The sequence below is a fragment of the Paracoccaceae bacterium genome (assembly GCA_012103375.1).
Lineage (GTDB): Bacteria > Pseudomonadota > Alphaproteobacteria > Rhodobacterales > Rhodobacteraceae > WLWX01.
In genome coordinates this window covers 1,935,087-1,991,794 of record WLWX01000001.1, presented here as the reverse complement: position 1 = coordinate 1,991,794, position 56,708 = coordinate 1,935,087, and the positions used below count along the sequence as shown (strand labels likewise).

57 protein-coding genes and 1 pseudogene (2 of these 58 cut by a window edge) are annotated in these 56,708 nt (G+C 62.5%); 35 read left to right on the top strand and 23 right to left on the bottom strand.

The window, feature by feature from the left end; genetic code table 11:
• The 3 genes from GKR99_10090 to GKR99_10080 all read left to right on the top strand — a co-directional run.
• Positions 1-1,203, top strand: the 3' portion of a protein-coding gene (locus GKR99_10090; GenBank protein NKB27875.1) for an acyl-CoA dehydrogenase. The gene continues 459 nt to the left of window position 1, outside the view; only the last 1,203 of its 1,662 coding nucleotides appear in the window; its start codon lies beyond the left edge, outside the window; the stop codon is at positions 1,201-1,203.
• A 46-nt stretch (positions 1,204-1,249) separates the two neighbouring features.
• On the top strand, positions 1,250-1,645 hold the full coding sequence (locus GKR99_10085) for an META domain-containing protein (GenBank protein ID NKB27874.1): 396 nt from the start codon (positions 1,250-1,252) through the stop codon (positions 1,643-1,645).
• An 83-nt stretch (positions 1,646-1,728) separates the two neighbouring features.
• Positions 1,729-2,037, top strand: a complete 309-nt coding sequence (locus tag GKR99_10080; protein ID NKB27873.1) for a hypothetical protein — start codon at positions 1,729-1,731, stop codon at positions 2,035-2,037.
• Positions 2,038-2,115: 78 nt separating this feature from the next.
• On the opposite strand, the gene recO is transcribed toward GKR99_10080, so the two are convergent.
• The 7 genes from recO to GKR99_10045 form a co-directional block, all read right to left on the bottom strand.
• Complete coding sequence (gene recO / locus GKR99_10075) at positions 2,116-2,835, bottom strand: DNA repair protein RecO (GenBank protein NKB27872.1); 720 nt, start codon at positions 2,833-2,835, stop codon at positions 2,116-2,118.
• 341 nt (positions 2,836-3,176) lie between these two features.
• Complete coding sequence (locus GKR99_10070; protein ID NKB27871.1) at positions 3,177-3,509, bottom strand: DUF1491 family protein; 333 nt, start codon at positions 3,507-3,509, stop codon at positions 3,177-3,179.
• Positions 3,506-4,426 carry a GTPase Era gene (locus tag GKR99_10065; protein NKB27870.1) on the bottom strand — a complete coding sequence of 307 codons (921 nt, stop codon included), beginning with the start codon at positions 4,424-4,426 and terminating at the stop codon, positions 3,506-3,508. Before GKR99_10065 ends, GKR99_10070 begins: the two co-directional genes overlap by 4 nt.
• On the bottom strand, positions 4,423-5,106 hold the full coding sequence (rnc, locus tag GKR99_10060) for a ribonuclease III (protein NKB27869.1): 684 nt from the start codon (positions 5,104-5,106) through the stop codon (positions 4,423-4,425). The genes GKR99_10065 and rnc overlap by 4 nt, the downstream gene beginning before the upstream one ends.
• Positions 5,103-5,891 (bottom strand): signal peptidase I, encoded by a 789-nt coding sequence (gene lepB, locus GKR99_10055; protein ID NKB27868.1) that lies wholly within the window; start codon positions 5,889-5,891, stop codon positions 5,103-5,105. The genes rnc and lepB overlap by 4 nt, the downstream gene beginning before the upstream one ends.
• A 57-nt stretch (positions 5,892-5,948) precedes the next feature.
• Entirely contained in the window at positions 5,949-6,374 is a 426-nt protein-coding gene (locus GKR99_10050; protein NKB27867.1) for a holo-ACP synthase, read from the bottom strand.
• A gap of 210 nt (positions 6,375-6,584) precedes the next feature.
• Positions 6,585-7,034: a hypothetical protein gene (locus GKR99_10045; GenBank protein NKB27866.1), complete on the bottom strand. Its 450-nt coding sequence runs from the start codon at positions 7,032-7,034 to the stop codon at positions 6,585-6,587.
• Positions 7,035-7,307: 273 nt separating this feature from the next.
• Here GKR99_10045 and GKR99_10040 point away from each other — a divergent pair, with 273 nt between their 5' ends.
• The 3 genes from GKR99_10040 (at position 7,308) to GKR99_10030 (ending at position 11,482) form a co-directional block, all read left to right on the top strand.
• Positions 7,308-8,420, top strand: a complete 1,113-nt coding sequence (locus GKR99_10040) for a hypothetical protein (GenBank protein ID NKB27865.1) — start codon at positions 7,308-7,310, stop codon at positions 8,418-8,420.
• A 129-nt stretch (positions 8,421-8,549) separates the two neighbouring features.
• Entirely contained in the window at positions 8,550-9,926 is a 1,377-nt protein-coding gene (locus tag GKR99_10035) for an aminomethyl-transferring glycine dehydrogenase subunit GcvPA (protein ID NKB27864.1), read from the top strand.
• Complete coding sequence (locus GKR99_10030; protein ID NKB27863.1) at positions 9,923-11,482, top strand: aminotransferase class V-fold PLP-dependent enzyme; 1,560 nt, start codon at positions 9,923-9,925, stop codon at positions 11,480-11,482. Before GKR99_10035 ends, GKR99_10030 begins: the two co-directional genes overlap by 4 nt.
• Positions 11,483-11,549: 67 nt before the next feature.
• On the opposite strand, the gene GKR99_10025 is transcribed toward GKR99_10030, so the two are convergent.
• Positions 11,550-12,689, bottom strand: a complete 1,140-nt coding sequence (locus GKR99_10025; GenBank protein ID NKB27862.1) for an FAD-dependent oxidoreductase — start codon at positions 12,687-12,689, stop codon at positions 11,550-11,552.
• Between the two features lie 23 nt (positions 12,690-12,712).
• On the opposite strand from GKR99_10025, the gene GKR99_10020 reads away from it, so the two are divergent.
• On the top strand, positions 12,713-13,657 hold the full coding sequence (locus GKR99_10020) for a dihydrodipicolinate synthase family protein (protein ID NKB27861.1): 945 nt from the start codon (positions 12,713-12,715) through the stop codon (positions 13,655-13,657).
• A 128-nt stretch (positions 13,658-13,785) separates the two neighbouring features.
• On the opposite strand, the gene GKR99_10015 is transcribed toward GKR99_10020, so the two are convergent.
• From GKR99_10015 to GKR99_10005, 3 genes are all read right to left on the bottom strand, one after another.
• Positions 13,786-13,929, bottom strand: coding sequence for a hypothetical protein (locus tag GKR99_10015; GenBank protein NKB27860.1), 144 nt, complete (start codon positions 13,927-13,929; stop codon positions 13,786-13,788).
• 148 nt (positions 13,930-14,077) lie between these two features.
• Entirely contained in the window at positions 14,078-14,851 is a 774-nt protein-coding gene (locus GKR99_10010) for an SDR family oxidoreductase (protein NKB27859.1), read from the bottom strand.
• 3 nt (positions 14,852-14,854) lie between these two features.
• The gene (locus GKR99_10005) at positions 14,855-15,955 is read right to left on the bottom strand and encodes an oxidoreductase (GenBank protein NKB27858.1); all 1,101 of its coding nucleotides are present in this window, start codon (positions 15,953-15,955) and stop codon (positions 14,855-14,857) included.
• A 113-nt stretch (positions 15,956-16,068) separates the two neighbouring features.
• On the opposite strand from GKR99_10005, the gene GKR99_10000 reads away from it, so the two are divergent.
• Positions 16,069-16,908 (top strand): TIM barrel protein, encoded by an 840-nt coding sequence (locus GKR99_10000; protein ID NKB27857.1) that lies wholly within the window; start codon positions 16,069-16,071, stop codon positions 16,906-16,908.
• Between the two features lie 432 nt (positions 16,909-17,340).
• Here the strand turns inward: GKR99_10000 and GKR99_09995 are convergent, their stop codons facing one another.
• The gene (locus GKR99_09995; protein ID NKB27856.1) at positions 17,341-18,171 is read right to left on the bottom strand and encodes an SDR family oxidoreductase; all 831 of its coding nucleotides are present in this window, start codon (positions 18,169-18,171) and stop codon (positions 17,341-17,343) included.
• On the opposite strand from GKR99_09995, the gene GKR99_09990 reads away from it, so the two are divergent.
• From GKR99_09990 to GKR99_09975, 4 genes are read left to right on the top strand one after another with little or no spacing between them, the layout of a single operon-like run.
• A complete protein-coding gene (locus tag GKR99_09990) occupies positions 18,171-19,139 on the top strand; it encodes a 3-hydroxyacyl-CoA dehydrogenase (GenBank protein NKB27855.1) in 969 nt (322 codons plus the stop codon). The genes GKR99_09995 and GKR99_09990 overlap by 1 nt on opposite strands.
• A complete protein-coding gene (locus tag GKR99_09985) occupies positions 19,132-19,713 on the top strand; it encodes an FAD-dependent oxidoreductase (protein ID NKB27854.1) in 582 nt (193 codons plus the stop codon). Before GKR99_09990 ends, GKR99_09985 begins: the two co-directional genes overlap by 8 nt.
• The gene (locus tag GKR99_09980) at positions 19,526-20,743 is read left to right on the top strand and encodes a hypothetical protein (GenBank protein ID NKB27853.1); all 1,218 of its coding nucleotides are present in this window, start codon (positions 19,526-19,528) and stop codon (positions 20,741-20,743) included. Before GKR99_09985 ends, GKR99_09980 begins: the two co-directional genes overlap by 188 nt.
• Positions 20,730-21,851: an FAD-dependent oxidoreductase gene (locus GKR99_09975; protein ID NKB27852.1), complete on the top strand. Its 1,122-nt coding sequence runs from the start codon at positions 20,730-20,732 to the stop codon at positions 21,849-21,851. Before GKR99_09980 ends, GKR99_09975 begins: the two co-directional genes overlap by 14 nt.
• 264 nt (positions 21,852-22,115) lie before the next feature.
• On the opposite strand, the gene GKR99_09970 is transcribed toward GKR99_09975, so the two are convergent.
• Positions 22,116-22,919 (bottom strand): helix-turn-helix domain-containing protein, encoded by an 804-nt coding sequence (locus GKR99_09970; protein NKB27851.1) that lies wholly within the window; start codon positions 22,917-22,919, stop codon positions 22,116-22,118.
• 226 nt (positions 22,920-23,145) lie between these two features.
• Between GKR99_09970 and GKR99_09965 the strand changes: the two genes are divergently transcribed.
• The 9 genes from GKR99_09965 to GKR99_09925 all read left to right on the top strand — a co-directional run bounded on the left by GKR99_09965 (position 23,146) and on the right by GKR99_09925 (position 32,084).
• On the top strand, positions 23,146-24,498 hold the full coding sequence (locus GKR99_09965; protein ID NKB27850.1) for an extracellular solute-binding protein: 1,353 nt from the start codon (positions 23,146-23,148) through the stop codon (positions 24,496-24,498).
• A gap of 65 nt (positions 24,499-24,563) precedes the next feature.
• Complete coding sequence (locus GKR99_09960) at positions 24,564-25,088, top strand: hypothetical protein (GenBank protein NKB27849.1); 525 nt, start codon at positions 24,564-24,566, stop codon at positions 25,086-25,088.
• A gap of 9 nt (positions 25,089-25,097) precedes the next feature.
• On the top strand, positions 25,098-25,460 hold the full coding sequence (locus GKR99_09955; protein ID NKB27848.1) for an ABC transporter permease subunit: 363 nt from the start codon (positions 25,098-25,100) through the stop codon (positions 25,458-25,460).
• Positions 25,457-26,281 carry an ABC transporter permease subunit gene (locus tag GKR99_09950; protein ID NKB27847.1) on the top strand — a complete coding sequence of 275 codons (825 nt, stop codon included), beginning with the start codon at positions 25,457-25,459 and terminating at the stop codon, positions 26,279-26,281. Before GKR99_09955 ends, GKR99_09950 begins: the two co-directional genes overlap by 4 nt.
• A 3-nt stretch (positions 26,282-26,284) precedes the next feature.
• On the top strand, positions 26,285-28,312 hold the full coding sequence (locus GKR99_09945; protein ID NKB27846.1) for an ATP-binding cassette domain-containing protein: 2,028 nt from the start codon (positions 26,285-26,287) through the stop codon (positions 28,310-28,312).
• 25 nt (positions 28,313-28,337) lie between these two features.
• Positions 28,338-29,120: an SDR family oxidoreductase gene (locus tag GKR99_09940; GenBank protein NKB27845.1), complete on the top strand. Its 783-nt coding sequence runs from the start codon at positions 28,338-28,340 to the stop codon at positions 29,118-29,120.
• A complete protein-coding gene (locus GKR99_09935; protein NKB27844.1) occupies positions 29,120-29,821 on the top strand; it encodes an SDR family NAD(P)-dependent oxidoreductase in 702 nt (233 codons plus the stop codon). Before GKR99_09940 ends, GKR99_09935 begins: the two co-directional genes overlap by 1 nt.
• Positions 29,818-31,197: an aminotransferase class III-fold pyridoxal phosphate-dependent enzyme gene (locus tag GKR99_09930; protein NKB27843.1), complete on the top strand. Its 1,380-nt coding sequence runs from the start codon at positions 29,818-29,820 to the stop codon at positions 31,195-31,197. The genes GKR99_09935 and GKR99_09930 overlap by 4 nt, the downstream gene beginning before the upstream one ends.
• A complete protein-coding gene (locus tag GKR99_09925; protein ID NKB27842.1) occupies positions 31,194-32,084 on the top strand; it encodes a polysaccharide deacetylase family protein in 891 nt (296 codons plus the stop codon). Before GKR99_09930 ends, GKR99_09925 begins: the two co-directional genes overlap by 4 nt.
• A gap of 36 nt (positions 32,085-32,120) precedes the next feature.
• On the opposite strand, the gene GKR99_09920 is transcribed toward GKR99_09925, so the two are convergent.
• From GKR99_09920 to GKR99_09910, 3 genes are all read right to left on the bottom strand, one after another.
• The gene (locus GKR99_09920) at positions 32,121-32,438 is read right to left on the bottom strand and encodes a Rieske 2Fe-2S domain-containing protein (protein ID NKB27841.1); all 318 of its coding nucleotides are present in this window, start codon (positions 32,436-32,438) and stop codon (positions 32,121-32,123) included.
• A 4-nt stretch (positions 32,439-32,442) separates the two neighbouring features.
• Complete coding sequence (locus tag GKR99_09915) at positions 32,443-33,393, bottom strand: fatty acid desaturase (protein ID NKB27840.1); 951 nt, start codon at positions 33,391-33,393, stop codon at positions 32,443-32,445.
• A 165-nt stretch (positions 33,394-33,558) separates the two neighbouring features.
• The gene (locus GKR99_09910) at positions 33,559-34,644 is read right to left on the bottom strand and encodes a hypothetical protein (GenBank protein NKB27839.1); all 1,086 of its coding nucleotides are present in this window, start codon (positions 34,642-34,644) and stop codon (positions 33,559-33,561) included.
• 97 nt (positions 34,645-34,741) lie between these two features.
• Here GKR99_09910 and GKR99_09905 point away from each other — a divergent pair, with 97 nt between their 5' ends.
• The 3 genes from GKR99_09905 (at position 34,742) to GKR99_09895 (ending at position 38,033) form a co-directional block, all read left to right on the top strand.
• Complete coding sequence (locus GKR99_09905) at positions 34,742-35,671, top strand: LysR family transcriptional regulator (GenBank protein ID NKB27838.1); 930 nt, start codon at positions 34,742-34,744, stop codon at positions 35,669-35,671.
• Positions 35,672-35,781: 110 nt separating this feature from the next.
• Positions 35,782-36,804: a Rieske 2Fe-2S domain-containing protein gene (locus GKR99_09900; GenBank protein ID NKB27837.1), complete on the top strand. Its 1,023-nt coding sequence runs from the start codon at positions 35,782-35,784 to the stop codon at positions 36,802-36,804.
• A 23-nt stretch (positions 36,805-36,827) separates the two neighbouring features.
• Positions 36,828-38,033: a cytochrome P450 gene (locus tag GKR99_09895; GenBank protein NKB27836.1), complete on the top strand. Its 1,206-nt coding sequence runs from the start codon at positions 36,828-36,830 to the stop codon at positions 38,031-38,033.
• On the opposite strand, the gene GKR99_09890 is transcribed toward GKR99_09895, so the two are convergent.
• From GKR99_09890 to GKR99_09880, 3 genes are all read right to left on the bottom strand, one after another.
• Positions 38,030-38,815 carry a phytanoyl-CoA dioxygenase gene (locus GKR99_09890; protein ID NKB27835.1) on the bottom strand — a complete coding sequence of 262 codons (786 nt, stop codon included), beginning with the start codon at positions 38,813-38,815 and terminating at the stop codon, positions 38,030-38,032. The genes GKR99_09895 and GKR99_09890 overlap by 4 nt on opposite strands.
• Positions 38,816-38,914: 99 nt before the next feature.
• A complete protein-coding gene (locus GKR99_09885; GenBank protein NKB27834.1) occupies positions 38,915-39,616 on the bottom strand; it encodes a UTRA domain-containing protein in 702 nt (233 codons plus the stop codon).
• Positions 39,613-40,980, bottom strand: a complete 1,368-nt coding sequence (locus GKR99_09880) for a formimidoylglutamate deiminase (GenBank protein ID NKB27833.1) — start codon at positions 40,978-40,980, stop codon at positions 39,613-39,615. Before GKR99_09880 ends, GKR99_09885 begins: the two co-directional genes overlap by 4 nt.
• Before the next feature lie 85 nt (positions 40,981-41,065).
• On the opposite strand from GKR99_09880, the gene GKR99_09875 reads away from it, so the two are divergent.
• The 4 genes from GKR99_09875 (at position 41,066) to GKR99_09860 (ending at position 46,468) form a co-directional block, all read left to right on the top strand.
• Entirely contained in the window at positions 41,066-42,268 is a 1,203-nt protein-coding gene (locus GKR99_09875; protein ID NKB27832.1) for an imidazolonepropionase, read from the top strand.
• Positions 42,265-43,791, top strand: coding sequence for a histidine ammonia-lyase (gene hutH / locus GKR99_09870; protein NKB27831.1), 1,527 nt, complete (start codon positions 42,265-42,267; stop codon positions 43,789-43,791). The genes GKR99_09875 and hutH overlap by 4 nt, the downstream gene beginning before the upstream one ends.
• 224 nt (positions 43,792-44,015) lie before the next feature.
• The gene (gene hutG, locus GKR99_09865) at positions 44,016-44,798 is read left to right on the top strand and encodes an N-formylglutamate deformylase (protein NKB27830.1); all 783 of its coding nucleotides are present in this window, start codon (positions 44,016-44,018) and stop codon (positions 44,796-44,798) included.
• Positions 44,795-46,468 (top strand): urocanate hydratase, encoded by a 1,674-nt coding sequence (locus tag GKR99_09860; protein ID NKB27829.1) that lies wholly within the window; start codon positions 44,795-44,797, stop codon positions 46,466-46,468. The genes hutG and GKR99_09860 overlap by 4 nt, the downstream gene beginning before the upstream one ends.
• 37 nt (positions 46,469-46,505) lie before the next feature.
• On the opposite strand, the gene GKR99_09855 is transcribed toward GKR99_09860, so the two are convergent.
• The 4 genes and pseudogenes from GKR99_09855 to GKR99_09840 form a co-directional block, all read right to left on the bottom strand.
• Positions 46,506-47,513 (bottom strand): succinylglutamate desuccinylase, encoded by a 1,008-nt coding sequence (locus GKR99_09855; GenBank protein ID NKB27828.1) that lies wholly within the window; start codon positions 47,511-47,513, stop codon positions 46,506-46,508.
• Positions 47,514-47,594: 81 nt separating this feature from the next.
• Positions 47,595-48,989: pseudogene (locus tag GKR99_09850) on the bottom strand (MATE family efflux transporter).
• Between the two features lie 4 nt (positions 48,990-48,993).
• Positions 48,994-49,596, bottom strand: coding sequence for a helix-turn-helix domain-containing protein (locus GKR99_09845; protein NKB27827.1), 603 nt, complete (start codon positions 49,594-49,596; stop codon positions 48,994-48,996).
• A complete protein-coding gene (locus GKR99_09840) occupies positions 49,589-50,167 on the bottom strand; it encodes a peroxidase-related enzyme (protein ID NKB27826.1) in 579 nt (192 codons plus the stop codon). Before GKR99_09840 ends, GKR99_09845 begins: the two co-directional genes overlap by 8 nt.
• Before the next feature lie 237 nt (positions 50,168-50,404).
• On the opposite strand from GKR99_09840, the gene GKR99_09835 reads away from it, so the two are divergent.
• The 7 genes from GKR99_09835 to GKR99_09805 all read left to right on the top strand — a co-directional run.
• Positions 50,405-51,151, top strand: a complete 747-nt coding sequence (locus GKR99_09835; GenBank protein ID NKB27825.1) for an ATP-binding cassette domain-containing protein — start codon at positions 50,405-50,407, stop codon at positions 51,149-51,151.
• A 2-nt stretch (positions 51,152-51,153) separates the two neighbouring features.
• A complete protein-coding gene (locus tag GKR99_09830; protein ID NKB27824.1) occupies positions 51,154-51,996 on the top strand; it encodes an ABC transporter permease subunit in 843 nt (280 codons plus the stop codon).
• Positions 51,997-52,033: 37 nt separating this feature from the next.
• Positions 52,034-52,846: a transporter substrate-binding domain-containing protein gene (locus GKR99_09825; GenBank protein NKB27823.1), complete on the top strand. Its 813-nt coding sequence runs from the start codon at positions 52,034-52,036 to the stop codon at positions 52,844-52,846.
• 72 nt (positions 52,847-52,918) lie between these two features.
• Positions 52,919-53,800 (top strand): ABC transporter permease subunit, encoded by an 882-nt coding sequence (locus GKR99_09820; protein ID NKB27822.1) that lies wholly within the window; start codon positions 52,919-52,921, stop codon positions 53,798-53,800.
• A 37-nt stretch (positions 53,801-53,837) separates the two neighbouring features.
• Positions 53,838-55,097: an FAD-dependent oxidoreductase gene (locus GKR99_09815; GenBank protein ID NKB27821.1), complete on the top strand. Its 1,260-nt coding sequence runs from the start codon at positions 53,838-53,840 to the stop codon at positions 55,095-55,097.
• Between the two features lie 12 nt (positions 55,098-55,109).
• Positions 55,110-55,367, top strand: coding sequence for a sarcosine oxidase subunit delta (locus tag GKR99_09810; protein ID NKB27820.1), 258 nt, complete (start codon positions 55,110-55,112; stop codon positions 55,365-55,367).
• On the top strand, positions 55,357-56,708 hold the start of the coding sequence (locus GKR99_09805; GenBank protein NKB27819.1) for a sarcosine oxidase subunit alpha family protein. It continues 1,561 nt past the right edge of the window; 1,352 of the gene's 2,913 nt are visible here — the first part of the coding sequence; its start codon is at positions 55,357-55,359; its stop codon lies off the right edge, out of view. The genes GKR99_09810 and GKR99_09805 overlap by 11 nt, the downstream gene beginning before the upstream one ends.

Sequence of the window (56,708 nt, the reverse complement as noted above, 5' to 3'; positions counted from 1 at the left end):
GCGCTGGTCGCCGATAATGCGCACGCCACCGCCGGGGCCAGCGGGCTGGATGACGAGATGGAGATGATCCGCGATCAATTCCGCCGTTTCGTGCAGGAACGCATTACCCCCCACGCCCACGACTGGCACCTTACCGACACGCTGATCCCGTCCGAGATCATTGCGGAAATGGCCGAGCTCGGCGTCTTCGGCCTGACCATCCCGGAAGATAACGGCGGCTTCGGCCTGTCGAAAACAGCGATGTGCGTGGTGTCCGAGGAATTGTCGCGCGGCTGGATCGGTGTCGGATCGCTTGGCACCCGCTCAGAAATCGCGGCCGAGCTGATCCTGGGCGGCGGCACCGACGCACAGAAGGCACATTGGCTGCCGCTGATCGCCTCGGGCGAGGTGTTGCCAACGGCGGTCTTTACCGAACCCAACACCGGATCGGATCTGGGCGCGCTGTCGACGCGGGCCGTGAAAACCGGCGACGGCTGGTCGATCACCGGCAACAAAACCTGGATCACCCACGCCGCCCGCGCCGGGGTGATGGCCGTCATGGCCCGCACCGATCCGGACAGCAGCGACTATCGCGGGTTGTCGATGTTCCTGGCCGAAAAGACACCGGGAACCGATAGCGACCCCTTCCCTGACCCCGGAATTACCGGGGGCGAGATCGAGGTCCTCGGTTATCGCGGCATGAAGGAATATGAGCTGGCGTTCGACGGTTTCGCCGTGGCCGAAGACGGGTTGCTGGGCGGTGCCGAAGGCCAGGGCTTCAAACAACTGATGCGCACGTTTGAAAGCGCCCGCATCCAGACCGCCGCACGGGCCATCGGCGTGGCGCAATCCGCGCTCGATCTATCGCTCAGCTATGCGCAAGAGCGCCGCCAGTTCGGCCAGCAACTGCTTGCCTTCCCGCGCGTTGCCGGAAAAATCGCGATGATGGCGGTCGAAATTACCGTGGCGCGCCAGCTGTCCTATCATGCTGCGCGGGAAAAAGACGGCGGACGGCGCTGCGATCTTGAAGCGGGGATGGCCAAACTGCTGGCGGCCCGCGTTGCTTGGGCGGCTGCCGATAACGGCGTGCAGATCCACGGCGGCAACGGCTTCGCATTGGAATACCCGATCAGCCGGGTGCTGTGTGACGCGCGCATCCTGTCGATCTTCGAAGGCGCCGCCGAAATCCAGGCCCAGGTCATCGCGCGCCGCCTGCTGGGTTGACGCGATTGTTGGCGCAGATTGCGCCAGGATGGGTTAAACCGGCCTCATGCTCAGCCTGTTCCTGTCTCTGCCAGCATTCCTCGCCCCGTATTTGAAGGACGAGACGATCTCGGGCTATGCCGACCCGGTTGTCAGTTATCGGCTTGAGGCGATCAATGACGCGCCCTTTGATGCGCGCGCCACAATCAGCTTCCCCGCCGAAGGCCGCATCGAAGGCACCGGCCCCTGCAACACCTATTCGACGACCCAATCGGCACCCTATCCATGGTTCGAAACCGGCCCCATCGCCGCCACCAAACGCGCCTGCCCGGACCTGGCCCTTGAAAGCGAATTCTTCGCCGCCCTTCCCCGCATGACCTTGATTGAAGTCGCCGGAGAGGTTCTGTTGCTGACCAATGACGCGGGGGAGGTGATGGCGTTTCGCGCGCAACCCGCACGGTAATCTGCCCGCTTGTTAAGCATTTGTTAATAATCCGCCCGCACGGTCCCAACTCTGACGTTTTCGCGTCAAATCAAGGGGATCAGATGAAAAAGTCACTGGTGGTTGCGCTGAGTTTGACGGCATTGGCGGGCTGCGAAGTCGACAAGACGCCGGTGCCGACCGACGGCAGCAAGGCCGATGGTTCGGTCGTGCTCAGCTATCAGGTTGGGGCATATGAAATTCCGAAAGTCGATTGGAGCGCGGCCCAATCCAGCGCCGTTCAGCGCTGCCGGGCCTGGGGGTACTCATCCGCCAACGCGTTCGACGGCGATGCCCGCCGCTGCGAGTCCAGTGACATTTACGGCAGTTGCACTATGACAACCATCAGCCGCACCTATCAGTGCGTGAACTGATAACGCAGCCCATAAATCGCCCCCTCTTCTCGTTAAAATATCCCCGCCGGAGGCATGAAGTTCTTCTATTCGTGCCCCTTATCCGGCGCGCGACAGGGCCACGACAAACCGCCCGCGCGCCGGGGGCAGCGGGCGGCCAAGGTGGTGGGCGAGTTGCGTTTCCAGAAAATGGCCCGTGGTGCGCAACCCGGCAAGAATTTCGGAGCGATCTTCGGGCTCCGCGCCCAGCAGGCAGGGCGGCAAGGGCAACAGACGGTCCGACCAGTCGCCCGCCCCGATCCTGCTGACCGCCCGGCCGGTCCGGGGCGAGACATAGGCCAACCCCTCGGTCATGCCCGACACAGCACAGACGGACAGGTCCAGCGCATGGCCCATCTCCTCCAACAGCGCCAGTTCCCACAGCAGGTAGCCGTGCGCCCAACTGGACTCATCGAGTGAGTCCAGAAGCGCCTCGGACCGGTCGAACAGATCTGGGTGTGGTTCGCGTTCGGGCAGCGCAAAGACCAGCAACCCGGTCACTGCGTTCAGTCCGGCCAGCGCCAGTTTATTGCCCAGCACAGCCGGGGCGCGCGCGCGCAACGGTTCGACGGTGAAGCTGCCCAGATGATCTTCCAGGCGCGCGCTCCAATGCAGGTCCAGCACCGCACCGGGTTGCAGATGCGGCGCAAGCCGGCGCGAGGTTCCGCCGCGCACGATCCCGGCATGGCGGCCCTGATCGCGGGTGAAAGCCTCGATCAGGGCCGCATTCTCTCCATGCCGCCGCACCGCCAGAAGGGTGCCGGTTTCGCGCCAGTCAATGGCCATGGGGCGCTGTGGGGAAGACGCTGAAAATCATGCCGTCAAACTATGGCTAGGTTGTTGGGGTTGGAAGTGCAGAAGGCAGAATTGGGCTGAAGCGGGCGTTGGCACACCTAACCCAAGCAAGGCGCGCGCCGGATCGGTGGGCTAGCGCTGCGCCATAGAGTTTGCATGATTTATGGCTCAAGTTTGGCCGTCAACTCGCTTGGACGCGCCAAGTTCAGACCAGCGCCTGACCGGCGGGACCGGTCCGGCGCGCGCCCTGCGCCTTACGGCGCGCACCGGGCGCGGGGATGATCTGCCAACGTCCGCGGCAGGCCAACGCCTGATCAAACGTCCGCCTATTCCGCCAACCCCGGCTCTTCCAGCAGATGCCGTCCGTCGCGGTCCTCGACCTCGATCACCCAGAGGTCGGGATCGAACGACTTCTGGCGTTCCAATGCGGCGTCCACCTCGGCCTCGTCCCCTTCGGCCAGCACGATCCAGGTGCGTTCACCGCTCATCAGATCAAAGCTGCGTTGAAAGCACCGCGCTTGCCCGTCCAGCGTGTTCAGTTTGACCAGAACCGCCCCGGCGGTCGCGTCGCCTTTGGCCGTCACGAAGGCCGGGATGTCGGCCAGGCGTAGCCGCGTCAGATAGGCATGAACCCAGAAATCCGCCGTCAGCCGCATCATCCGCCATCCCGGAAATCCAGGCCCATTTCGGTGAAGCGTTCCGCCTCGTTCAGCCAGTTGGGGCGCACTTTCACTTGCAGGAACAGATGTACGGTGCGGTCCAGCAGTTCGCCAATTTCAGCCCGCGCTGCCTGGCTGACGGCCTTGATCGTTTCGCCCTTGTTGCCCAGCACGATGCCTTTGTGGCCATCACGCACGACATAGACGATCTGGTCGATCTTGACGGACCCGTCCTTGCGATCCTCCCAGTTCTCGGTTTCGACCGTCAACTGATAGGGCAGTTCCTGATGCAGGCGCAGGGTCAGCTTTTCGCGGGTAATCTCGGCCGCTATCATCCGCATTGGAAGGTCGGCGATCTGGTCTTCCGGGTACAGCCACGGCCCCGCTGGCAACGCCCCGGCCAGCCAGCTTCGCAGATCATCGACGCCATGCCCCTTTTCGGCCGAGATCAGAAAGGTTTCGGCAAACGCGAATGCCTCGTTCATCTGTTTGGTCAGCGCCAACAGGGTTTCCGCGCGCACCCGGTCGATCTTGTTGATTGCCAGCGCCACGGGGCGATTGCCAATCCGATCCGCCAGGTTTTCGAGGATCGATTTGACCCCGGCAGTCATACCTCGATGCGCCTCGATCAGCAGGACAACCACATCCGCATCCGCCGCCCCGCCCCATGCGGCAGCGACCATAGCGCGATCCAAACGGCGGCGCGGCGCAAACAGGCCCGGCGTGTCGACAAAGACGATCTGTGTCGCGCCTTCGACCGCGACGCCGCGAATGCGGGCCCGCGTGGTCTGAACCTTATGGGTCACGATGCTGACCTTGGCCCCGACCATCCGGTTCAGCAGAGTTGACTTTCCGGCGTTCGGTTCTCCGATCAGGGCCGCAAAGCCCGCGCGCAGCTGTTTGGTATCGTCGTTCATTCCGTTCCGATCCGCGCCAGCAGTGCCTCTGCCGCTTTTTGTTCCGCCTGTCGTTTCGATGGCGCGCTGGCCTGTTCGGACTGTCCGTCGGCCAGCTGCGCCTCGATCGTGAAGGTCGGCGCGTGGTCTGGTCCGTCGCGCCGGATCAATGCGTATTCCGGCCGTCCCAACCCGCGCGCCTGTGCCCATTCCTGCAACGCCGTCTTCGGATCGCGCGCATCATCGCGCACCGTGTCGATCTGCCCCTGCCAATGGCGCAGGATCACGGCGCGCGCCGCATCCAGCCCGGCGTCCAGATACACCGCTGCAATCACCGCTTCCATCGCATCACCCAGCAACGCCTGTTTGCGCCGCCCGCCCGACATCATTTCCGAGCGGCCAAGCTTTAGCACCGCCCCAAGATCAATGTCCTGCGCGACCCCGGCGCAGGTTTCCTTGCGCACCAGCGCGTTGAACCGCGGCGCCAGCTGGCCTTCGGCGGCGCCGGTATCTGCTGCAAGCAAAGCCTCGGCCACCACCAGCCCCAGAACCCGGTCGCCCAGAAATTCCAGGCGTTGATTGTCCGCCCGCGTCGCCGAGGTCAGCGACGGATGGGTCACCGCCTCGATCAGCAGCGCAGGGTCGGCGAAGCGATGGCCCAGGCGCGCGCCAAAGGCGGAAAGCTCGGCCGATATCTTCAAATGATCTTCTCGAAGAAGCGATCCGACCGCCAGGTCCAGAAGAACAGCATCGACTTGCCCGCGGACGAGAACATGACCCGGTCCGCCCGGCCAATCAGGTTTTCGATGGGAACAAAGCCCACCCCGGCCGCATTCTGGCTGACCCGGCTGTCGGTGGAATTGTCACGGTTGTCGCCCATGAAGAAATAATGCCCCTCGGGCACTGTGAAGACCGGCGTGTCATCCAGACTGCGGCCGTTCTGGATGTTCAGGACCGAGTGCACGACACCATTGGGCAGTGTTTCCAGCGTGCGCTCTTTCTCACAAATAGCGCCCAGTCCGGGGGTCGAGTTTGAGCACCGCGGCTGACTTCGTGCCGGGCCTTGCAGTTCCAGGACTTCTTCAAACAGTCCCGCGGGCTCTTGCGGGGCGACCTTGCCGTTGATGTACAGCAGACCCTGCTTCATCTGGATCGTATCGCCGGGCAGGCCAACGACGCGCTTGATGAAGTCCGAACCGGTGACCGGGTGGCGAAAGACCACGACATCGCCCATCTCTGGCTCGCTGCCGAAAATCCGGCCCGATATCGGGCAGATTCCGAAGGGGCAGGAGTATTGCGAATAGCCATAGGCCATCTTGTTGACGAACAGGAAATCCCCGATCAGCAGCGTGTCTTTCATTGAACCTGACGGAATCCAGAACGGCTGAAAGAAAAGCGTGCGGAAGATGCCAGCGATCACCAGCGCCCAAACGACGGTCTTCACTGTTTCGATGATGCCGCCCGTGGCTTCGGCCTTGCTGAACATACCTGCCCTGCCCTATTTTTTGGTTCCGCTGCTACATGGTTGGCGGTGCTGCCCGAGTCAAGCTGATGGGTTGTCCCCGGCCTTGGGCAAGGGGCGTGCCTCGATCAGAACGAAGGCCTGGGCCCAGGGGTGATCGTCGGTCAGGGTAACGTGGACGAGGGCCTCATACCCGGCGGGTGTCATGCCGGCCAGGCGCTCGGCCGCCCAGCCGGTCAGATGCATAACCGGCTGACCGGTCGCAAGATTGCTGACCGACATATCCTTCCAGGCGATCCCCATCCTCAGGCCGGTGCCCAGCGCTTTGGAACAAGCCTCTTTCGCGGCCCAGCGTTTGGCATAGGTGCCTGCGACATCGGCGCGACGCTCGGCCTTTTTTTGTTCAACATCGGTGAACACGCGGTTGCGAAACCGGTCACCGAAACGATCCAGGGTGCCCTGAATTCGTTCGATATTTGCAAGGTCGGTGCCGATGCCAAGGATCATGCACGCTTGCTGACCCGGCGGGGTGGGAAAATCAAGTCGATGATGGCGCGCAATTGTTCAAGCGCGCCGCATCTGCCATGACACCGACGCCACTGTGTCTGGCAACACGTGACCCGCCAGCGGCGGGAGTCGCGCCAATCGGCGCGGCGGCATGCAGGTTTCGCAAATGATATCAGGACACGTCGCGCGACGCGCGTTTTGGCCGCGAGGTTATTGAAGCGTCACCTCGCCCGTCGCCTGATTGATCGTGACGTCCAGCCCGCCGGGCGACACGGTGTTTCCGTGCGGAATCTCGACAATGAAACTCAGCGTCAGGCCGCGTGCGGGATCATATGACGCCGAATGCGTTGCGAATTCGATCCGGCTGAACCCGAGGTCGGTTTCCATCGACACCAGGGTGCATTTGCGGAACTGCTCATCCGGGCCGGACCCTGCGGGGTGCAGAACGACCAAATATTCCGGACAGCATGCTGGCGCGCCGACATCCATGCGCACGACGCGGATCGCGCCATTGGCATAGGATTTTGTGTTCGCCTCTAACGGTTCAGCAACCGCATGCATCGAGGCGGCAAAGTGGTTTTGACAGATGGTTGTGGTCTGGGCGGCCACAGACGTGGCTGCCAGCAGCAGTGCGGATACAGCACAAAGAAATCGGATCACGCGTAGGCCCCCTTCGTGAAGTGCGCAGGCGATGGCTTGCGCACCGTCACGCTACACCAGCGTGGAGGCTCGTATCAAATTCAGATTGCCGATCGCTGCCCGCAGGTCGGCGTGTTTTGGCCGGATCTGGGCGCAAGAGTTTCGCGGAGGTCGGTTTTTTTGTCGAAATTCGCCTGTGATCGGGCCGCAGGTTCTGGGTCCATTTCAGGCCAAACACATCCGCCCCAAGTGATCCCCCTTGCGTCCGGCGCGCGGATTTGACCGAATGGCTGCATGCGTATCGGCCTTATCGTGAACCCCATCGCCGGGCTTGGCGGCAGTGTCGGGCTGAAAGGCACTGACGGGCCGGACACCATGGCCGAGGCCTTGCGCCGTGGCGGCACGCCCAAGGCTGGCCTGCGGGCGCGGCAGGCGCTGGAGCGGTTGGCACACCGGGTGCCGGGTGCCACACTTTTTGCCGCAAACGGGCCGCTTGGCGCAGATTGTCTGGACGGCCTCGACCTGGCGATCCGGCCTGTCACAACCCCCACCCCGACTGGCACGGCGCGTGATACTCGTGCCGCGCTGGACGCGATGCCGCCGCTTGACCTGATCGTCTTTGCCGGCGACGACGGGACCGCCCGCGACATCGCCGCCGCACTGCCGGAGGGCACCGCAATGCTGGGCATTCCCTGTGGCGTCAAAATGCACTCGGGCGTTTTTGCGGTGACGCCGGGGGCCGCCGGGGCCCTGCTTGCCGATATCTTGACCGACCCGGATCGCGTAGCCTGGGACAACAGCGCCGAGGTGATGGACATCGACGAAGCGGCCCTGCGCGCCGGAACGCTTGCGCCGCGCCTGTATGGGCTGGCGCTTGTGCCGGTGGCGCGCAACCGGATGCAGGCGGCCAAGGGCGGCCCTCGATTGGACGCGAGCGCCGCATTGGCCTCGGCAGCGGTTGAAATCGCTGCGGGGATGGACCCGGAAACGCTTTATGTGATCGGGCCGGGCAGCAGCGCCGGGGCCGTGATTGAGGCGCTGGGGGATGCGCCGACCCTGCTGGGAACGGACGCGGTTCTGAACCGGAAGGTCGTCGCGCGCGATGCCCCTGCGGATGAACTGAACGCGCTTTCCCAGGGCCGTGACGTGCGGATCGTGCTGGGTGTGACTGGCCAGCAGGGATTTCTGCTGGGGCGGGGAAATCAACAGATCAGTGCCGCGCTGATCCGCCGCGCCGGGCGGGATGGGCTGATCGTTCTGGCAACCGAGGGCAAGCTGAAGATGCTGGCCCAGGCGCATCTTTGGGTCGACACCGGGGACGCCGAACTTGACGCGGCGCTGGCCGGGTTCATCCGGGTTCAGACAGGTGCGGGACGCCAGATGATGATGCGGATTCGCGCCGGGTGATTCCTGCGTTGATTCATTTTGTGCGATATGCGAACTTTTGTGCAGAATTGAAATACAGATGCAGAAACGGGGCAGATTCGCACCGATTGGAGGCCTGAAATGACCACCTAACCCCGCGCCCACCCATGGATGGCCCTGTCGGCCCCCGGCGCGCTTCAGGCGATGCTGGATGAGATCGGGGCGTCCTCGGTCGAGGATGTGTTCGAACAGATCCCCGACGATCATTATCGCACCACCCCGCTGGACCTGCCGCCGACGCTGAACTCTGAGATGGAGTTGAAGCGCGATCTGGTCGGCAAGCTAAAGAAAAACGAGGATTGCGAAGGCAATCTGAATTTCCTCGGCGCGGGCGTCTGGCAACACCATGTCCCTGCAATCGTTGACGAAATCATCGGACGGACCGAGTTCGCGACGAATGTCTGGGGCAGCTATCAGTCCGATCACGGGCGCAATCAGGCGTGGTTCGAGTTTGCGTCGCAACTCGGCGCGCTGCTGAACCTCGATGTGGTGCAGCAGCCGGTGTATTCCTGGGGCTGCGCCAGCGGTCACGCGATCCGCATGGCAGCGCGGATGACCGGGCGGGCCAAGGTGCTGGTGCCGCAGCTGTCCGATCCCGAACGCTTGTCGGTGATCCGGACCTATTGCCAGCCCGACAGCATGGCGGGCGCGATTGAGGTTGTGACCGTCGCCGCCGACCCTACCAGCGGGCGGCTGGACCTGGCCGATCTGAGATTGAAGCTGGGGGATGATGTGGCGGCGGTCTATTTCGAGAATCCCGCCTACCTCGGGACCATCGAAACCGGCGCGGCAGAGATTGCCAGACTGGCCCGCGCGGCGGGGGCGGAAACCATCGTCGGGGTCGATCCGATCAGCCTGGGCGTATTGGTTGCGCCGGGGGATTACGGGGCGGATCTCGTGACTGGGCCGGTGCAGCCGCTGGGTGTGCACATGCATTGCGGTGGCGGCGTGGGCGGCTTCATCGCGTCGCGTGGCGAACCAAGATATGTACATGAATACAACGGCTTCCTGGTCTCGGTTGCGGAAACGGTTGAACCGGGTCAGCGTGGCTTTGGCCTGGCCGTGCCGCACCAGAACTCCTACGGGATGCGCGAGCACGGCAAGGACTGGACCGGGAATTCGACCTACCTGTGGTCCATTGCCGGGGCGGTCTACATGAGCCTGCTGGGGCCAGAGGGGTTTCGCGAAGTCGGCAGCCTGATCGTGGCGAACGCGCGCTATGCCGCCAAGCTGCTGGGCGACATTCCCGGCGTGCGGATCGTTTGGCCGGACACGACCTTCAAGGAGTTTGTCGTCAATTTCGATGACACCGGGCGCAGCGTGGCAGACATCAACGACGCCCTGCGCGCCTGTGGAATTTTCGGCGGCAAGGATATCTCGGGCGAGGAGCCGACGCTGGGCCAATCGGCGCTGTTTTGCGTGACCGAGGTGCATTCCGCCGCCGACATCCGCCGACTTGCCAAAACGATGCGTGAGGTGCTGTCATGACCCGTCTTCCCGAATTCCACGCCGCCAAATGGGACGAGCCCGTCGTGTACGAGATCGGCCGCCCCGGCGCGCGCGGTCAGCTGTTCCCAGCCCCGGATCCAGACGTCGCCGCAGCAGTCGGCGACAACCTGATCCCCGCCGCCATGGCCCGCAAAGACCGCCCCGCCCTGCCCGAGATTACCGAGTTTGAAGCGCAGCGCCATTACCTCCGCCTGTCGCAGATGACGCTGGGCATGATGGGTGTCAGCCTGTTTGGCACCTGCACGATGAAGTACAATTCGAAGACGGCGGAATACGCCACCCTGCGCCCGGAACTGGCCGAGGTGCATCCCTATCAGCACCCCGATACGCTTCAGGGCGTGCTGGAGATCCTGCATGATTTTGACGGCATTCTGCAAAACCTGTCGGGCATGGATCAGTTCATCTTCCAGGCCGGTGGCGGGGCCGATGCGGCCTATACCATGGCCGCCGTCGCGCGGGCCTATTGGGATGATCGGGGCAAGTTGGGGCAGCGGACCGAGATGGTGACATCCGTTCAGGCGCACCCCTGCAATCCGGCGACCGCAGCGGCGGCGGGGTTCAACGTGGTGAACCTGCCACTTGAAGAAAACGGATATCCGTCGCTTGACGCCCTGAAGGCTGCGGTTAGCGAAAAGACCGCCCTTATCATGATCAATAATCCTGATGACATGGGCATTTACAATCCAGAGATCAAAGAATGGGTGAAGGTGGCCAAGACCGCAGGGGCCTTGTGCTTTTACGACCATGCCAACTTCAACGGGGTGATGGGGCGGCTCAGCGCGCGAGAGCTTGGGTTCGATGCCTGCATGTTCATGCTGCACAAAACATTTGGAGCGCCGAAGGCGGGCGGCGGTCCGGCGGTGGGCGCGTTTGGCTGCACTGATGATCTGGCCCCCTATCTGCCCTGTCCGGTGGTCGCGAAGGACGGCGAGCGGTATGTTCTGGATCAGGACCGCCCGAAATCGGCAGGCAAGGTGCGGGAGTTCTGGGGCAACGTCCCGCAGGTCGTCAAAGCCTATGCCTGGGCGCGGGCGATGGGGGCGGATGGGATCAAGCTGGCCGCCGATATCTCGGTCGTGGCGAACAACTATATGGACAAGAAACTGGCTGAGATTGAGGGGCTGGAGATTTCCAACCCCGGTATCGGGGATCGGCGGATGGAAATGACCCGCTGGTCGCTGGGGCCTCTGTCAGAAGAAACCGGGGTCGGCACTGTCGATTTCGCCAACCGGATGGCGGATTACGGGATCGACCCCTGGTGGATGAGTCACGAACCCTGGATCGTGGCGGAGCCGTTTACGCCAGAGGCCGGAGAGCTGTGGAGCAAGGAAGACCTCGACCAATGGATCCGCGTCGTGGCGCAGATTGCCAAGGAAGCGTGTGAAACGCCCGAGCTGGTCAAGACCGCGCCGCATAATCAGCCAGTGGCACAATTGAAGGGCGACGCCTTCGAGGACCCTGAGAATTGGGCGATGACCTGGCGGGCGTATCAGCGCAAGGTTGCGGGCGCGGGCAAGGCGTCGGGTGCGGCTTGAGGCGATGGACCGACCTGAGCTTTTCAATGGCGGACAAGCCAAACGAAGGGATGTGAATTCGCTGACCTCAATCCGCCAGCACCGAAACCCCCGCCAACGCCACCGACGGCTTCCTCCCCAGCACCAGATCGGCCGCAACACGTCCGGTCATCGGGCCGCCGGTGAAGCCGACCCAGGGCAGCAACGCGAGGTAGTAGCCGGGGACGCCGGGGGCCTCACCTATAATGGGTCGCCAGTCGTCGGTGCCGTTCACCCAGGCCGTCCAACTGCGCAGGGCGCGGGCGCGGCCCATTGCGGGGACGACATGGGCGGCCACGCCCATGTTGGCGGCGAAATTCGCCGGGTTGTTGGCCAGCCCACCACCCGCGCGTTCCCGCGCCGCCCAGCCGCCGCCGATGATACAACCGCCATTCGGGGCCTGTTTCAGCGACAGTTTTCCGGCAGCGGAATAGACAAGGTGCGGGATGATCGGGGCAACAGGCTCGGTCACGGTGACTTGCAGCGGAAAGCCTTTGAGGTCGATCTGCAAGCCGACCATCGCAGCGACCTCTGCCGCCGAAGCGCCTGCTGTGTTGACCACACGGCCTGCGCGGATCGTGCCGCGCGTGGTGGTCACGTCGAAGCCGCTGCGCAGAACCTCGATCCCGGTCACGCGGGTGTTGCGCCGGATTTCGGCCCCAGTTCGGACCGCCGCCGCCGCCATGGCGGGCGTGGCGCGCAGGGGGTTGGCCTTGCCCTCATGCGCGCAGAAACCGCCGCCGATGGCCTTGCCGGACAGGTAGGGCGCGATGCGCAACAATTCCTCCCGCCCGAGGGTTTCGGTGATCACGCCGACGCTGGCCTCGATCTTTGCCTTGGCGCGGATCAGGTCCATCTGCGCCTCGGTCTGGGCGACGATGACACCGCCTGCGACTTTGACGTCCAGATCCTCGCCCAGCGCGCTGGACAGGCCCTGCCACAGGTCGATGGACCCGGCCAGAAACCGCAAAGTCGGCGCATACGCCCGCGCCCAGTCTTCGCCATAGCCGACGAATTCGGCAAATTGCAGTTGCAGGTGCAGCGATCCGGCGTTCGCGCCCGAAGCCTGCGCGCCAAGGTCGCCCGCTTCGACCAGCGTGACGCCGACGCCCTCACCAGCCAGATACCACGCGGTCATCAGCCCGGCGATGCCGCCGCCGATGATCAGAACATCTGTTTCGCCCCTCATCGCCCGCTCCAAAGGACAGCCCCATGATTAACAACGGCAGCTATACCGTCACCATCACCCCCTTCACACCCGGCGGTAGCGAAATTGATTATGAGGCGTGGCAGGGCTTCCTCGACTGGCAGGTCGAGGCGGGCGTGCCGGGGATCATCATTCTGGGCACGACGGGGGAATTCCTAACGATCAGCGATGCGGAGCGCACCGCATTCGTGGACGCAACGGTGAAATACGTGGCCGGGCGCATGAAGGTGATGGTCGGCACGATGAACGCCTATACGCCAAACGCCGTGCGCTATTCTGCCGAGGCTGAGGCCTTGGGCGCGGATGGCCTGATGATCATTCCGCCCTATTACTACACCCCGACCGAGGATGAGATTTTCGAATATTACCGGGCGATCTGTGGCGGCTGTGACCTGCCGATCATGCTTTACAACAACCCGTTCACGTCCCGTGTGGATATGTCGGCCAAGCTGGTCGGGCGGCTTACGAAATCCTTCGCGCAGATCCGCTACATCAAGGAAGCCAGCCAGCGGATCGAGCGTATTCATGCGATCATCGTTGAAAGCGACGGGCTGATGAACGTCTGGGCCGGGCAGCAGATTTTGGAGAGTTTCAAGATGGGCGCGGTCGGATACGTGAACCCCTATGGCAATTACATCCCGCGCGCCTCGGTCAAGTTCGTCGATTGGGCGATGGAGGGGCGCTGGGATGACGTCTGGGCGGTGCAGAGCATCATTCAAAAGTTCGATGCGATCATCACCGAAGGGCATCCGCTTTATGGGCATCAATGCTATTCAAAGGCGCTGGCTGCGGCGGCGGGGCATCCGGTGGGCGACGTGCGCGCGCCGATCACCACGTTCGAAAGCCTCGGGGACGAGGGGCGCGAACGGGTGGCGCGGATGGTGCCGCTGATGGAGAAACTCGACACAGTGGTGGACACGATTGAGGGGCGCAAAGCGGCGGCGGAATAAGTCTGCGCTGTAACGGCAGTGCGGCTGGCCGATTGTGTTGAAAAACTCCGTTTTAGGGCCTGAACGATGATTTTTCTTTCCATGCAGCCCGATCCTAAATTTTTGGCGCGGGGGTCGGCCCAAATCGCCTACATGCGCTCACGCGCAGCCATGCGCTGTCTCGTGGTCAAAGCTTTCCGACTATTTCGCTTCATAGGTTTTCGCAAGAAATCCGCGACGCTCTGATTTCGGAGTTTTTCAACACAATCGGCCGAAAGCGGACGCCCACACAAAGCAACGCATCATGTGCTGAGGGCTGCGCCGACCCAGTGGGGCGGGTCGGCGCAGCCCGGCGGTGCCGCCGGGCGAAAGTGCCGATGCCGGGGTGGTTCAAGGAAAAACGTAAATGCGTAGGTCTGCCCGGCGCATCTGGCAAGATTCTCACCTGATATAGGCCGCGCCGTTGACGTCGATGGTGGCCCCGCTCAGGTGGCGCGCGCGGGATTCTGCCAGGAACGCGGCAAGCTCTCCTATGTCGGACGGCGGCACCCATTCGCCCATGGGCAGGGTTGCGGTGACGGCCTCGACCCCGCCGGTTTTTGCAGCGCTGTTGACGGACATCTGCGTGTCGACCACGCCGGGCGAGATAACGTAGGCGAGGATGCCTTGCACGGCATAGTTGCGCGCCACGGTTTTGGTTGCGGCCACGATGGCGGCCTTGGAGGACGCATAGACAATCGCGCCGGGGTTTGCGGTGCCCCGGCTGGCCGCCCAGCTTCCGATGGTGATGACAGCGCCTTGATGGTTCGCATCCAGCCAATCGGTCACCGCGTGACGCATCAGCCGCGCCGGGGCGTGGACGTTGACGGCCATCGCCTCGGCCCAGACACGATCCCATTCCTCAACAGGGTCCGCGATGCCCCCCGATTGGCGCATGATCCCTGCGTTGTTGACCAGAACGTCGATCTGGCCGCCTGCAGCGTCGCGCGCTTCGGCCCACAGACGATCAACCGCGTCCATATCCGAAAAATCGGCTTGCAGAAGTGTCGCCTGACCGGGTGTTCCGCCAGCCGTCGCCGCCTCGGCCCCGGCGCGGTCGCCGCCGTAATGTGCGATCAGACGCGCGCCTGCCGCGATCATCGAGGTCGCAATCGCCGCGCCGATGCCTTTGGACGCTCCGGTCAGCAGGACAGTTTTGCCAGTTAGGTCAGTCATCAGTCATTTCCGTGTCACGAAGGGTTTCGCGCGCAGTGCAGGGTTGCAGCGTGCGTGGGGCGCGGGCAGCGTGATCTCTTCGCCCAAGGCCACCGCCGCCTTCCAGGCCCAGCGCGGATCCCACAGCATGCCGCGCGCCATAGCGATCATATCGGCCTGCCCGGTGAACAGGATCGTTTCGGCCTGCAACGATTCGGTAATCTGGCCGACGGCCATTGTGGGGATGTCAGCTTTGCGGCGGATCGTCGCGCACATCTCGACCTGATAGCCGGGGCCGACGGTGATCTTCTGACGCTGATCCAATCCGCCGCTGGTGACGTGGATCATGTCGCAGCCCAGCGCCTTCAGTTCCCGGCAAAGCGTGACCGATTGTGGAATGTCCCAGGCGCCTTCGATCCAGTCGGTGGCTGACAGGCGGACCGTAACCGGTTTGTCGGCTGGAAAGGCGTCACGAACAGCCTGAAAAACCTCCAACGGATAGCGCATGCGGTTTTCGAGCGATCCGCCGTAGGCATCGCCGCGCCGGTTGGTGATCGGGGACAGGAACTGGTGCAGCAGATAGCCATGCGCGACGTGGAGTTCGACCAGATCGAAGCCTGCGCGATCTGCCCGCTGCGCTGCCTGCACGAAGGCGGCTTTGACACGCTCCAGCGCCGCCGCGTCCATCGCGACTGGCGGGGGCCAGCCGGGCAGATATTCGACGGCGGAGGGTGCCTCGGGTTCCCAGGCCCCTGCGCCTTCGATCAGGCCGCCGCCTTCCCAGGGGGCGACGGTGCTTCCCTTGCGCCCGGCGTGGTTCAGCTGGATACCGACGCGGCCGTCGCCGACCGATTTCATGAAGGCAACGATGCGGGCAAAGGCAGCTTCGGTCGCGTCATCATAAAGGCCGGTGCAGCCCAGTGTGATGCGGCCCTGCGGTTCAACTCCGGTCGCCTCGGCGATGATCAGACCGGGGCCGGATTGGGCAAAGCTGCCCAAATGCGCCAGATGCCAGTCGCCGACGACGCCATCGGTGGCCGAATACTGGCACATCGGCGCGACCGTGATCCGGTTCTGCACACGAAGGCTGCGCATTTCAAATGGCGAAAACAACCTGCTGCCCAAGGCGCTGCCCCTTCACATTCCGTTTGAACCGCAAATTTCGTGCGGTATACTAACATTTGTGCGTAGATTGAACATGTCGCGCACAACCTGACAAGTCGAAAGGACATTCAGCAATGACCAAACTGGACGTGGCAGTAAGTACATTCCCGTTCCTGTATTCCCACGATGGGCTGGGGGCGATGAAGCACCTGCAAGACCTGGGCTATGACATATTCGAGCTGATGATCTTTCCGCCCCATTGCTGGCCGCGCGAGCTGACGGCGGCGGCCAGGAAGGACTATAAGGCCTGGCTGGATGGTGAGGGGGTGAAAATATCCTCGTTCTGCTACCCGCTGCTGGACAACAATCCCAACGGCGTCGACAAGCTGATGCGCGACTATACGCTGGACCGGTATCGTGAGGCGATTGATTTCGCGGCTGAGCTGGATTGCCCCTATGTCGTGGCGATCCCGGGGCCGGTGAACAGCCTGATCAACCCGCCGCACGACTGGATGCTGAACTGGTTTGTCGAAGGGATGCAGGCGCTGGTGGCGCATTGCGAGGGAACCGGCGTGCAGATGTTGCTGGAAAACGTGCCGTTCACCTATTTGCCAACCGTGCAGGACATGATCGACACCGCCGCGTTGATCGGGCCAGAGGTTGCGGTGAATTACGACGTCTGCAACGGCGCGTTTATCAAGGAAGACCCGGGCGATGCGATCCGCCTGCTGGGGGACCTGTGCAAGAACGTCCATATCTCGGTTTCCGGCTACGACGATTTCAAGCATGAAAAACTGGGGACCGGCATTGTCGAACCCGGCCCGGTGGCCAAGGCGTTGAACGATATCGGATACGACGGCGTGACGGTTTTGGAGATCATCACCGACGCCCTGCAACCCGGCGCGGATCCGGATGGGGATATCAAGGCCAGCCACGACATTCTGGCTGAAGCGGGTTGGGCTGGGCGCGGTTAATTCGGAGGTCTGATCATTCGCCGGCCCGGATGCAGCTTAGGCAAGCACTGATTCCGTTTCAGTAGCGAGTGAGCCGGGCGAGCGCCTGTCTGCGGGGAGGCGCTGGAACGCTTGTGAAGGGCAATTTATCGTGCAGCGTTATTTCTGACCTAAAGCAGTTCGCGTTTAACCTGAATCAGAGTTCTCCGCCTCTCAATCGGCAAATTGCTGATTTAGAACGCGATTTCTGATATGCGATGTCTCAAGTAAAACGCGAACCGCTATAAGCGTGTTACGATACGTCGCAGGAGCGCCTGCCCGGGGTGCAGACAGGCGCTCGCCCGGCGCCCTTCGGGCTTGATTCCGGGCAGTAGAGGAAGATTTGGCAAACACCGCGCAATACTCATTTGTGCGTGAGCGATTTAGCACTTCGGTTTGCCGCGCAGCAGCCGTCTACCCCAACCCTGCCTCAACCGGAAACACCGACCCGGTCATGCCCGCTGACGCATCCGACGCCAAAAAATGCGCCACATTGGCGACATCTTCAGCCGTCGCCAACCTGCCCAGCGCGGTTTCTGCCGCCAGCGCGCCGAGAGCCTCGTCAGGCGGAAGCCCACCCTCGGCGTGGCGCGCCTCAACCCGCCCGACCAAGGCCTCGGTCGCAATCGCGCCGGGGGCCAGCGCGTTGACCCGGATGCCGCGTGCGCCCAGATCCAGCGCCGCGGCGCGCATGATGCCGATCACCGCGTGTTTGGACGCGGAATAAAGCACCTGTTTCGGATGCGGCCTGTAGCCGTTGATCGAGGCCATGATGATCGCCGAGCCGTTGCCGGAAGCCTCCAATGCCGCCGTAAATGCGCCCAGCGTTGCAGCCACGCCCCAGACGTTCACCGCCATGACATGCTGCCATTCGTCCCGGTCCAACCGATCCACACCGCGCCAGGGCGGCACCAGCCCGGCGTTGGCGACGAGGATATCGACACGGCCCAGCCTGTCCGCCAAGGATTCCATCTCTGCCTGTGCCCCGGGCGCGGCGAGGTCGCACGCTGTGCCTGCCCACCCCTCGGGCAACCCCGTCAGCGCCGCGGGCAGATCGACGATGGTGATCTTGGCGCCTGACGCGGCCAGCCGCGTGGCAATGGCGCGGCCAAGACCCCTTGCGCCCCCGGTGACGACGGCGTGGCGGCCTGCTAAGTCCTGTGCGGGTGTCATATTGCGCGTGTCCATTCGTGTGGTTACTGATTGCCTGACAGTATGCGTACTTTTGTGCGCCATGCGAACCATTGCAAGCGAAAGGTCGGGACTTGATTGCCGATGATCCTCAGCAAATTGTGATTTTGGGCGCCGGTTTTATCGGTGTCTCGTTTGCGGCGTGTTTTTTGGATGCCGGATGGCGGGTAACGCTGAGCGATCCTGACGCCGGTGGCCGACATGACGCCCCCGCAGGGCTGGCCGCGCAGAAGCAGGCCATCGAATTGGCCGGTCTTTTGCACGGAAATGATGGCCCGGTTGAGGTTGTGGCGGGCGCAGATGACCAGTTGGGCGCAGCCGATCTGGTGCTGGAATGCGGGCCAGAGCGGTTGGAGACCAAGCAAGCCATTTTCGCGGACCTGCTGGCGCGCACCGGTCCTGACGCGATCCTGGCCACGGCCTCCTCAGCGATCCCGATGTCGCGGATCCTGCCTGATCCAGCGCAGCAGGCGCGCTGTCTGGTGGCGCATCCGGTGAACCCGCCGGCGGTGCTGCGGCTGATCGAACTGGCCCCGGCCCCCGGCACCCTGCCGGACACCACGCGGCGGGCGGCGGCGCTGTTCAAAACCGCCGGATTTGTCAGCGTCACCCTGGGGCATGAGGTTGAGGGCTTCGTGATGAACCGCCTGCAAGGCGCTGTATTGCGCGAGGCGTATCGTCTGGTGGACGAGGGCGTGGCAGATGTGGCCGGGATCGACCGCGTGATGCGCGGCGCATTGGGGCCACGCTGGGCACTGTCTGGTCCGTTTGAGACGGCCGAACTCAACACGCCCGGCGGTATCCGCGCCCACGCGGACCGGATGGGTCCAGCTTACAAACGCATGGGCGAAGGGCGCGGCGAAACCGTCGATTGGAACGACGCCCTGGTTACCAAGGTCGAGGCTGAGCGGCGCGCGATCTGCGCCGCAGAGGCCCTGCCCGCCCGCGCCCGCTGGCGGGCCGAGGCTGTGGCGCGGCTGGTGGCGGTACGGGACAGGTTGCTGGGGGCTGCTGATGGCTGAGGGTGGCTTTACCTTCGATGAAAAACCCATCGCGACCCGCCCCGGACAGTCCATCGCGGCGGCGTTGACCGAAGCCGGTATTCGCGCATTTCGCGCAACAGCCAAGGACGCGCGGCGCGGGATGTTCTGCGGCATGGGGGTCTGTCAGGACTGCCTTGTCACCGTCGATGGAACGCCGAATGTGCGCGCCTGTTTGACAACGGCGACGGACGGCTTGCGGGTGGAAACGCAGGTCGCGTTCCCCTCGCTGGACGCGGCGGCGGCGAACAAGGCCCCCGCCCCGGCGCGCATTATGGAGCCTGAGGTTCTGGTGATCGGCGGCGGTGCCGGTGGGCTGTCAGCCGCAATCTCGGCGCGCCAGGCGGGGGCGTCTGTGGTTGTGCTGGATGAGCGCAAAGTGCCCGGCGGGCAGTATTTCAAGCAATCGGCGGATGGCGCGGGACAGTGGCGCGGACATCCTCGGCGGGGTCGAGGTTTGGGGTGCCTTCGATGGCCCGCTGATCCTGGCGGAACAGGCAGGTGCCGCGCTGGTCCTGCGCCCGAAAACCCTGATCGTGGCGACAGGCACATATGAGCGTCCCTGCATGGTTCCCGGATGGACTCTGCCGTGCGTAATGACCACCGGGGCCGCGCAGACGCTGTGGCGCAGTTATCGCAGCCTTGCGGGGAAGCGTGTGGCGATCTGCGGAACCGGGCCGCTGAACCTGCAGGTCGCGCAGGAGTTGTCGGCAGGTGGCGCGAAGGTTGTCATGGTGGCTGAGGCTGGACGATATCCCCTGCACCTGCCTTGGGCGGCGTTGAATATGGCGGTTGCCAATCCGTGGCTGACCCATAAGGGCCTTGGAATGATGGCAGCGCTCCGCCGGTCGATGGTACCAATATTTTATCGTGCCCGGCTAATGCAGGTCGCGGAGCACAATGGACGCCTGCTTGCAAATTTTAAGCACGGCGATGGTACCACTGAGGTCATCGTCGACGCGCTTTGCATGAACGAGGGGTTCGAGCCGCAGAATGAAATCCTGCGGCTGCTGGGTGCCGAGATGACCTATGATCCGGCCTTCGGGCATTTGCGTTGCACCCGGGATGACCGGATGGAAACCTCGGTTTCCGGCCTTTATGCCGTGGGCGATTGCGCCGGTTTGGGCGGCGCCCCGGCGGCGATGGCCGAGGGGCGGATTGCCGGGCGGGCGGCTGCGGCGGCTTTGGGGCATGGCGCGGGCAGCCGCTCCTCAGATCTGCGCGCGTTGCGTCGCCATCGCCGGTTTCAGCATTGGTTGTGGCAGCTTTATGAACCAGCTCCACGCGGCCATGCCGACACGCCGGATGACACGATCCTGTGCCGGTGTGAGGAGATCAGTTTTGGCGCAGCGCGCGCGGGCCTGACCGAAGCGCCGGGGCATATGGGCACGCTTAAGCGCGCCACGCGGGTCGGGATGGGACGCTGTCAGGGGCGGTATTGCGGCCCCGTCGCGGCGCGGCTGGTGGCAGCGGCGACGGGCGCGCCGATTGACGACCGTAGTTATTTCGCACCGCGCGTTCCGATCAAACCTGTCAGCATCGCCGCGATCCTTGCCGCGCAAGAGGCGTTGGATGGCGCCGACTGACGTTCTGGTCATCGGCGGCGGGATCGTCGGGCAGATCAGCGCGATCAGGCTGGCCGAAGCAGGCGCGCGGGTGACGCTGGTCGATGCTGCGGTGAATGCCGGATCCACCGCCAATGCGGGCAGTCTGCATGTGCAGATGCAAAGCCGGTTCATGCGGCTTTACCCCGATCAGGTGCCGAATATCGAAGCTTCGCTGCCCTTCTACAAGGCTGCGGCGGACGAATGGGTGGCACTGGATGCGGAACTCGGACCGTTCGAACTAGTACGCAAAGGCGGGCTGATGCTGGCCGAAAGTGCCGACCAGATGCGGTTTCTGGAAGGCAAATCGCGGCGTGAGGTGGCCAAGGGGCTGCGGGTGGACCTGCTGGACCGTGCAGCACTGGACCGGATCGCGCCGTGGCTGGGGCCGCAAATCGTCGGCGCAGAGCTGTGCCATGATGAGGGGAAGCTGAACCCGCTGGTCGCGAATGCGCGCCTTGGCGCCAGGGCGCGCGCGCTGGGGGTATCGCTGGTTCAGGACTGGATCGCCGGGCTGGAGGTATCCGCGTCAGGCATCGTGGCGGTAGGAGAGCGGGTGACCTATCGCGCCGATCGGGTGGTCATCGCGGCGGCCTGGGGGGCGGGCGCGCTGGTGCCGGAAGCGCGCATACCGACGCGGCAGGAACCACTGCATATGAATATCACCGAGGCGGCCAGCGCCCAGATCAGCCACCTTGTACAGCATGCCGAACGCTCGATCACGTTGAAGCAGTTTTCCAGTGGTCAGATCGTGATCGGTGGCGGTTGGGAGGCGTGCAGCGAGGGTGAGCGCGTGGTGCCGAGGGTGCAGGCGGATTCGTTGCTGGGTAACGTGGCGCTGGCAGGGCGGCTGGCGCCCGCGATTGGCGGGCTCAGGGTGATCCGGACTTGGGCGGGGATGAACACGACTGTGGACGGCGCATCGGTGATCGGCCCGCTGCCGAGGACCGAGCGGGTGGTGATGGCGGTGCCCGGCGACGCAGGCTACACGCTGGGGCCGCTGGTGGCGCAGATGGCAGCGGTTTGTGTGACAGGGGCGGCGCAGCGCCACGATCTGGCGCAGTTCAGCCCGGTGCGATTTTTGAAGTGAGCCCAAAAAGCGCCTAACTGAATATCTGAAACGCTATTGTAATTTGCTGCGCCCGCTGCGCGCCAAAGGCGCAGGGCGCGCGCCGGACCGGCCCCACCGGTCAGGCGCTGGTCAGAGCCACGCGCATACAATCGAGTTGACGGCCGAAACTGACGAATAAATCATGCCAATATCCCAGTGCAGAGCCAGCCCGCCGGTCCGGCGCGCGCCCTGCTAAGGATTGGCGTTCTGTCTGGCGACAGGGCTGTTCCGACAGATACGCCGCTAATGCTTCAGCGCCTGCGATATCTTCGACACCGTTGCCAGCAGTTTCGGCAGGATCAGCTGTTCCATCTCGACCACGGTCATCCGCAGGGTCGGCACTGCGACGTTGATCGCGCCGACCAGCCCTCCGGCGCTATTGCGCAGCGGGACGGCGATGGACATCAGGCCGACCTCAAGCTCTTGATTGACAAGGGACCAGCCCTGGTCGCGCACACGCTCAAGCTCGGCGCCGAAGGCGACGCGGTCGGTGATCGTGTGGTCGGTCAACTTGGTCAGCGGAATGTTCTGCAACATTCCGGGCCAGTTTTCCGCCGGTTGGGCGGCCAGCAATACGCGGCCATTGGCGGTTGCATGTGCCGCATAGCGCGCCCCGACCGAGATGCCGACGCTGATCACTCGGTGGTATTGGGCGCCACCCACATAGACCACGTCGAAATTGTCCAGAACCGCGGCCGAGACCGATTCCCGGATATCTTCGGACAGGTCGTCAATGAAGGGTCGCGCGATATCCCAGGCGCCTTTGGACGACAGGACGGAATAGCCAAGTTCCAGCACCTGCGGGGTCAGGTCGAACAGCTTGCCGTCCGCAACGGCATAGCCTTCCTGCACCAGTGTCAGCAGGATGCGCCGCGCCCCGGCGCGTGTGTTGCCGGTTTCGGCGGCCACCTGCGACAGGGTCATCTTGCTTCTGGTGCGATTGAAGGCGCGCAAAACCTCTAGCCCGCGCGCCAGAGAGCTGACGTAGTCGCGCGGGTTCAGCCCGCCTGCCTCGCCCTCGGCATTCTTATCGGGAGAGGCCGTCATCAACCCGGATCGCGGCGCCGTGGTGGCCGAATCGGCCCCGGCTTTTTTGTGATCTTGCAGCGTTTTCTCGGCCATAGGTTCACTCCCTGATCGTCGCGCCGGTTCGCAATCACGTTTTGCGGTGCAAGTACAGTCTTTCCGATACGCAGATTCCCAAAATACGGTCTTGCGCGACTCGGTGATATGGGTGTTATATCGCACAAGAGTGCGCTATGTGAACATTTCAATGCCAGGGAGGCGAAAAATGAACCACTCATCCAACCGCAGAAACGGTCTGACACGCCGCACAGCCCTTAAGGGATTTGCCGCAACGTCGGCATTGGCCGCCGCACCGATGCGGGCCGCCGCACAGGAAACCACGCTGCGCTGGTGGTCACCGCAAAGCGCGCCGGCGCAGGTCGCCGCTTATGAGACCCAGATCGCGAATTTCGAAGCCGCGAACCCCGGCATCAAGGTCATGTTCGAAACCACATCGGACGAAGGCTATGCCCCGCAACTGGCGGCTGCGTTTTCTTCGGGTGAGGTGCCCGATATCGTCACGCACCTGCCGTCATTTGCGATCCAGACCTATTATTCCAACGGGCTGGTTGAGCCTTTCAACGATGTGATCGAGGCCATCGGCGCGGATGATTACTTCCCCGGTGCAAATGACGTGTTCAAAGCCGCTGACGGCAACTTCGTGGGCACTGGCATCGGTAATTCGGCGGCCAATATGTGCTGGCTGAGGACCGACCTGATGGCTGAGGCGGGCATCGACAAGGCCCCGGAAACCTGGGACGAGCTGCGCGCGGCCTGTCAGGCGATGCAAAAGGGCGGCATCTTTGGTGCGCCGCTGCCCTATGGCCGCAACTCGATGACCTCGCTGATCTTCATTGGCGTGATCCATCAGGCGGGCGGTCAGGTGTTCGACACCGATCTGAACGTGGCACTGGACACGCAAGCCACCCGCGATGCGCTGGAGTTCTATGCCTCGATGCGCGAGCTTTGCCCGCCGGGGGCGACAAACTACAGCTGGGGCGAAGCGATCACCGCCTTCGTCAGCGGTGCGACCGCCACCGGCATTTATACGGGCCGCGTGCTGGGCAACACCAACGCGCAGAATCCCGGTATCGCCGACAGCATCACCTGCGTGCGCTATCCGCGCCTGTCGACGGATATCGCGCCCTGGACGTTCAACGATTTCCCGAGTGTCTTCATCCCGAAACAGTCGCCGAATATCGACGCGGCCAAGGCTTTCGCGGCCTCGCTGTTTGATCCCGAAGGCTATATCCAGCAGTTTCACGCGGCCCCGGGCCACGTTCTGCCGGTGTTGCAGTCGATCAACAACAACCCGGACTATCAGGCCAACGAGATCATCCAGAAATACCCGGATGAGGTTGAATTGATGGCCGAATCTGCCGCCGGTGGGTTCAACCTGGGGTATGAATCCGCCGATCACCCGTCGAACGACAAAGCGGGTGAGATTGTCGGATCCGGTGCCATCGCCGACCTGGTTCAGCGCGTTGTGCTGAACGGCGAAGACGCCGACGCCGTGATTGGTGACACCGTTGCCACCATCGAAGGCATCATGAAGGGCTAACGCCCTTTTTGTCGGGGCCGCTTGGGAGTTCTCCCCCCGCTGCGGCCCCGCTATACCGAGACCCTATGACCCAGCAAAAACAAACCCTGCTCGAACGCCGGTACTCCATGCTGGGCCTGATGCTGATCGCGCCCACGGTGTTGGTGTTCTGCGCGGTCATTGTTTACACGCTGATATCGGCGATCTATCTGTCGATGTTCAAGATCTTCACGCCGACGCTGGAAGGCGGCTGGGTGGGGTTCGACAATTACCGCACGTTGCTGGCGAAGGGCGAATTCTGGACCAGCCTGCGCACCAATCTGATCTGGACGGTCGGCACCCTCAGCCTGCAGATCATCTTTGGCGTTGGCATGGCGCTGGTGCTGCATCAGAACATCTGGTTTCGCAGCCTTGCCCGATCACTGATCCTGTTCCCTTATTTCATCTCGACCGTTGTTGCCGTGCTGGTCTGGAAATGGCTGTTCAATGACCTTTACGGCATCCTGAACCACCTGATGATGACCGCCGGTCTGATCGACTGGCCGCTGGATTTCCTGGGTTCGATGCCCAATGCGCTGATCTCGGTCGTGTTGGTGGGGGCTTGGAAATAATTCCCCTTCGTGGTGATCGCAGTGCTGGCGCGGCTGCAAAGCATCCCGGATCAATTGTACGAAGCGGCGCGCATTGACGGCGCTGGCCCGATCGCGCGGTTCTTCGATGTGACCCTGCCGCAATTGCGCGAGGTTCTGGTGGTCATCATCATGCTGCGCGCAATCTGGGATTTCAAAGAATTCGACCTGATCTTCCTGATGACCGGCGGCGGGCCCGTCACCTCGACCCAGACGCTGCCGTTGCTGGTTTATAAAGAGGCATTCGCGCTGAACCAGATGGGCATGGCGTCGGCCTATGCCGTGATCATGATGCTGATCATGCTGGTGTTCATGATCCTTTATATCCGCCGCACGCGGAGTGATGACGCATGAAGCTGCGCAGTATCCTGTTCAACATATTCGCCTGGTCCATCGTTCTGATGGTGGCTTTCCCCTTGGTCTGGATGCTGGTCACCTCGGTCAAGCCCCAGTCCGAGCTGTTCAGCCGCCCGCCCACCATCCTGCCCGAAACCTGGACGTTCGAGCATTACTGGAAACTGCTGAGCGAGACGAATTTTCTGCGCTATTTCCGCAATTCGGTGCTTTTGTCCACGGCAACCACCGTGGTGGTCGTCAGCATTGCCACCGTGGGCGCTTACAGCCTTGTCCGCTTCCCCTATCGCGGGCGCGAGACTTTGGCGTTTCTGGTGCTGTTCACCTATCTGCTGCCTTCCGTCGTGTTGATCCTGCCGCTTTATCTGATGCTGGTGCAACTGGGGCTGTCGAACACTATCACCTCGCTTGTGATCGCTTACACCACCTTCGCGCTGCCCTATGCCCTGTGGTTGCTGCGATCCTTTATGGCGGGCATTCCGGAGGACCTGGAGTCCGCCGCACTGGTGGACGGGGCCTCGCGCCTTGGGGCGTTCAAAGACATCATCCTGCCGCAGCTTTTGCCGGGCATCATCTCGACCGCGCTGTTCACCTTTATCCTGTCGTGGAACGAATACCTCTATGCGTTGGTTCTGGTAAATTCGGACTCGGCGCGGCCCCTGACAACCGGGGTGATGAACATGCTGATCTCGTCCTTCAATATCGAGTGGTCGTTGCTGATGGCGGCCTCGGTTATGATGAGTGTTCCGCTGATCATCGTCTTCGCCTTCCTGCAAAGCTATCTGACCCGCGGCTTCGGTGCGGGCGGGGTGAAAGGATAGGCTATGGCCGATGTGTCCCTGACCAATGTGAACAAGAAATTCGGTGATTTCACCGCAGTGGATGATCTGAATCTTGAAATTCAACAGGGGGAGTTCGTGTCCCTGCTGGGCCCGTCCGGCTGCGGCAAAACCACAACCTTGCGTATGCTTGCGGGGCTGGAGTTTCCGACCTCGGGCGAGATTCGGATCGGTGACCGGGTGGTCAATGACGTTGCGCCGGGGCAGCGCGACATCGCGATGGTGTTCCAGTCCTACGCGCTTTATCCGCATATGTCCGTTGGCCAGAACATCGCCTATCCGCTGAAGAAACGCGGTGTGCCCAAGGCCGAGCGTGGGCCGATGGTCGCCAAAACCGCCGAGTTATTACATCTGACAGAACTACTGAGTCGCAAGCCAAAGCAGTTGTCAGGTGGCCAGCAGCAGCGTGTCGCCCTGGGCCGGGCGCTGGTGCGTGACCCCAAGGTGTTCCTGCTGGATGAACCGCTATCGAACCTCGACGCCAAGCTGCGCGGGTACATGCGGGCCGAGCTGGTGGAACTGCACGCCCGGCTGGGGCGCACGATGGTTTATGTGACCCATGATCAGCTTGAGGCGATGACCATGTCGGATCGCATCGCCATCATGGAGGGCGGCAAGTTGCAGCAGTTTGCGCCGCCACAGGAAGTCTACCGGGAACCGGCAAATCGCTTCGTGGCGGGCTTTATCGGAACGCCGGGGATGAACCTTGTCGATGGCGACCTCAGCCAGTCGGGCGGCAAGTGGCAATTCGATGCCCCGGGCCTGTCGATTGAGGCGCGCAACCTGGGGGGCGCGGCAAGCGCGGGCGCGGCCTGCCTGGGCATTCGGCCCGAGGGGATCACGCTGGGCAGTGGGCCGCTCAGCGGTGTTGTGCAACTGGTTGAACAGACCGGGCATGAGAATATCGTCATCGTGAAGATCGCCGACGACCTGCGCCTGACGGGCCGTGCGCCTGCACAGAACATTTGGAAAACCGGCGAGGCCATTCAGTTCAGCATTGATCCCGACACAGCTCATTTCTTCGCCGCAGGGCCAACAGGCGCACGCCTGAACGCGCCGGGGGGGCGAACCGCATTTGAAGGAGGCCATATCGTGAACCGAGACTCCATCGACTGGGCCGGCGCAATGCCTGCCGTGACAACACCGTTTCACGCAGATCATACCATTGACGAAGCGGGATTTACCGCCAACATCGAACGCCTTTTCGACGCCGGTGCGACCGGCATGGTCGCGGCGGGCTGCACCGGCGAATTCTGGTCGCTGTCGTTCGAGGAACGCGCCCGGCTGGCGAAACTGGCCGTCGACACCTGCGCCGGACGCGGCCCCGCGATTATCGGCACCGGGGCGATTACCCCGTCCGAAGTGATCGATCAAATTCACGCCGCGAAAGAGGCCGGGGCCGACGGCGTTCTGGTCCTGCCGCCCTATTTCGCGCATCTGACCGAGGGCGAGTTGGTGGCGCATTTTGAAGCCGTAAGTGCGAAATCCGTGCTGCCCATCGTACTTTACAACATCCCCGGAAACGCGGGGAATGCGATTACGCCCCAGCGCGCCGACATCCTCGCCGACCTCGACAACGCGGTGGCGATCAAGGAAAGCAGTGGCGACTGGGGCAATTTTCAGGACACGCTGAACCGGGTTCAGGATCGTATCCGGGTGTTCTGCGGGCCATCCTCGATGTTCGGGGTTCCGGCAACTTTGGCTGGGGCGGACGGGCTGATCGACTGTTTCCCGAACGTCTGGGCGCCGGGGTGTTTTGACCTGTGGCATCTGACCAAAGCGGGCAAAATGGATCAGGCCTGGGCACTGCAACGCACCGGGATCGCCCTGACCGAGCTGTTCACCTCCGAGGGGCGCACGCTGTATCCGGCCACCAAGGCCGTGATGAACCACCTGGGGTTTCCCGGCGGCGGCACAATGCGCGCGCCTCTGCGCGACCTTGATGGGGCGGCGCTGGACGGGTTGCTTGGCGGTGTGAAACATCTGTTACCGGAACCGGCGAAGGTCGCCTGAAGCGCAATAACAAAGGAATGACGACATGGATCTGGGACTGAAGGGCAAACGCGCCGTGGTCAGCGCGGCAAGTCGCGGGCTGGGGCTTGCCACCGCACGCTCGCTTGCGGCCGAGGGCGTGCATGTCACGATGAACGCGCGCAGTGCGGACGCGCTGAATGTGGCCGCCGATCAGGTTCGTGCCGATTTCGGGGTCGAGGTCACGCCGGTTGCGACTGACTTCAACACCGCCGAAGGGCGCGCCGAAATCCTTGCCGCCGCGGGTCAGGTCGACATTCTGGTGAATAACCCCGGTGTCCGTCAGGTGCCGCAACCCTATGATCAGATCACGGCTGAGGATTGGCGCTATTGGCTAGAGGTTCACTTCCTTTCATCGGTCGAGATGATCCAGGCGGTCACTCCGGCGATGGTCGACCGCAAGTTCGGGCGCGTGGTCAACATGTCCGTCAGCTTCATCAAGTTCCCGCAGGTCGGTTTCGCCCACAGCCACGCGGCCCGTCTGGCACTGTCGGGCGCGACGGCGGCAATGACGCGCGAACTGATGCCCCATAACGTCACGATCAACACGGTCTGTCCGGGGCTGTTCGACACCGACGCGCTGCACACCAACCTGCACGGCCATGCCAAACGCGGCAACACCACCTATGAGGCGATCGTGCAGGACCGCAAAGACACCTGCCCCGCCGGGCGCTTTGCCGACCCGGCTGAGTGTGGCGATCTGATTGCCTATCTGTGCTCGGCGCAGGCCGGGTTCATGTCGGGCCAGAACATTGTCAATGACGGTGGCGTCTATCAGGGCCTGTTCTGATGGCACGCGTGGCGATGGTCTCGGGCGCCGGGCGCGGGCTTGGGGCGGCCATCGTCGACAAGCTGCTGGCCGAGGGCTGGCGCGTCTCACTTGGATTGCGGGATGTGGCACAGGCGGCGCGGTTCGACGCCCCGGCGGATCGCTTGCTGGCGAGGCATTTCGATGCCACGGAACCAGCAACCGCTGCCGTTTGGGTGGATGCCACCGTGGACCACTTCGGCCATCTCGACGCGCTGGTGAACAACGCAGGCATTCTGCGGATGGTGGATTTTGAACAGGGGGATGAGGGCGATCTGGATGACCTTTGGTCCGTCAACGTCAAGGCCCCCTTCCGGCTGATCAAATCCGCCCTGCCCCACCTGCGCACCAGCGGTCAGGGGCGGGTGATCAACATCGCCTCAACAGATGGGAAACGGTTCCGGCCCGGTACATCCGTGGGCTATTCGATGACCAAACACGCGCTGCTGGCGATGACCCAGGCGGTGCGTCATGCGGGGTGGGAGGATGGCGTGCGCGCAACCGCGCTCTGCCCAGGAGCCATCGACACGGACCTGATCGCCGATATCCCCGGCGTGACGCCCAAGGCCGACCGCCTGTCCCCCGATACCGTGGCGCAGATTGTTGCCTTCACTCTGGCCTTGCCCAATCAGGCCAGCGTGCCGGAATTCATCGCCAACACCCGGTTGGAGACACTCATATGAGCGATGCGGGGATCAACGACGAACTGGCCGCATGGGATCGCGACTGCCTGCTGCATCCGACAACCCACACCGCCCAGCACGCGCGCGGCGACGTGCCGGGGCGGATCATCACCGGGGGCGACGGGTGCTATGTCGAGGATCGCGACGGCAACCGGCTGCTCGATGGGTTCGCGGCCCTTTACTGTGTGAATGCGGGCTATGGGCGCAGGGAAATTGCCGATGCGATGGCCGAACAGGCGCATAAGCTGTCATTCTTCCACGCGTTCGCGGGCCATGGCAATGAACCCGCGATAACGCTGGCAAAGATGATCATGGATCGCGCGCCCGACCACATGGCGCGGGTGTATTTCGGGCTGTCAGGCTCGGACGCGAATGAGACGAACATTAAGCTGACCTGGCAGTACAACATCCTGCGCGGCAAGCCAGAAAAACGGAAGATCATCAGCCGGTGGCGCGGGTATCACGGCTCGGGGCTGGTATCCGGTTCTCTGACCGGGCTGGCGGGGTATCACGCGCGCTTTCACCTGCCGCTGGACGGGTTTCTGCACACCGACGCGCCGCATTACCTGCGCCGCCCGGACCCGAATATGAGTGAGGCGGACTTCGTTGCGCATCTGATCGCCCGGCTGGAAGCGATGATCGAGGCTGAGGGCGCCGACACCATCGCCGCCTTCATTGGCGAACCGATCATGGGCACCGGCGGGATCATTCCGCCGCCCGAAGGCTATTGGTCTGCCGTTCAGCAGGTTCTGGATCACCACGATATCCTGTTTATCGCCGATGAAGTCGTCACGGGGTTCGGGCGTCTGGGCACAATGTTCGGCAGCGAATTTTATGATCTGAAGCCGGATTTCATGACCATCGCCAAGGGGCTAACCTCGGCCTATGCGCCGCTGTCGGGGTCGATCATCTCAAACCGGGTCTTTGACGTGCTGGCACAGGGGACAGACGATCACGGGCCGCTGATGCACGGCTGGACCTATTCGGCGCACCCGGTCAGTGCCGCCGCCGGGGTCGCGACGCTGAAACTGGTCGATGACATGGGGTTGGTCGCGAATGCCGGTGCGGTTGGCCCCTATCTGCTGGACCGGCTGCGCGACGCCGTCGCAGACCACCCGAACGTGGCCGAGGTGCGCGGCGCGGGCCTGCTGGCCGCCGTGGAACTGATGGACGATCCCAAGGCCGGTGTTTGGGGTGACCCGATGACCACCGGCCCCGCCGTTGCCGCCGCAATGCTGAAGCGCTGCGTTATTGCGCGGGCCTTGCCCGAAGGGAACATCATCGGGTTTGCACCGCCGCTGTGCATCACGCGGGCCGAGGTGGACAGGCTGGTCAGTGCCTTCAGCGACGCCTTGAACGAAGTTCTGCCGCGATGACGGATCGGCCATGGGAATGGCCGGAGGATGACTGGCGCGGGGCTGTGAACCGGGTGCGCGCCGGCAAGGCCCTGAAACCGGAAAGCTGGCCGAATGGCGCGCGCTGCGCGCTTGCCCTGTCATTCGACTGTGACCACGAAACCTTCGAACTGGGCGCCGGGGGCCGTGCGATTGGTCGCCTGGCCTGGGGGGAATTCGGGCGCCGCACCGGGGTGCCGCGCGTGCTGGACGTGCTTCGCCGTCACGATGTCCCGGCCAGCTTTTTCGTACCAGCAGTCGCCGGGCTGATCGACCCCGACGCCCTGCGCCGGATCACCGATGCGGGGCACGAGGTCGGCGCTCATGGCTGGATTCACGAAAACACCTCGCTTCTGGATCGCGCGACCGAGCGGGATCTGATGATCCGCGCGCGTGATGCGCTGCACCAGATGACCGGCATCGAACCGGTCGGTCACCGCGCCGCAAACTGGGATCTGAGTGCGCATACGATTGAACTGGTCGCGGAATTGGGCTTCGCCTACGACAGCTCGATGATGGCGGACGACAGTTGTTACGAATTGCTAAGCGATGGCCAACCCACCGGCGTTGTCGAAATCCCTGTCGACTGGGTGCGCGATGACGCGGTCTATCTGCTGTTCAACCGCAACCCACCAACGCGCCCCTGGACCCCGCCCGAGGCGGTGTTTGACATATTAAGACGCGAGTTCGATGCCGCCTATGACGAAGGCGGCCAGTGCCAGCTGACGTTCCATCCGTTCGTGATCGGGTATCGGTCGCGGATATGGATCCTCGACAAGCTGATCGGGTACGCCAAGGCGCGCGGCGATGTGTGGTTTGCGACCCATGCAGCGCTTGCCGCGTGGGTCAACGAGCCGCTCAGGGGCTAGGACTGATTGGGGGGGGCGATCCGCAGGCGCGGCCCCTCACAGCCGTAGTTGCACCTTGCCGTTGTGGACCCGTGCCTGGAAAACGCGCATGTTGCGCGTGGCCGGGGCCGAGACGGGTTTGCCATCGCGCACGTCGAACGCCCCCTGATGCAGCGGGCATTCGATGACGTGACCGTCGAAGTAGCCGTCACACAGATCGGCACCGCCGTGATTGCACAGCGCCAGCGAGGCGTAGATGCCGCTGGGCGTGTCATAGATCGCCAGACTGCGCGGCCCGACATCAACCCGCGTGACCCAGTTCTTTTCCAGCGCGTCGACGTCAATCACATCGCGCCACGGTTTTTCTGCCGCCATCGGTTCACGCCCCGGAGTTATCGGGGCGGCGCAGGATCTGGCGCAGGATGTCGCGGTGGGCCGCCAGATAACCGCCGGGTTCCACGAAAATGTGGTCCTTCAGCTTTTCGTGCAGGCGCGGCAACGCATGATACGGCACCGAGGCGACATAGTGGTGTTCGGCGTGAAAGTTCATGTTCCAGCACAGAAATCGCCACGGGGCCGAGACGAGGTTGGTGCGCGTATTCTCGGACATCTGCGACACCGTCGGTCGTCCGACATGTTCGGTCATGCGGATAAAACGCATGACGGGTTCGCCCAGGATCAGCGGCACGATCCAATACCAGATCAAACCCGACCAGCCGGTCAGGATGCTGCCCAGAAGCAGCACGCCATAGACACTCAGCATCATGCGGGCATCGCGGAATACCGCTGCATGTTCGACCTTGGGGATGAAGCGCTTCTCGACCGCGTTCAGGTTGCCGGATGCGTGGCGAAAAACCTCGGTGAATTTGCCGCGCCAATAGGGGATGGCGGTCAGATACCACAGATATGCGCCAAGGCTTTGCGGCAGGGAAATCAGCTCGGGGTCGTCACCGGAGGTCTGGGTATAGGTGTGGTGATCGCAGTGCTCATATCGGAAAAAACGGTGCGGCAGGATGATGATCAACCCGCAGAGCTGGCCGACCAGATCGTTCAGCCAGCGGGTGCGGAATACCGTATGATGCACGCACTCATGCTGAAGCGAAAAATGGTGCACCAGTACCACGCCGTGAACAAACATGGCCGGCCAGATCAGCCAGCTGTTCCAGGCCAGGGTGATCAGCGTGGTGGTTGCTACCAGTACCAGCACCCAGATGGCCAGCCTGCGAAAGGCGGGCGCGTCCGAGCGTTGCATGAAGGATTTCAACTCTGCGCGGCTGAGCTTGCCTTCGGCCAAGGCCTGGGTCAGCGGCGTGACGATAGCGTCTGTCATGGGAAGGTCCGAATATTCTGCTGGCGCAGGTCTACATACGATCCTGTTCTGCCAGCGCCGGAGACGGGAGTGCTCCGCACCATGGGATCCGGTCGCCCCGGCCCCATTGGCGAATATTTAATCAACACACCGCGATTCGATCAAGCGAGCGATTGGTCGCAGACCTCAACTGGCCAGGCGCAGACCGATATTGTGGTCGGGATGTTCAAACAGCGCTGCCGCGCAAGGGTATTGGGCAAGGATGTCAGGCCCGTTCGGAAGGCGGTTGGCATGAAATTTTCCGTCCTCCCAAAAAACCGTACCGTCAATCTGAATACTGGGATCAAACACATTCCAACTGATCTCACCCGGTGCATAGGCGCCGCAAGTGTGGAAATGCAGGATGCGCGGGTTGCCAAAGGCCGACCCGCCCCAGCGTTCGTAATTCTCACGCATGTCCCAATGATACCCGCAGCCGGGGTGAATGCCCGCATGCCAGGAGTGCACAAAGTTCCGGTCGATGGAGAACATTGACGCGACGCGGTCATACTGCGCCTCGGCGCGGGCCGTGTCTGAGGGGGTTCCTTCGAACCCCTGCAATTGGCCGTTTTCCATCACCGCAAACACAGTCTGATCGAATTCGATGTTATAGTTGTCGTAATATTTCGATCCGGTGCCGGTCAGGAATGTCAGCGCCACGCGCCCGGAAAAACTGTGTCCCGGCACCGGGGTGAAAATCGACATCGGAAAGCGCAGGATCGAGGTATCGCCCCCAGCCCTCAGGTTCATTTCGGGCCGTCCACGCACGTCGGTCCCCAGCGGGCAGGTGATCCGAACGTCACGCGCGCCGGCAAGCACCGCGTTGACGTCGTCCTTGATCTGCATGAAGGCCGCGTGATGCCCGTTGGCGAAACCTGAGCCAAAAAGCTCTTGATTGACAGCAAAACTGACGATGATCTTCTTGCCCTGCGGCATCTCGGAAAATCGCAGCTGATCGCCCAGTCGGGCCAGGAACAGGATGATGTCCGCCGCTTCGAACCGCGACAACAGGTCTGGCGGCAGATGCGGGTTGGCGGCGTTGAAGCCGACATCGACCGCATCAACCTGCAACCCCATGGATTGCGCGGCCTGGACGACAACCTGCGCGGCAGAGGCGTCGAAATAGCCGAACTCGGGCGGTTCATAAGCGATCAGTAACCGGTCACCGCGTTGCGCCCCGGCACAGTTTTCAAGCAGATTGCGCGCGCCGCGCTCGGGCGTCATGTCCGTCATTGCCGCATGTGTCCCCCCGCAAACCTGAGCGAAATTACTGCAATGCGCCGCAATCTGGCATTTGAAAGTGTTAATGGCAGTCATTAGAGTGGCTAATATGTTGCTCAACCTGCCCTACTCGGCCCTGCGCGCGTTCGAAGCCGTTGTGCGCCATTCCGGTTTTTCGGCCGCCGCCAGCGAACTGGGCGTCAGCCAAAGCGCGGTCAGTCAGCACGTCAAGACGCTAGAGGAATGGCTGGGTCAGGATCTGCTTGTGCGCGGGGCACGCCAGTCACGCCCAACCCGCGAAGGTGCGCAGCTTGCGCAGGCAATATCGGAAGGGTTGGGGCGAATTTCGGACGTCTGCGGCCAATTGCGCGACCGCCAGCGTTCTGACCGGACGATCATGGTATCCTGCCTGCCGGGCTTTGCCTTTAACTGGTTGTTTCCACGGCTTTTACGCTTTGATCTTGCGCATCCCGAACTGTCCATTTCCATCGCCACGGATACCGGCACACAGCCGGCGTCGGGCACCGATGCCGATGTGGCGATCCGGTATGGCCGGGGTGACTATCCGGGGAATTCCGCCGAATTATTGATGGGCGAAAGCCTGTTTCCGGTCTGTGCGCCATCCCTTCTGCCGCAGCTCAGGACCATCGAGGATCTGGCCAGACATACCTTCCTTGAGGATGAGAATCTGCCCCAGGGTGCCGCCAGCCCGACGTGGGAATTCTGGGCCCGCGATCAGAAAATCACGTTGCCAAAGCCGCAGCGCACGCGGCGGTTTGGCCAATCCAACATGGTGGTTCAGGCCGCGATTGAGGGTGTTGGGGTGGCGATGGGGCGCGAACCGCTGGTGATTGATGCGCTGTGCGACGGGCGGCTGGTGCGGCCCTTTCCGCAGGTGACGAAATCGCTCTACAGTTATTGGCTGGCGCGCCCGGCCACGGGTCGCGGCGGTCAGAAGGTCTCGGTCTTTCTGGACTGGATCAAATCGGAAGTCGACGGACAGCCACAAATCCCACCCTGGGGGCCGCCGGGTGATTAGCCCCTCTAATGCGAGTTATTACAAATCCCGGATGGTGCGCGCGCATGGGACTGGCGCATACTGGCCCGGAAACCTGACCAGACAAACCTGACCAGACGGAGTGCGAAAAGATGTTTCTGAAGAACTGCTGGTATGTCGCAGCCTGGAGCAAAGACATCGGCCGGGCGCTGACGGCCGAGACATTTCTGAATGAAAACATCGTGCTGTATCGTCAGGAAGACGGCACGCCTGTTGCGCTGGAAAACGCCTGTCCGCATCGCAAGCTGCCCCTGTCGGATGGCAACCTGAAGGGCGATCACGTCGAATGCGGCTATCACGGGCTGACGTTCGATTGCACCGGCGCTTGTGTGGCCGCACCTACGCAGGCCGACGCGATCCCGCGCCGCGCCGTTGTCAGATCCTATCCCGTGGTCGACCGATACCGCTTGTTGTGGATCTGGATGGGCGACCCGGCGCTGGCTGATCCTGACAAGATCTTCCCTGTGGAAAACTTCGACAATCCGGCCTGGGGTCTGACCGATGGCGGGGTGATGGATATCGACTGCAACTATCTGTGGATCTGCGACAACCTTCTGGATCCGTCACATGTGGCCTGGGTTCATGTCACCTCTTTCGCGGGTGCCGGCACCGATGATGAAGAACTGAACCTGGAAAAAACCGACCGGGGCGTGATCGTGTCGCGCTGGATATCAAACAAGCCGCCATCGCCCTATTACGCCAAACTGGTCGAGTTCGAAGGCGACTGCGACCGCCTTCAGCATTACGAGATGTGCCTGCCTGCGATTGGTCTGAACAAATCGATCTACACGCCCGTCGGCACGGGCGGGTATGACAGCACCCCGGTCGAACAGACCTTCATCAACATCAGCTATAACTTCATGACCCCGATTGATGAGGATCGGTCGCGTTATTTCTGGTTCCAGCATCGCAATGGCCGCCCGAATGACGCCGAGGTCTCGAATTTCATGAACGACGGCGCGCGCCTTGCGTTCGAAGAAGATCGCGACATTCTGGTCAAGGTGCATGAGGGCATGAAGCACGCGCGCACGCCGAATATTGATCTGGGGCTGGATGCGGGGGCAAAGACGTTCCGCGTGATGCTGGATCGTGCTATCAAGGCCGAACAGACTTAAGCCAGAGGCGGCACGCCTGACATATGACCGCGCTAAACGCTGAACTGCTGGACCTTCCCGAACTGGACTTCGCGTCGGCAGACTACACAGCGCGGCCATTTCAAACCCTGGCAGGCTGGGCGCAGCGCTGGAAGATTGCGCGATCCCGGCGCGGGGTTGAGATTCTGGATTATGATCTGTGCCGAAGGGCGATCCTGGATCGCCGCCTTGGCACCGGCCACCCGAAACTGATGGGCGTGCTTGGCCTGCCCGAGGGGCGACCGCTGGAGTACAAGCGTAACTCTATCTCGTTCTTCAATCGCGGCGACCGGCGCCGGGATCTGCGCCGCCCGATGACAAGGCTGATGAGCGAGGGCGGTATTGAGGCCTTTCGCGCCGATATTGTCGCCACAGTCCGCCGGGTGGTCGATGCGGTGCCGACCGATCAACCTGTCGATCTGATTACGGCGCTATGCGATCCGATCCCTTCGGCGATCTTTTGTTATTGGATTGGCGCGCCGTTTGAAGACGCAGACTTCGTCGCGCGCACGTCCCACAGCGTCCAGCAGGTCCATACCCGCAATCCCGACCACACCCCCGAAATCATCGCCGCCTTCGAAGCGCTGATCGACTATGCCGACCGGCATATTGCGGCGCGGCGCGAAAACCTTGGCGATGACCTGTTGTCAGACATGATCCGCGCTGAACAGGACGGTCAGCTGGACAGCGATGACCTGCGCAATTGGGTTATCAAACTGGCCGAGGCGAATACCGACAACAGCTCTCATCAGATTGCATTGGCGATTATCGAGCTGGCCTCGCGACCCAAGGTCTGGGCCCGGCTGCACGACGATCCGGCACTGGTGCCCCAAGCGGTGCGTGAGGTGATGCGGTTTCATCCGCGCACAATCTCAACCTCGCGCGAGGTGCTGGAAGAACACCAGATTGCGGGCGTGACGCTGCCCGTTGGCACCCCGGTATTCGCCAACATCGGCGCGACCCATTGGGATGAACGCTACTATGCGGCCCCGGCCGACTTTGATATCGACCGCACCGACGAACCACCGCATATGAACTTCGGCGGCGGCGTATTTTCCTGCATCGGCCGTTTCGCCGTCACCGCCGAGGTTGAAGAGGTGATCCGCCTGCTGTCGGCCCGCCACCCTGCGTTGAAGGTGGACGAGGCGCATATTGCGCATTCACCAATGTTCAGTCTGGTCACACGACTGACGGCCCGATTGTCGCCTTAGATTTCATAGATGACCGGAAAGCGGCCGCCGCGAAAGGGCGCGCCTTTTTCCAACGTGTCGTCATGCAGCCATTCCGTGACCTCATCCCTGGGGTCATAGGTCGCGCCATCGACGGCAAACCGGATCGCATACCCCCGCCGCCGCCGTGTTGAGGTGCGGTTGCCCATCGCCGAATGTACCGACATCCCGTCGAACGCAAGCGCATCGCCCGGCGCCATATTTTCGAAGTGAAATATGTCATAGTCGGCGCGATCCGCCTCAAAATCCGGCATGTCTATGTAGTCAGGATTCCCCTGTTCAAGGTAATGCGAAAACGCGCCGAGTTGGTCTGTTTTGAAGGGCCGATATTTCGCGCCCCATGCATGGGAGCCTCGGACGAATTCCAGCGCGCCATTGTCCGGATCCACCGGATCAAGCGCGATCCACATCGTCATGATCGGCCCCTGCACCGGCCAATAGGGTTGATCGGTGTGCCACCCGGTTTGCGTTTTCGTGCCCGGTTCCTTCGCGAAAATCTGATCATAGATCAGCGCGGTCCAGGGGCTGCCCGCAACCTCGGCGACGCGCTGACCTATGTCAGAGGTCAGGCAGAAATCCTGAAAGGTGCCGGGCCGTTCGCGCATATTCTTGTAAGCGAAATAGCGGTCGCCCTTTTGCACTTCGGCGTCCACGGCGCCGCGCAGCCTTTGCAGCCATTCGGGGGACAGAACGTCCCGCAACAGCACCACTCCGTCGCGCCGATAGGCATCCTGAGTGCGTTCCAGATCTTCGGTGAGCGTCATGATCGTATCCGTCATCAGCGTTTCCTTCCCAGTCGAGCGTATTTCTTTTGCGTGTTCTGACAACCAGCAGCGCGCCAATTTCGGTCGCACCGGCGCGCATCAGTTGCGTGCCGAAACCTGATACCCCGGCGCGGTAACGGACAGGACAGTGGTGATCGGCTTGGATCCGATCCAGGTCGTGCGTTCGATCACCAGCAGGGCATCACCGGTTTTCACCGTCAAATGATCCGCAATGTCCTTGTCAGCATTCATTGCGGAAAACTGCACCTCGACGCGGCTGTAAGGTTTGTTGTGGACCAGCCATTCATTGGCGCTGTCGCGGGCCAGATCGACATGCAGGATCTCGGGCGTGGTTGCCGTATCAATCCAGCGGTCTTCAAGGATATACGGTCGCTCATCCGCCAGATGCAGGGCTTTGACGTGCAGCATCCGCGCAGGTTTCGGGATGCCGAAGCGCTTCGTTACCGATGTCGGGCTTGTGGCGGTGGTGCGCGAGATCAGCTGGTATCCGTATTTGCTGCCGCGCTGTTCAACTTCAAGGCGGGTGATTGGAATGTCGAAGGTTGCGCGCGTGACCGGATCGCTGCGCACATGGGTGCCGCCTTTGCGCTTCCGCTCGACCAGGCCATTTCGCGACAGATCCTGCATGGCGCGATGCACGGTGGTGCGTGCGCAACCAAATTCATCAGCCAAATCGTTGTCGCGAGGCAGCTTGTCACCGGGCGCGAAGGTCCGGTTCAGAATGCGCAGGCGAATTTCGTCGCGTACATCAGTCCATGACAGGCGGGTTGGGGGCGTCAAATACTGGTCTCCAACTGCTGCATCGCGCGTTTGAAATTGTCGATGATGGCATCGCGGCGATGATGCCGTCCGCCGCTGACCACATGGCGGCCGGCGCTCCAGACCTCGCGGATGCAGGACTGTCCGCCGCCCGAGAATATCAGGCTGTCGAGCAGGGCATCGCCGCCCCGGTTGCACAGCCATTGATTGTCATCTTCAAGCGCCACCAGATCCGCCCAGGCGCCAGCCTCGATCCGCCCGGAATCGCGCCCGCCTGCCTGCGCCCCCCCACGCGCGGCCGCATCGAACAGCACCCGCCCGGTGAAGCGATCCTGCACCGCCAATGCCGCGCGCGAACGGTCGCGCAGACGCTGGGAATACTCCAGCGTTTTCAGTTCCTCGAACAATGAAATGTGGATGTTGGAATCTGACCCAACGCCGATTGTCCCGCCCTGGCCCAGATACTCGGTTCCGTTAAAAATCCCGTCGCCCAGGTTGGATTCCGTCAGCGGGCAAAGCCCGGCGACGGCCCCGGTGGCGGCCAGCGCAGCGGTTTCCGCGCCGGTCATCTGGGTGCAATGGATCAGGCACCAGCGGGCATCAACCGGCTGATTGGCCAGCAGCCATTCTGTCGGGCGTCCGCCGAAGTGGGATTGGACCTCGTCAACCTCGGCCACTTGTTCGGCCAGATGCATGTGGATCGGGCCTTGGGGAACCGCGGACAGGACCGCGCCAAGGCCACCCGGATCAACGGCGCGCAGCGAATGCGGGGCGACACCGATCGCCGCATCATCGCTGTGGGCGGCAATCAGCGCAGCGGCATCTGACCAAAGGCGCAGGAATTGGTCTGCATCATTGCCAAAGCGCCGCTGCCCACCCTGCAACGGACGCAGATCACAGCCGCCGTACTGATAGAACACCGGCAGCAGCGTCAGCCCGATGCCTGTCTGGTCCGCAGCGGCGACGATACGCTGGGAAATCTCGGAAAGCTGCGCATAGGGCGCGCCGCCAACATCGTGGTGGAGGTAATGGAATTCGGCCACCGCGGCGTATCCGGCCTCCTGCATCTCCATGAAGACGAGGGCGGCAATCGCCTCGGCATGGTCGGGCGTCAGCTGGTCGAGGAAGCGGTACATCAGCCGCCGCCAGCTCCAGAAACTGTCACTTGGGTCAGGGCCGCGTGCTTCGGTCAGCCCGGCCATGGCGCGCTGGAATGCGTGGCTGTGCAGGTTCACGGGCGCAGGCAGAAGCAGCGGAACCCGGTGCGTTGGCGTTCCGCGCTGCGCCCCGACTGACGCGATCCGCCCCGCTGCGTCGATCACCACTTCGATGTCCCGCTGCCACCCCGCCGGGGTCAGCGCCCGATCGCCATGAACTATCTGCATTATCTGCCCATCGCCCGAATACTCCGTTGACAATATTATGTAGCTACATATTATTTTTGAGTGCAACCAGAATCAAGGACTGTGAATGCCTGATCCCTGCGTTATTTCCGGCATCACTGCAGCGACGATGGTGCCCGGCGATGCGCCCTATGGGCTGCTGGAACAGGCGGCGATCGTCGTCAGAGACGGTATGGTTGACTGGGTTGGCCCGTTGGCAGATCTGCCCGCGGAATTCCACGATCTGGAGCAGGCACGTTATGACGGGCGGCTGGTCACGCCTGCGCTGATTGATTGCCACACACATATCGTCCACGGCGGCAACCGTGCGCGGGAGTTTGAGTTACGGCTGAACGGCGCGAGCTATGAAGAGGTTGCGCGCGCAGGCGGTGGCATCGCCTCAACCGTTCAGGCGACCCGCGCGGCAAGCCAGGACGCGTTGCTGGCCTCCGCCCTGACCCGCGTTGACGCGCTGATTGCGCAAGGCGTGGCGATGGTCGAGGTCAAATCCGGCTATGGCCTGGACCTTGAAACCGAATTGAAGATGCTGCGTGTCGCCCGCCGGATTGAAGGGGTCCGGCCGATCCGTGTGCGGACCAGTTTTCTGGGGGCGCATGCGGTTCCGGAGGGGATCGACCCGGATCATTACATCGACACGGTCTGCCTGCCAGCGTTGGAAGCCTGCCACGCCGAGGGGTTGGTCGATGCGGTGGATGGCTTTTGTGAGGGGATCGCATTTGACACCGCCCAGATCGCCCGCGTGTTCAACAAGGCGCGCGATCTTGGCCTTGCCGTGAAACTGCACGCCGAACAGCTGAGCCATATTGGCGGCACGGCACTGGCGGCAGACTATGGCGCGATCTCGGCAGATCATGTGGAATATGCCACGGCTGCGGATGCGGCGGCACTGGCCAGGGCTGGCACAGTTGCGGTCCTGCTGCCGGGCGCGTTCTACACGATCCACGAAACCCAGGCCCCACCTGTCGCGGCGTTCCGGGATTGCGGTGTTGCGATGGCTGTGGCGACAGACTGGAACCCCGGATCGTCGCCGCTGGGATCACTCCTGCTGGCGATGAATATGGCCTGCACGCTGTTCCTACTGACGCCTGAAGAGGCCCTTGCCGGGACCACGCGCAATGCTGCCCGCGCACTTGGGCTGGACGATTGCGGGATGATCGCCCCCGGCATGCGCGCCGACCTTGCCGTATGGGATGTCAGCGACCCGGCAGAGCTGTCCTATGGCATCGGAATCACCCCCCTCCACGCCCGCATTTTTCAAGGCACGCCATGACCATCACCCTGCACCCCGGAGACACGACATTGGCCGAATTGGAGGCGCTTTGGCGTTCTGATGGGCCGGTGAAACTGGCGGAAACTACCTATCCGGCGGTCGATGCCTCTGCTGCGTTGATCGCGCAGGCGGCGCAGGGCAAAGATCCGGTCTATGGCGTCAATACCGGGTTCGGCAAACTCGCCTCGGTTCGCATTGCGCCGGAAGATACGGAAACGCTGCAGCGCAATCTGATCCTGTCACACTGCTGCGGCGTCGGTGAGGCGCTGGCGCCTGCGACGGTGCGCCTGATGATGGCGCTGAAACTGCTGTCGCTGGGGCGCGGGGCCTCTGGGGTGCGCCGTTCGATTTGCACGCAAATCGAAGCGATGCTGGCCCATGGCGTGGTGCCGGTGATCCCCGAGCAGGGCTCGGTCGGGGCATCCGGCGATCTGGCGCCGCTGGCGCATATGGCCGCGGTGATGATCGGCGCGGGAGAGGCGTTTTTTGACGGCACAAGGATGAGCGGGTCAGCCGCACTCGACAAGGCTGGACTGGACCCTGTGGTGCTTGGCCCGAAAGAGGGGTTGGCGCTGATCAACGGCACCCAGTTTTCGACTGCATGCGCGCTGGTCGGGTTGTTCCAGGCCTGGCGTGCAGTGCGCGCGGCCATCGTCACCTCGGCGATGTCAACGGACGCGATCATGGGATCGACTGCGCCACTGAACCCCGCGATCCACGCTTTGCGCGGCCATCAGGGCCAGATCGACGTTGCCAGCGCAATGTCCGACCTGCTGGCTGGCAGTGTCATTAGCGAAAGCCATCGGCAGGGCGATACGCGGGTGCAGGACCCCTATTGCATCCGCTGTCAGCCGCAGGTGACCGGGGCCGCCATCGACATTCTGCGCTTCGCTGGGCGCACGCTTCGGACCGAGGCGAATGCCGTCACCGACAACCCGCTGGTCATAACCGAAACCGGCGACATCTTGTCGGGCGGAAACTTCCACGCCGAACCCGTCGCTTTTGCAGCCGACCAGATTGCACTGGCGGTGGCCGAGGTTGGCGCCATCGCCCAGCGCCGTGTCGCGCTGATGGTGGACCCGACGCTGTCGTTCGATCTTCCACCCTTCCTGACGCCGGAGCCGGGGCTGAATTCGGGCCTGATGATTGCCGAGGTGACGACCGCCGCGCTGATGAGTGAAAACAAGCATCTCGCGAACCCCTGTTCGACCGACAGCACACCGACTTCGGCCAATCAGGAAGACCACGTCAGCATGGCCGCCCACGGGGCGCTGCGGTTGGGGCGGATGACAAAAAACCTGTCGGTCATCCTTGGGGTCGAAGCGATGTGCGCCGCGCAAGGGATCGAACAGCGCGCGCCGCTGGTTACCTCGGCGCCATTGCAGGCGGCGCTTGCTTGCCTGCGGGCGCGCATTCCGTCGCTGGCGCAAGACCGTTACCTTGCGCCCGATCTTGAGGTCGCCGCCGGAATGGTTCTGGATGACAGCCTGGCCACCGCCGCCGGGGTGGGGATGCGGTTATGAGCCGATTGTGTTGAAAAACTCCGAAATCAGAGCGTCGCGGATTTCTTGCGAAAACCTATGAAGCGAAATAGTCGGAAAGCTTTGACCACGAGACAGCGCATGGCTGCGCGTGAGCGCATGTAGGCGATTTGGGCCGACCCCCGCGCCAAAAATTTAGGATCGGGCTGCATGGAAAGAAAAATCATCGTTCAGGCCCTAAAACGGAGTTTTTCAACACAATCAGCCTGATTGAAGTCACCGAAGGCACCGGCCCGCTGGTGCTGGGGTTGCCGCATACGGGAACCCTGATCCCCGACAACTGCATGGAACCTCTGAACGACACCGGGCGGGCGATGGCGGACACGGATTGGCATATCGACAGGCTTTATGGGGGGCTGGTTGGGGGTGTTTCGACGGTGCGCACCAACGTGCATCGTTATGTGATCGACGCCAATCGGGATCCGTCGGGCGCAAGCCTCTATCCCGGTCAGAATACCACCGGCTTGTGTCCGCTGACCGATTTCGATGGGCTGCCGATCTATCGCACAGGCCAGGAACCGGACGTTGCCGAGTTTGACCGACGGCGCGCCACTTATCACGCGCCCTATCACGCGGCGCTGGCTGGGGCGTTGGAGCGCGCCCGCGCCACGCATGGATTCGCCATTCTTTACGACTGCCACTCCATCCGCTCAAACATTCCGTTTCTGTTTGACGGGACGCTGCCGGATTTCAACATCGGCACCAACATGGGCGCGACATGCGATCCGGGTATCGCTGCGCAGGTGGCTGCGATTTGCGAGGGGGCCGAAGGGTATACGACGGTGCAGAATGGCCGCTTCAAAGGCGGCTGGACGACGCGGCATTACGGGCGGCCCGAAACCGGGGTTCACGCCATCCAAATGGAGCTTGCCCAGTCCACCTACATGACCGAAGCCCCGCCTTGGACCTATCTGGAAGCGCGCGCCGATCAGACCCGCGTGCACCTGAAGACCGTCCTCGAAACCCTGTCAGACTGGAGGCCGCAATGAGCGATCCGCGCAAGAACACCCGCGATGTCTATCCCCCCACCGGTCCGAAGCTGAACGCCAAAAGCTGGCTGACCGAGGCGCCCTTGCGGATGCTGATGAACAACCTGCACCCGGACGTGGCCGAGAACCCGCATGAACTGGTCGTCTATGGTGGCATCGGGCGCGCCGCGCGCACGTGGGAGGACTTCGACAGCATCGTGGCCAGCCTCAAAAACCTTGAAGCGGATGAGACGCTGGTGGTGCAATCGGGCAAGCCGATTGCCATCGTCAAGACCTATACCGATGCGCCGCGCGTGCTGATTGCCAATTCGAACCTCGTGCCGCATTGGGCGACATGGGATCATTTCAACGACCTCGATAAGATGGGGTTGGCGATGTACGGCCAGATGACGGCGGGGTCGTGGATCTACATCGGCACGCAAGGCATCGTGCAAGGCACGTATGAGACCTTTGCCGAGGCTGGCCGCCAGCACTATGGCGGTGATCTGACTGGCAAGTGGATCCTGACCGGCGGGCTGGGCGGCATGGGCGGGGCGCAACCACTGGCCGCCGTGATGGCCGGGGCTTGCTGTCTGGCGGTGGAGTGCAATCCCGACAGCATCGATTTCCGGCTGCGCACGCGCTATGTCGACGAAAAAGCCGAAACACTCGACGACGCGCTGGCGATGATCGAACGCTGGACAGCGGCGGGCGAGGCGAAGTCGGTGGGCCTGTTGGGCAATGCCGCCGACGTCTTCCCGGAGTTGTTCAGGCGCGGCATCCGCCCCGATATCGTCACCGACCAGACCAGCGCACATGATCCGATCAACGGCTATCTGCCGCAGGGCTGGACCATGGCAGAATGGCGCGACAAGCGCGAAAGCGATCCCAAGGCGGTGGAAAAAGCCGCGCGGGCCAGCATGAAAATTCACGTCGCTGCGATGGTGGATTTCTGGAACGCGGGCGTGCCGACGCTGGATTATGGCAACAACATCCGTCAGGTGGCGCTGGATGAGGGGCTGGACAACGCCTTTGCTTTCCCCGGATTCGTGCCCGCCTATATCCGCCCTCTGTTCTGTCGGGGGATCGGCCCGTTCCGCTGGTGCGCGCTGTCGGGCGACCCGGAGGATATCTTCAAGACCGACCAGAAGATGAAAGAGCTGTTCCCCGAAAACGCCCATCTGCACAACTGGCTGGACATGGCGCGCGAACGGATCGCGTTTCAGGGGTTACCGGCGCGGATCTGCTGGATCGGGCTGGGGGATCGTCACAAGGCCGGTCTGGCGTTCAACGAAATGGTCGCCAGCGGAGAGCTGAGTGCGCCGGTGGTGATCGGGCGGGACCATCTGGATAGCGGCTCGGTCGCGTCGCCCAATCGCGAAACCGAGGCGATGAAAGACGGTTCCGACGCCGTGTCGGACTGGCCGTTGCTGAACGCGCTGGTGAACACCGCGTCGGGGGCAACCTGGGTCAGCATTCACCACGGCGGCGGTGTCGGCATGGGGTTTTCGCAGCACGCCGGGGTGGTGATCTGCGCCGATGGCACGCCCGAGGCCGCCAGGCGGCTGGAACGGGTGCTGTGGAACGATCCGGCCAGCGGTGTGTGGCGGCACGCCGATGCAGGCTATGAAGATGCGGTGAATTGCGCGCGTGAACACGGGCTGCGCCTGCCGCGTATTCTGGGGACATGACGCGGCGCTACGATCGCCGGAGCACCGGCGCACAACATCAACCGGTCACGTCCTGCACCACCAGCGCCAGTAACTCGCCACGTTGAACATTGCCGCGACAGCTGTGTGCCAGAACCAACCCGTCCGCCGGAAACCGGATCGTGCGGGACGCACGCTCGGGCTCCATCACGAAGTGGAACTGCCCGGCGATATCACCCGCCCGGACATCCTGGCCGGCGCGGATGGCGCGGTCAAACACTCCCGTCCCCGGCGCATAGATCGACTGCATAACCGAGGTAACCTCGACCCGGCGCGCCTCAACCGGTGCGGGCGCATCACCGAGGATTCCGAGGTGCCCGAGGCAGCGCAACAGCCCGGCCTCTGCCGCGTCTGTAATGTCGGGATCGACGCCGCCGCCACCGCCCAGTTCAGCCGCGATCATCGGCACCCCGGCGCGTTCGGCAGCTGAATTGACGGATCGGTTGTCGTTATGCGCCCCCAACTCCCAGATCATCGGCAGGCCGAAGGCATGCGCCAGGGCGAGGTTTGCCTTGCGCAGATCGGGATCGGCAGACTGCGTAGCCAGGGCGCAGGGCATGAAGAAGGACGCCTTGCCGCCGGAATGAAGATCAATCGCGCCGTCGCAGCGTGGCAGCAGAACCTGTTCGACGAAATCGGCGATCATCGCCGTTGGTCCGCCACTCGCGTCGCCCGGAAACGCCCGGTTCAGGTTCGCGCCATCCAGCGGCGACACCCGGGCCGAGGCGGCGAATGCGGGCGCATTCAACGCAGGCAGCAGGATCACCTGCCCGGTCAGCCGGTCGGGGTCCAGCTGACCCGCCAGTCGCATGATCGCGGCTGGCCCCTCAAACTCATCCCCGTGGGTTCCCGCGCAAATCAAAACCGTCGGCCCGGCCCCTCCGTTTATCGAGATCACCGGGATCGGGTGGTATCCAAGCGGATTGGAATTGTCCGACCAGCGCAGCATCAGGTCGCCGACCTGTTTTCCGGGCGCGTCCAGGTCGAGGGTCAGGGTCAGGCGGCTGGGTGTTTTCTGCGTGCTCATGCGATGTGTCCGATCGGGAACATAGGCATAGACTAGCAGAACCCGTTGTGATTTGAACGCCCGCATCAGCGGGCGGTCGGATCATGCTGGCCCGGTCACCGCGCCACGGGGCCGCCACAGCCCGCCGATTTCGGCCCGCGCGACGCGGGTGGCGACATACATGGCGACGGCCCAACCGCTCAGCACCGCGCAGGCGACCCCGAACCAGACGCCGATCTCGGTGAAATTCCAGACGCCGACAAACAGCCAGACGAAGAAGGCGATGCCGAAGGCCTGCCGGTAAAGGCTGATCCAGACGGTCCAGATCGGGCGCTTGAGGGCCTGCAGAAACGAGTTGATGGCAAACAGCATCATATAGGCGGGAAGGATCAGGCTATCGACGCGCAGATAGGCAAGGCCGACGCGGATCACTTCGGGGTCATCGGTGAACAGGCCCAGCATCGCGCGGCCGAATATCCACAGAAGCGGGCAGGCAATCGCCGTCATGATCAGACCGATTTTCCAACAGAAGAACACAGCCTCGCGCACGCGGTCATGGTTGTGGGCACCGAAGTTTTGTGCGGCGATGGGCAGCAAGGCGCCGGTCATGCCAAGCACCGGCAGCAGCAGCATCTGTTCCAGCCGGATGGCGATTCCAAAGCCTGCGACCGCGTGTTCACCAAATCCCTTCAGGGCGAATTGCATCACAAAGCCCGACAGGAACATCACCAGCATCGAAACCGCTGTGGGCAGCGCCTGCAAGGCAATCTCGCGAAACATTGCGGGGCGAGGGGCAAAATGCGCCCGGCGCAGCGTGGCCATGTTGCGCCGCCGCAGAACCTGGATGATCAGATAGACCATCACGCCGGTCTGGCTGACCACTGTGGATACGGCCAATCCGTCAAACCCCATCCCCGGAACGACGCCCGGCACCCCATAGATGAACAGCGGATTCAACACGATATTAGCAAAAAACGCCACCATCAGGGCGCGCTGGAACGATTTGGCGTCACCGTGGGCCTGAAGAATGCCGTTGCAGGTGAAGGCCAGCAGAAACCCCGGCAACGCCAGCGAAAGCAGCAGGTAATACCGAATACCGGCATCGCGGTAGACACTGGGTTCACTGACCAGCTTCAGAACCGCTGGCCCGTACCACAGCCCCGCCAACGCCAGCAGCAGTGCGGCAATCAAACCGAAGCTCATGCCTTGGGCGGCCAGACGCCGGGCGCGGGGCCGATGGCCGGCACCCAGCGCGTTCCCGACCAATGCGCCCATGGCCGCCCCCACGCCGACACCCACCTACATGGCGATGTAAAAGGCCTGGAACCCCAGCGCCAGGCCCGCCTGCGCGCTGGTCGACAGCAGGCCCGCATAGAACATGTCGACGATATTGTAGAGCGTATTGAACAACATACCCAAAGCGCCGGGAATCGCCAGAGTGCGAAAATGCGACGAAATCGCACCCTTCGTCAGATCAAGCTCGATTGGGGCGGCCATCGGTCTAAGGCCTTTCTGCCTGAACCGACAGAAAAACGAATTCGTCGGTCAATATGTCAACAAAGCCGTGGTTCAGTTCGGCGTCCACGCTGATTGTATCGCCCGCACCCAGCGTCATGCGGGTCTTGCCATAGCGATAGATCGCTTCCCCTTCGAGAACCTGTATGAAAACGACACCGTGGCCGACATAGGTCGGTGGTTTGCCCCCGTCACGGGTCAGTGTCACGCGGCGCGCCAGAAAGTGCAGATCCTTGCGCACATGGGTGGCCAGATTGACGTAGTCGTGGCTGTGGCCATCGGCGATCCGGGTCGATTTCAGACCTTCACCATGGCGAACAAGCGAATAGTCGGTGTGGTCTGTCTGCGCTTCGCGGAACAGCGACACGATTGGAACCTCCAGTGCGGTTGCCAGCGCCGACAACGTCCCGATCGAGGGTGAGACCAGCCCGTTTTCAATCCGGCTGACCATCGCGGCCGAAATGCCCGATTGTTCCGCCAGCCAGCGTGCCGATTGTCCGCGATGCTGGCGCAGTTCTTTCAGCGACGCGCCAATTGCGCGATCTATCTTACGCTCAGGCGGCTCGGCACTGATCCCGATCTCAGTCATTCTTGTAATAGCCGACGACGTCACCCGCAGTGGTCACCCCCAGCCCGTTCAACAGGCGGTTGGCATAGTTGAAATAGCCGACGATCTGGTTGATCTCTAATATCTCACCATCATCCCAGCCCGACTGGCGCAGGCTGGCGACATCAGCCTCGATCATGTTGCCCGGCTGGCGCGTCAACTTGTCGGCATAACGCAGCGCGGCCAGTTGCGCCCCCTCAAAAGCCTGTTCAGGCGCATGCGCCTGCAGCGCCGCTTCGATGACATCGGCGCGGTCATCGTCAGCGATCAGATGGCGCGCGTTGGACCAGTGATTGGCATAGGAATACGGGCAATCGTTCAACGTCGAAACGTAGGAGCTGATGACCTCTTGAAACCAGGTGGGAATCGAATTGGCGGTATCGTGCAGGCAGGCGCGATACAGCACGACATGCCCGTTCATCGTGCTGGGCCGCAATGAATGCACGCGCATCACATTGTCGACCGTTCCATGCGGAGTACGCGCATGGTCAAGCGCGCTTGTCAGCAGATCGTCAGCATCTTCGTCTGAAATCATGCGAATCCAGGCGGACATCGCGGCCTCCGTTCTTGTTTGCTGTGTGACGGGCCGTGCCGAGGCAGGCTGCCATTCAGTTTTTTATTGACGAATATTGCGTATTACGCAACCATATTGAATGTTGTGCAACAATCTTTCGGGAATCGGAATCTTGTCAGCTTGTCACGTCCCAATTTGTTGCCATTCTTTGGCTTGGCCTTCCGGACCCCGACCACATACGCTGCGCGGGTTGAAAACAATCAAAAGCGACAAGGCATGAACGCCACTTCCCCCATCATCGAGGCGACGAACCTCGACAAATTCTACGGCGATTTTCATGCGCTGAAGGACGTCGACCTGACTGTGTATCAGGGTCAGAAGATGGTGATCTGCGGGCCGTCCGGGTCGGGGAAATCCACCCTGATCCGGTGCTTCAACGGGTTGGAGTGGCATAATTCCGGCAAGCTGGTGATTGACGGGATCGAGGTTCACGAACACGCCAAGGAAATCCGCGCGCTGCGCCAGGAAGTCGGCATGGTGTTCCAGCAGTTCAACCTGTTTCCCCACCTTACGGTTCTGGAAAACCTGACCATCGGCCCGATGAAGGTCCGCAAGATCAGCCAGAAGCAGGCGCAAGAGACGGCGCGCCAGTATCTTGAACGGGTTCACATTCCCGAACAGGCGGAAAAATATCCCGCGCAACTGTCGGGCGGGCAGCAACAGCGCGTCGCCATCGCACGATCTTTATGTATGGAAACCCGGATCATGCTGTTTGACGAACCCACCTCGGCGCTGGACCCCGAGATGATCAACGAAGTGCTGGATGTCATGGTCGAATTGGCCGACACTGGCATGACTATGGTCGTCGTTACCCACGAAATGGGCTTTGCCCGCAAGGTTGCCGACACGATGGTCTTCATGGAGGGAGGCCGCATCGTCGAAGTTTCGCCCCCCGAACAGTTCTTCACCAACCCGTCCAGCGAGCGTTGCCGCCTGTTCCTCGATCAGATCCTCGAGCACTGAAGATGAGCGTGACTGACACCACGGCCCTTCGCGGGCAGCCACTTCCCGAAGCCCCGCCTGTGCAGCGGTTTTTCAGCTCGACCGGCACCTCGGTCGCGATCTATCTGGCGGTGATCGGTCTGATCTGCTGGGGGTCCTACACCGGTGCCCAGAACATGGGCTACAACTGGCAATGGTATCGGGTTCCGCAGTATCTTTACAGTTTCACCGATGACGGGTTCCAGCTTGGCGAATTGCTGATCGGGCTGGGGGCGACATTGCAATTGTCGGTGACGGCCTTCGCGCTGGCCTGCGTGCTGGGGCTTGTGATTGCCTTGTTGCGCCTGTCAGGTCTGGTCATCGGCTCGGCGGTTGCGATTGGCTTCCTCGAATTCGTTCGCAACATCCCGCTACTGGTGCTGCTGTACCTGTTCTACTACGTTCTTGGCCCGATTTTCGGATTTGATCGTTACTGGGCCTCGATCCTGACATTGGGCGTATTCCACGCCGCGCTGATTTCCGAAATCCTGCGGGCAGGCATCAACGCCGTTGCGCAGGGCCAGTGGGAAGCCGCGAAATCCATCGGGATGAGCCCTTCACAGACCTATCGCTATATCATCCTGCCGCAATCGGTGCGCTTCATGCTGCCGCCGATGACCGGCGAGGTCGTGCATCTGATCAAATCTTCCGCAATTGTCAGCGTGATCGCAGTGGCCGAACTGACCACCTTCGGGCGCAACATCATCTCGGACACGTACATGAGTTTCGAAATCTGGTTCACTGTCGCCATGGTCTACATGGTCGTGACCCTGATCCTTTCTGTCGGCGTAAGCTATGTCGAGCGGAGATACGCCGTCGACCAATAAGCAGGAATCAACCGCTCAAACCAACAAGGAGTTCACCATGAAACTGCCAAGAAGACTTTTCGGCCTGGCCCTTGCGGCCACCGCAACCATCGGCCTTGCGCTGCCTGCAAATGCGCAAGAGCAATCTGTGATCGAAACCATCAAACAGGATGGCGTCATTCGCATCGGCCTGTCGCTGTTTGTGCCGTGGTCCATGCGCGACAAGAACGGCGATCTGATCGGTTACGAACTGGATGTGGGCCGCCAGCTGGCCGAGGACATGGGCGTCGAGGTCGAGTTTGTGCCAACCGCTTGGGATGGCATCATCCCGGCACTGGTGTCGGGCAACTTTGACGTGATCATTTCGGGCATGTCCTACACGCCGCAGCGGAACCTGACGGTCAACTTCTCGGACCCATACGCCTTCACGGGTCTGGCCATTCTGGCCAACAAGGAAATGACGGCGGGCATGTCGCTTGAAGACATGAACTCCCCCGATGTGACCTTTGCCGCACGGCGCGGCGCAACGCCTGCCGTGGTCATCGCCGAGAACTTCCCGCAGGCCGAGCAGTTGCTGTTTGATGAGGACGGCGCGTCAACCCAGGAGGTGCTGAACGGAAACGCGCACGCCACCATGGCCTCGCAGCCTACGCCGAACCGCGAAGCAGGGCGCAACCCCGAGACCCTGACCGTTATCGAAGGCGATCTGTTCGATCCGCGCGGTGAAGGTTTCGTGATGCGCAAGGGTGACCCGGATGCGCTCAATTACTTCAACAACTGGATCGCCCAGCAGTGGCGCACCGGCTGGCTGGAAGAGCGTCACAACTATTGGTTCGCCACGGAAGAGTGGGCCGATCAGGTCGCTCAGTAATCACTTGACGACAGATACCTAACTATCCGGGGGCGGTGCGCTGCCCCCGGCAAAACAACCCGAAAGTTGCCCGTGCAAAAATTCGTCAGCAGATTGAAATGGCCAGACTATCTGATCGCGGCGGTGCTGCTCGTGTTCTTCGGCTATATCTGGGTGTCGATAGAAGGCACGCTGAACTACAAATGGCGGTGGGAGCTGATCCCCAGCTACATCATCGGCTGGCACACCGGGCGCGAGGAATATTTCGCCAACCTGCTGTTGCAGGGCTTGATGGCCACCATCCGGATCAGCATCTACGCCTGTATTCTGGCACTGATCCTCGGCACGATCCTTGGGGTGGCGCGTTGCTCTGCCAACCTGACCATTCGCATGCTGGCGCGGACCTATCTGGAGTTCCTGCGCAACATCCCGCCCGTGGTGGTGGTCTTCATCTTCTTCTTCTTCCTGTCGCAACAGTTGATCGACGCGCTGGATCTGGCCCGCTGGTCCCGCAGCATTGCCCGGCAGGACGACATCTGGCTGTGGGAGTTCTTCTTCGGCGATATGCGCCGCTTCCCCTCGCTGATCTCGGGCGTCATCGTTCTGGCCCTGTTCGAAAGCGCCTTCGTGGGCGAGATTGTGCGCGCCGGTATCCAGTCTGTCCCCAAGGGCCAGCGCGAGGCTGCACGCTCCATCGGGATGAGCCGCACGCAAGAGCTGCGCTATATCGTGCTGCCGCAGGCGATGAAAAAGGTCGTCCCGCCGATGGCCAACCAGTTCATCACGCTGATCAAGGACAGCTCGATCATCTCGCTGATTTCGGTGCAAGAGCTGACGTATAAGACCGTTGAACTCGTCGCTTCGTCCCGAATGATATTCGAGGCATGGATCACCACGGCGGCGTTCTATTTCATCGTCTGTTTCGGCCTCAGCCGGTTGTTTGCGCGGCTCGAAAAACGCTCGGACCTGCGGTGAGACTTGGGGATTCCTGCTGCGGAGACGACCAGACCTAATGGCCCGCCCACAGACATACTCCATCGCCTCGCTGCTGCGTCACGGGCTGAACCACCACACCAACTGGCCGCGCGCCTGGCGTAGCCCGCCGCTGAGGGACAGCTATGATGTCATCATCATCGGCGCGGGCGGGCATGGGCTGGCGACGGCCTATCATCTGGCGCGCGATCACGGGATCACCAATGTCGCGGTGCTGGAACGCGGCTGGCTGGGGGGCGGCAATATCGCGCGCAACACGGTCACGATCCGATCCAACTATATGCGCGATGCCTCGATCCCGTTCTACGTCAAATCGGTTGCGATGTACGAAGGGCTGACCAAGGCGCTGAACTTCAACATGATGCACTCCAAACGCACCATGGTGGATGTGGTGCAGACCTATCCGAAATTGAGAGAGCTTCGGCGCCGTCAGCTGACAATGGACATTTATGGCGCGACCTATGAGCAGATTTCGGAGGCCGAGGTTCGCCGACGCATCCCGGCGCTGACAGGCGGTGGGCCGGATGCCCGCCTGCCGATCATCGGGGGCATGGTGCATACGGACGCAGGCGTGAACCGCCATGATGCGGTGGCCTGGGGCTACGCGCGGGCAATTGATGCGATGGGGGTCGAGATCCACCAGCAGACGCCGGTGGAAAGCCTGGTGCGGGCGTCGGATGGCGCGATTACGGGCGTGCAGACCATTAAGGGGTTGGTGTGCGCGCCAAAGGTCGTCGTGGCAGTATCGGGGCACACCACAACGCTGACCGAAACGGCGGGGCTGAAGCTGCCGCTGCGCACCATGAACCTGACGGCCTTCGTCTCAGAGCCCGTCAAACCGCTGGTCGATGTGATCGTGAATTGCCCCGACGCGGGCTTCTATTTCAGCCAGTCCGACAAGGGCGAAATGGTGATTGGCGGCGCGCCAGACATGGGCCAGTCCTTCCGGCGCGACATCAAGCAGAACGTGTTCGAGGATACGGTCACCGCGATGCTGTCGCTGTTCCCCTCATTCAAGAAGCTCAAGCTGATGCGGCAATGGGGCGGGCATCTGGACATTGCGCATGATGCCTCGCCCATCATGGACGAAACGGATGTGCCGGGGCTGTTCATCACGGCGGGCTGGTGGGGCGGCTATAAGGCGATCCCGGCGGGCGGGCTGACGCTGGCGCATCTGGTTGCGACCGGGCAGCCGCATGATCTGATGTCGAAATTCACCATGAAACGGTTCCGTCACCTCGACTATGTGATGGAAGCCGGCACCACGACGGCCCGGTAGGAGGCAGAGCGCATGATGAACATCCCCTGCCCGTTTTGTGGTCCGCGCAACGAGGGCGAGTTTGCCTTTGGCGGCCCGGTCAAGCCGGATCGCCCGGATCCAAATGCCGTGAGTGAGGAAGACTGGGTCACCTATCTGACGCAAGTGCCGAACCCGCTTGGACCGGTGCAGGAACGCTGGTGGCATGTGAAGGGCTGCGGCACGTGGCTGACGAGCTGGCGCGATACGCGTACCCATGACATCGTGGATGGGCCGTCCGATGCCGGGTGATCGCATGACCTCTGGCGGGCGGATTGATCGCAGTCAGCCAGTCAATTTCACCTTCAACGGGCGCGGTTATCAGGGGTACGCGGGGGACACGCTCGCCTCGGCCCTGCTGGCCAACAGCGTGCGGCTGACCGCGCGCAGTTTCAAGTATCACCGTCCGCGTGGGATCATCGGTTCGGGCGTGGAAGAACCTGCGACTCTGGTGGAACTGATGGGTGAGAACGCCAGCGGCAACCGGCCCTCAACAACCGTTGCGCTGGCCGAGGGGTTAGAGGCGCGGTCGGTGAACTGCTGGCCCTCGCCCGCATTCGATTTTGGGGCGATCAACCAGGTGATCGGGCGGTTCATCCCGGCGGGGTTTTACTACAAAACCTTCAAGTGGCCCGGCTGGCATCTTTACGAACCCTCGATCCGCAAGGCGGCGGGTCTTGCTGCGGCGCCATCCAAGCCGCCCACGACTGGTCATTTCGAAAACCGCTTCGCCCATTGTGATGTGCTGATTGCCGGGGCCGGTCCTGCGGGGCTGATGGCAGCGCTGGTGGCCGGGCGCGCCGGGCTGCGGGTGATGATCGCGGATGAGGGGGCCGAGGCGGGCGGCAGTCTGGTGAACCGCACCCAGACCATCGCGGGCAAACCGGCGCTGGACTGGGTGGTCAGGGTGACGGCAGAACTGGCCACGATGGACAACGTGACCCATCTGCAAAACGCGACGGTCTGGGCATACCGCGAACACAACTACCTGATGGTCAATGAACGCGAGCCAGAAAACCCCAGCATTCTGGAACGTAACTGGCGCGTCCGCGCAGGCCAGGTGATCTGCGCAACCGGCGCGATCGAACGCGCGCTGGTTTTCGGCAACAACGACCGCCCCGGCGTCATGCTGGCCTCGGCCGTGCAGGCCTATGTCAACCGCTATGGCGTTCGTCCCGGGCGGCACGCGGTGGTGTTCACCAACAACAATTCTGCCTATTCCGTGGCCGCCGATCTGGCCCAAACCGGGATTGAGGTCGCCGCAATTATCGACAGCCGCAAAACCGTGCCGGACGCCGCGCGCGCGGCAGTTTCCGGGATCGAGATCCTGCCCGGCCATGTGGTCACAACCACCCACGGTCGCCGCCATATCCGCGGTGTCGAGGTTGCGCCAAACGGCGGCGGAGCCATCCGGCGCATCGCCTGTGATCTGCTAGCAATGTCAGGCGGCTGGAACCCGGCGGTGCACCTTTGGTCGCAGTCGCGTGGCACCCTGCGTTATGACAACGCCCTGACCAGCTTCGTGCCCGACCACGCGGCGCAGGCTGCGATCAGCGTAGGTGCCGCGAATGGGGAACTGACCGTCGCCCAAGC

Bases quoted from the DNA above. Each gene is read 5' to 3' on its own strand.
- GKR99_09945 (NKB27846.1), top strand. From the start codon at position 26,285: ATGGCCGATGTGTCCCTGACCAATGTGAACAAGAAATTCGGTGATTTC.
- GKR99_10000 (NKB27857.1), top strand. From the start codon at position 16,069: ATGACCAAACTGGACGTGGCAGTAAGTACATTCCCGTTCCTGTATTCC.
- GKR99_09835 (NKB27825.1), top strand. From the start codon at position 50,405: ATGAACGCCACTTCCCCCATCATCGAGGCGACGAACCTCGACAAATTC.
- GKR99_10025 (NKB27862.1), bottom strand. From the start codon at position 12,689: ATGAGGGGCGAAACAGATGTTCTGATCATCGGCGGCGGCATCGCCGGG.
- GKR99_09970 (NKB27851.1), bottom strand. From the start codon at position 22,919: ATGACGGCCTCTCCCGATAAGAATGCCGAGGGCGAGGCAGGCGGGCTG.
- GKR99_09860 (NKB27829.1), top strand. From the start codon at position 44,795: ATGAGCGATCCGCGCAAGAACACCCGCGATGTCTATCCCCCCACCGGT.
- GKR99_09915 (NKB27840.1), bottom strand. From the start codon at position 33,393: ATGACAGACGCTATCGTCACGCCGCTGACCCAGGCCTTGGCCGAAGGC.
- GKR99_10085 (NKB27874.1), top strand. From the start codon at position 1,250: ATGCTCAGCCTGTTCCTGTCTCTGCCAGCATTCCTCGCCCCGTATTTG.
- GKR99_09855 (NKB27828.1), bottom strand. From the start codon at position 47,513: ATGAGCACGCAGAAAACACCCAGCCGCCTGACCCTGACCCTCGACCTG.
- GKR99_09880 (NKB27833.1), bottom strand. From the start codon at position 40,980: ATGCAGATAGTTCATGGCGATCGGGCGCTGACCCCGGCGGGGTGGCAG.
- GKR99_09975 (NKB27852.1), top strand. From the start codon at position 20,730: ATGGCGCCGACTGACGTTCTGGTCATCGGCGGCGGGATCGTCGGGCAG.
- GKR99_10010 (NKB27859.1), bottom strand. From the start codon at position 14,851: ATGACTGACCTAACTGGCAAAACTGTCCTGCTGACCGGAGCGTCCAAA.
- GKR99_09935 (NKB27844.1), top strand. From the start codon at position 29,120: ATGGCACGCGTGGCGATGGTCTCGGGCGCCGGGCGCGGGCTTGGGGCG.
- GKR99_09930 (NKB27843.1), top strand. From the start codon at position 29,818: ATGAGCGATGCGGGGATCAACGACGAACTGGCCGCATGGGATCGCGAC.
- GKR99_09995 (NKB27856.1), bottom strand. From the start codon at position 18,171: ATGGTTCGCATGGCGCACAAAAGTACGCATACTGTCAGGCAATCAGTA.
- GKR99_09925 (NKB27842.1), top strand. From the start codon at position 31,194: ATGACGGATCGGCCATGGGAATGGCCGGAGGATGACTGGCGCGGGGCT.
- GKR99_09960 (NKB27849.1), top strand. From the start codon at position 24,564: ATGACCCAGCAAAAACAAACCCTGCTCGAACGCCGGTACTCCATGCTG.
- GKR99_09940 (NKB27845.1), top strand. From the start codon at position 28,338: ATGGATCTGGGACTGAAGGGCAAACGCGCCGTGGTCAGCGCGGCAAGT.
- GKR99_09840 (NKB27826.1), bottom strand. From the start codon at position 50,167: ATGTCCGCCTGGATTCGCATGATTTCAGACGAAGATGCTGACGATCTG.
- GKR99_09950 (NKB27847.1), top strand. From the start codon at position 25,457: ATGAAGCTGCGCAGTATCCTGTTCAACATATTCGCCTGGTCCATCGTT.
- GKR99_10065 (NKB27870.1), bottom strand. From the start codon at position 4,426: ATGAACGACGATACCAAACAGCTGCGCGCGGGCTTTGCGGCCCTGATC.
- GKR99_10035 (NKB27864.1), top strand. From the start codon at position 8,550: ATGGCCCTGTCGGCCCCCGGCGCGCTTCAGGCGATGCTGGATGAGATC.
- GKR99_09910 (NKB27839.1), bottom strand. From the start codon at position 34,644: ATGACGGACATGACGCCCGAGCGCGGCGCGCGCAATCTGCTTGAAAAC.
- GKR99_09920 (NKB27841.1), bottom strand. From the start codon at position 32,438: ATGGCGGCAGAAAAACCGTGGCGCGATGTGATTGACGTCGACGCGCTG.
- GKR99_10050 (NKB27867.1), bottom strand. From the start codon at position 6,374: ATGATCCTTGGCATCGGCACCGACCTTGCAAATATCGAACGAATTCAG.
- GKR99_09825 (NKB27823.1), top strand. From the start codon at position 52,034: ATGAAACTGCCAAGAAGACTTTTCGGCCTGGCCCTTGCGGCCACCGCA.
- GKR99_10020 (NKB27861.1), top strand. From the start codon at position 12,713: ATGATTAACAACGGCAGCTATACCGTCACCATCACCCCCTTCACACCC.
- GKR99_10070 (NKB27871.1), bottom strand. From the start codon at position 3,509: ATGATGCGGCTGACGGCGGATTTCTGGGTTCATGCCTATCTGACGCGG.
- GKR99_09905 (NKB27838.1), top strand. From the start codon at position 34,742: ATGTTGCTCAACCTGCCCTACTCGGCCCTGCGCGCGTTCGAAGCCGTT.
- GKR99_10030 (NKB27863.1), top strand. From the start codon at position 9,923: ATGACCCGTCTTCCCGAATTCCACGCCGCCAAATGGGACGAGCCCGTC.
- GKR99_10040 (NKB27865.1), top strand. From the start codon at position 7,308: ATGCGTATCGGCCTTATCGTGAACCCCATCGCCGGGCTTGGCGGCAGT.
- GKR99_09895 (NKB27836.1), top strand. From the start codon at position 36,828: ATGACCGCGCTAAACGCTGAACTGCTGGACCTTCCCGAACTGGACTTC.
- hutH (NKB27831.1), top strand. From the start codon at position 42,265: ATGACCATCACCCTGCACCCCGGAGACACGACATTGGCCGAATTGGAG.
- GKR99_09985 (NKB27854.1), top strand. From the start codon at position 19,132: ATGGCTGAGGGTGGCTTTACCTTCGATGAAAAACCCATCGCGACCCGC.
- GKR99_09830 (NKB27824.1), top strand. From the start codon at position 51,154: ATGAGCGTGACTGACACCACGGCCCTTCGCGGGCAGCCACTTCCCGAA.
- GKR99_09845 (NKB27827.1), bottom strand. From the start codon at position 49,596: ATGACTGAGATCGGGATCAGTGCCGAGCCGCCTGAGCGTAAGATAGAT.
- lepB (NKB27868.1), bottom strand. From the start codon at position 5,891: ATGTTCAGCAAGGCCGAAGCCACGGGCGGCATCATCGAAACAGTGAAG.
- GKR99_09810 (NKB27820.1), top strand. From the start codon at position 55,110: ATGATGAACATCCCCTGCCCGTTTTGTGGTCCGCGCAACGAGGGCGAG.
- GKR99_09875 (NKB27832.1), top strand. From the start codon at position 41,066: ATGCCTGATCCCTGCGTTATTTCCGGCATCACTGCAGCGACGATGGTG.
- GKR99_09890 (NKB27835.1), bottom strand. From the start codon at position 38,815: ATGACGCTCACCGAAGATCTGGAACGCACTCAGGATGCCTATCGGCGC.
- GKR99_09980 (NKB27853.1), top strand. From the start codon at position 19,526: ATGAGCGCAAAGTGCCCGGCGGGCAGTATTTCAAGCAATCGGCGGATG.
- GKR99_09965 (NKB27850.1), top strand. From the start codon at position 23,146: ATGCCAGGGAGGCGAAAAATGAACCACTCATCCAACCGCAGAAACGGT.
- GKR99_09815 (NKB27821.1), top strand. From the start codon at position 53,838: ATGGCCCGCCCACAGACATACTCCATCGCCTCGCTGCTGCGTCACGGG.
- GKR99_09900 (NKB27837.1), top strand. From the start codon at position 35,782: ATGTTTCTGAAGAACTGCTGGTATGTCGCAGCCTGGAGCAAAGACATC.
- GKR99_10080 (NKB27873.1), top strand. From the start codon at position 1,729: ATGAAAAAGTCACTGGTGGTTGCGCTGAGTTTGACGGCATTGGCGGGC.